This is a genomic window from Dulcicalothrix desertica PCC 7102, assembly GCF_003991905.1.
Classification (GTDB): Bacteria; Cyanobacteriota; Cyanobacteriia; order Cyanobacteriales; family Nostocaceae; genus Dulcicalothrix; species Dulcicalothrix desertica.
The window spans coordinates 230,686-273,982 of record NZ_RSCL01000016.1; the positions used below are offsets into that span (position 1 = coordinate 230,686).

General features: G+C 40.1%; 44 protein-coding genes, 1 tRNA gene and 1 pseudogene (1 of these 46 cut by a window edge). 21 read left to right on the plus strand and 25 right to left on the minus strand.

The genetic code is table 11. The features are described from left to right. Together aroA and DSM106972_RS30805 are read left to right on the plus strand one after the other, a co-directional pair. Positions 1 to 1,114 carry the 3' portion of a 3-phosphoshikimate 1-carboxyvinyltransferase gene (aroA, locus tag DSM106972_RS30800; RefSeq protein ID WP_127084258.1) on the plus strand. Its footprint begins 239 nt before the window's first position, so the window shows 1,114 of its 1,353 coding nt (coding positions 240-1,353); its start codon lies off the left edge, out of view; it ends in the stop codon at positions 1,112 to 1,114. Between the two features lie 240 nt (positions 1,115 to 1,354). After that, positions 1,355 to 2,974 (plus strand): DUF2079 domain-containing protein, encoded by a 1,620-nt coding sequence (locus DSM106972_RS30805; protein ID WP_127084259.1) that lies wholly within the window; start codon positions 1,355 to 1,357, stop codon positions 2,972 to 2,974. A gap of 92 nt (positions 2,975 to 3,066) precedes the next feature. Here DSM106972_RS30805 and DSM106972_RS30810 read toward each other — a convergent pair whose 3' ends face one another. The 6 genes from DSM106972_RS30810 to DSM106972_RS30835 all read right to left on the minus strand — a co-directional run bounded on the left by DSM106972_RS30810 (position 3,067) and on the right by DSM106972_RS30835 (position 8,555). Beyond that, a complete protein-coding gene (locus DSM106972_RS30810) occupies positions 3,067 to 3,672 on the minus strand; it encodes a GDYXXLXY domain-containing protein (RefSeq protein ID WP_127084260.1) in 606 nt (201 codons plus the stop codon). Between the two features lie 6 nt (positions 3,673 to 3,678). After that, complete coding sequence (locus DSM106972_RS30815; RefSeq protein WP_127084261.1) at positions 3,679 to 5,091, minus strand: DUF2157 domain-containing protein; 1,413 nt, start codon at positions 5,089 to 5,091, stop codon at positions 3,679 to 3,681. Positions 5,092 to 5,210: 119 nt separating this feature from the next. Then, positions 5,211 to 7,265, minus strand: coding sequence for a ribonuclease catalytic domain-containing protein (locus DSM106972_RS30820; RefSeq protein WP_127084262.1), 2,055 nt, complete (start codon positions 7,263 to 7,265; stop codon positions 5,211 to 5,213). Positions 7,266 to 7,519: 254 nt separating this feature from the next. Then, positions 7,520 to 7,735 carry a 30S ribosomal protein S18 gene (gene rpsR, locus DSM106972_RS30825; protein ID WP_019490626.1) on the minus strand — a complete coding sequence of 72 codons (216 nt, stop codon included), beginning with the start codon at positions 7,733 to 7,735 and terminating at the stop codon, positions 7,520 to 7,522. A gap of 16 nt (positions 7,736 to 7,751) precedes the next feature. After that, entirely contained in the window at positions 7,752 to 7,946 is a 195-nt protein-coding gene (gene rpmG / locus DSM106972_RS30830; RefSeq protein ID WP_083872152.1) for a 50S ribosomal protein L33, read from the minus strand. A 48-nt stretch (positions 7,947 to 7,994) separates the two neighbouring features. Continuing rightward, positions 7,995 to 8,555 carry an RDD family protein gene (locus DSM106972_RS30835; RefSeq protein WP_127084263.1) on the minus strand — a complete coding sequence of 187 codons (561 nt, stop codon included), beginning with the start codon at positions 8,553 to 8,555 and terminating at the stop codon, positions 7,995 to 7,997. A gap of 73 nt (positions 8,556 to 8,628) precedes the next feature. Here DSM106972_RS30835 and DSM106972_RS30840 point away from each other — a divergent pair, with 73 nt between their 5' ends. The 4 genes from DSM106972_RS30840 to DSM106972_RS30855 all read left to right on the plus strand — a co-directional run bounded on the left by DSM106972_RS30840 (position 8,629) and on the right by DSM106972_RS30855 (position 11,142). Next, positions 8,629 to 9,876 (plus strand): molybdopterin molybdotransferase MoeA, encoded by a 1,248-nt coding sequence (locus DSM106972_RS30840; protein WP_127084264.1) that lies wholly within the window; start codon positions 8,629 to 8,631, stop codon positions 9,874 to 9,876. Between the two features lie 149 nt (positions 9,877 to 10,025). Beyond that, complete coding sequence (locus DSM106972_RS53995) at positions 10,026 to 10,178, plus strand: hypothetical protein (protein ID WP_233787166.1); 153 nt, start codon at positions 10,026 to 10,028, stop codon at positions 10,176 to 10,178. A 197-nt stretch (positions 10,179 to 10,375) separates the two neighbouring features. Continuing rightward, positions 10,376 to 10,720, plus strand: a complete 345-nt coding sequence (locus DSM106972_RS30850; RefSeq protein ID WP_127084265.1) for a hypothetical protein — start codon at positions 10,376 to 10,378, stop codon at positions 10,718 to 10,720. Further along, positions 10,717 to 11,142 (plus strand): HNH endonuclease, encoded by a 426-nt coding sequence (locus tag DSM106972_RS30855; protein ID WP_127084266.1) that lies wholly within the window; start codon positions 10,717 to 10,719, stop codon positions 11,140 to 11,142. Before DSM106972_RS30850 ends, DSM106972_RS30855 begins: the two co-directional genes overlap by 4 nt. A 156-nt stretch (positions 11,143 to 11,298) precedes the next feature. Here the strand turns inward: DSM106972_RS30855 and DSM106972_RS30860 are convergent, their stop codons facing one another. Continuing rightward, positions 11,299 to 12,162, minus strand: coding sequence for a GNAT family N-acetyltransferase (locus DSM106972_RS30860; protein WP_127084267.1), 864 nt, complete (start codon positions 12,160 to 12,162; stop codon positions 11,299 to 11,301). Positions 12,163 to 12,298: 136 nt separating this feature from the next. Here DSM106972_RS30860 and DSM106972_RS30865 point away from each other — a divergent pair, with 136 nt between their 5' ends. The 4 genes from DSM106972_RS30865 to ureC all read left to right on the plus strand — a co-directional run bounded on the left by DSM106972_RS30865 (position 12,299) and on the right by ureC (position 15,767). Beyond that, positions 12,299 to 13,162, plus strand: a complete 864-nt coding sequence (locus DSM106972_RS30865; RefSeq protein ID WP_127084268.1) for an urease accessory protein UreD — start codon at positions 12,299 to 12,301, stop codon at positions 13,160 to 13,162. Between the two features lie 11 nt (positions 13,163 to 13,173). Further along, a complete protein-coding gene (ureA, locus tag DSM106972_RS30870; protein WP_096686489.1) occupies positions 13,174 to 13,476 on the plus strand; it encodes an urease subunit gamma in 303 nt (100 codons plus the stop codon). Between the two features lie 6 nt (positions 13,477 to 13,482). Beyond that, the gene (locus DSM106972_RS30875; RefSeq protein ID WP_186538435.1) at positions 13,483 to 13,788 is read left to right on the plus strand and encodes an urease subunit beta; all 306 of its coding nucleotides are present in this window, start codon (positions 13,483 to 13,485) and stop codon (positions 13,786 to 13,788) included. A 263-nt stretch (positions 13,789 to 14,051) separates the two neighbouring features. Beyond that, positions 14,052 to 15,767, plus strand: a complete 1,716-nt coding sequence (gene ureC / locus DSM106972_RS30880; protein WP_127084270.1) for an urease subunit alpha — start codon at positions 14,052 to 14,054, stop codon at positions 15,765 to 15,767. A gap of 136 nt (positions 15,768 to 15,903) precedes the next feature. On the opposite strand, the gene DSM106972_RS30885 is transcribed toward ureC, so the two are convergent. Next, positions 15,904 to 16,443 carry an AAA-like domain-containing protein gene (locus tag DSM106972_RS30885; RefSeq protein WP_233787165.1) on the minus strand — a complete coding sequence of 180 codons (540 nt, stop codon included), beginning with the start codon at positions 16,441 to 16,443 and terminating at the stop codon, positions 15,904 to 15,906. Between the two features lie 79 nt (positions 16,444 to 16,522). Beyond that, complete coding sequence (locus tag DSM106972_RS30890) at positions 16,523 to 16,906, minus strand: CU044_2847 family protein (protein WP_127084271.1); 384 nt, start codon at positions 16,904 to 16,906, stop codon at positions 16,523 to 16,525. 188 nt (positions 16,907 to 17,094) lie between these two features. On the opposite strand from DSM106972_RS30890, the gene DSM106972_RS30895 reads away from it, so the two are divergent. Both DSM106972_RS30895 and DSM106972_RS51625 read left to right on the plus strand, forming a co-directional pair. After that, complete coding sequence (locus tag DSM106972_RS30895; RefSeq protein ID WP_127084272.1) at positions 17,095 to 18,189, plus strand: hybrid sensor histidine kinase/response regulator; 1,095 nt, start codon at positions 17,095 to 17,097, stop codon at positions 18,187 to 18,189. A gap of 128 nt (positions 18,190 to 18,317) precedes the next feature. Further along, entirely contained in the window at positions 18,318 to 18,488 is a 171-nt protein-coding gene (locus DSM106972_RS51625) for a hypothetical protein (RefSeq protein WP_158632903.1), read from the plus strand. Positions 18,489 to 18,494: 6 nt separating this feature from the next. Here DSM106972_RS51625 and DSM106972_RS30900 read toward each other — a convergent pair whose 3' ends face one another. From DSM106972_RS30900 to DSM106972_RS30925, 6 genes and pseudogenes are all read right to left on the minus strand, one after another. Beyond that, on the minus strand, positions 18,495 to 18,683 hold the full coding sequence (locus DSM106972_RS30900) for an ATP-binding protein (RefSeq protein WP_233787164.1): 189 nt from the start codon (positions 18,681 to 18,683) through the stop codon (positions 18,495 to 18,497). Then, positions 18,680 to 18,874 (minus strand): hypothetical protein, encoded by a 195-nt coding sequence (locus tag DSM106972_RS30905; protein ID WP_127084274.1) that lies wholly within the window; start codon positions 18,872 to 18,874, stop codon positions 18,680 to 18,682. Before DSM106972_RS30905 ends, DSM106972_RS30900 begins: the two co-directional genes overlap by 4 nt. Before the next feature lie 47 nt (positions 18,875 to 18,921). Next, a pseudogene (locus DSM106972_RS30910) lies at positions 18,922 to 19,221 on the minus strand (hypothetical protein); the annotation flags it as partial. 315 nt (positions 19,222 to 19,536) lie between these two features. Continuing rightward, the gene (locus DSM106972_RS30915) at positions 19,537 to 20,127 is read right to left on the minus strand and encodes a sulfite oxidase-like oxidoreductase (RefSeq protein ID WP_127084276.1); all 591 of its coding nucleotides are present in this window, start codon (positions 20,125 to 20,127) and stop codon (positions 19,537 to 19,539) included. 114 nt (positions 20,128 to 20,241) lie between these two features. Then, positions 20,242 to 20,418 carry a 50S ribosomal protein L32 gene (gene rpmF, locus DSM106972_RS30920; RefSeq protein WP_019490652.1) on the minus strand — a complete coding sequence of 59 codons (177 nt, stop codon included), beginning with the start codon at positions 20,416 to 20,418 and terminating at the stop codon, positions 20,242 to 20,244. An 88-nt stretch (positions 20,419 to 20,506) separates the two neighbouring features. Then, the gene (locus tag DSM106972_RS30925; protein ID WP_233787162.1) at positions 20,507 to 21,052 is read right to left on the minus strand and encodes a hypothetical protein; all 546 of its coding nucleotides are present in this window, start codon (positions 21,050 to 21,052) and stop codon (positions 20,507 to 20,509) included. A gap of 179 nt (positions 21,053 to 21,231) precedes the next feature. Here DSM106972_RS30925 and DSM106972_RS30930 point away from each other — a divergent pair, with 179 nt between their 5' ends. Beyond that, complete coding sequence (locus DSM106972_RS30930) at positions 21,232 to 23,268, plus strand: caspase family protein (RefSeq protein WP_127084277.1); 2,037 nt, start codon at positions 21,232 to 21,234, stop codon at positions 23,266 to 23,268. Between the two features lie 48 nt (positions 23,269 to 23,316). Here the strand turns inward: DSM106972_RS30930 and DSM106972_RS30935 are convergent, their stop codons facing one another. After that, on the minus strand, positions 23,317 to 23,694 hold the full coding sequence (locus tag DSM106972_RS30935; protein WP_127084278.1) for a Mo-dependent nitrogenase C-terminal domain-containing protein: 378 nt from the start codon (positions 23,692 to 23,694) through the stop codon (positions 23,317 to 23,319). Between the two features lie 572 nt (positions 23,695 to 24,266). Between DSM106972_RS30935 and DSM106972_RS30940 the strand changes: the two genes are divergently transcribed. Further along, positions 24,267 to 25,463, plus strand: coding sequence for an anion transporter (locus DSM106972_RS30940; protein ID WP_233787161.1), 1,197 nt, complete (start codon positions 24,267 to 24,269; stop codon positions 25,461 to 25,463). A gap of 112 nt (positions 25,464 to 25,575) precedes the next feature. On the opposite strand, the gene DSM106972_RS30945 is transcribed toward DSM106972_RS30940, so the two are convergent. The 3 genes from DSM106972_RS30945 to DSM106972_RS30955 all read right to left on the minus strand — a co-directional run bounded on the left by DSM106972_RS30945 (position 25,576) and on the right by DSM106972_RS30955 (position 29,750). Further along, positions 25,576 to 27,393, minus strand: a complete 1,818-nt coding sequence (locus DSM106972_RS30945) for a ribonuclease J (RefSeq protein ID WP_127084279.1) — start codon at positions 27,391 to 27,393, stop codon at positions 25,576 to 25,578. A 307-nt stretch (positions 27,394 to 27,700) separates the two neighbouring features. Next, positions 27,701 to 28,585, minus strand: coding sequence for a 4-hydroxy-tetrahydrodipicolinate synthase (gene dapA, locus DSM106972_RS30950; RefSeq protein ID WP_127084280.1), 885 nt, complete (start codon positions 28,583 to 28,585; stop codon positions 27,701 to 27,703). A gap of 121 nt (positions 28,586 to 28,706) precedes the next feature. Then, on the minus strand, positions 28,707 to 29,750 hold the full coding sequence (locus DSM106972_RS30955; protein ID WP_127084281.1) for an aspartate-semialdehyde dehydrogenase: 1,044 nt from the start codon (positions 29,748 to 29,750) through the stop codon (positions 28,707 to 28,709). Positions 29,751 to 30,576: 826 nt separating this feature from the next. Between DSM106972_RS30955 and tig the strand changes: the two genes are divergently transcribed. From tig to DSM106972_RS30975, 4 genes are all read left to right on the plus strand, one after another. Next, entirely contained in the window at positions 30,577 to 32,016 is a 1,440-nt protein-coding gene (gene tig, locus DSM106972_RS30960) for a trigger factor (protein ID WP_127084282.1), read from the plus strand. Between the two features lie 328 nt (positions 32,017 to 32,344). Then, positions 32,345 to 33,022 carry an ATP-dependent Clp endopeptidase proteolytic subunit ClpP gene (clpP, locus tag DSM106972_RS30965; RefSeq protein WP_127084283.1) on the plus strand — a complete coding sequence of 226 codons (678 nt, stop codon included), beginning with the start codon at positions 32,345 to 32,347 and terminating at the stop codon, positions 33,020 to 33,022. A gap of 33 nt (positions 33,023 to 33,055) precedes the next feature. Further along, positions 33,056 to 34,399 carry an ATP-dependent protease ATP-binding subunit ClpX gene (gene clpX / locus DSM106972_RS30970; RefSeq protein WP_026092959.1) on the plus strand — a complete coding sequence of 448 codons (1,344 nt, stop codon included), beginning with the start codon at positions 33,056 to 33,058 and terminating at the stop codon, positions 34,397 to 34,399. A 114-nt stretch (positions 34,400 to 34,513) separates the two neighbouring features. Then, positions 34,514 to 35,404 carry an alpha/beta fold hydrolase gene (locus DSM106972_RS30975; protein ID WP_127084284.1) on the plus strand — a complete coding sequence of 297 codons (891 nt, stop codon included), beginning with the start codon at positions 34,514 to 34,516 and terminating at the stop codon, positions 35,402 to 35,404. Positions 35,405 to 35,479: 75 nt separating this feature from the next. On the opposite strand, the gene plmA is transcribed toward DSM106972_RS30975, so the two are convergent. Further along, positions 35,480 to 36,466 (minus strand): transcriptional regulator PlmA, encoded by a 987-nt coding sequence (plmA, locus tag DSM106972_RS30980; protein WP_127084285.1) that lies wholly within the window; start codon positions 36,464 to 36,466, stop codon positions 35,480 to 35,482. Between the two features lie 161 nt (positions 36,467 to 36,627). Between plmA and DSM106972_RS30985 the strand changes: the two genes are divergently transcribed. Then, the gene (locus tag DSM106972_RS30985; RefSeq protein WP_127084286.1) at positions 36,628 to 37,404 is read left to right on the plus strand and encodes a dienelactone hydrolase family protein; all 777 of its coding nucleotides are present in this window, start codon (positions 36,628 to 36,630) and stop codon (positions 37,402 to 37,404) included. Between the two features lie 48 nt (positions 37,405 to 37,452). After that, positions 37,453 to 38,352, plus strand: coding sequence for a S1 RNA-binding domain-containing protein (locus DSM106972_RS30990; protein WP_127084287.1), 900 nt, complete (start codon positions 37,453 to 37,455; stop codon positions 38,350 to 38,352). A 586-nt stretch (positions 38,353 to 38,938) separates the two neighbouring features. Here DSM106972_RS30990 and DSM106972_RS30995 read toward each other — a convergent pair. Further along, positions 38,939 to 39,023: transfer RNA gene (locus DSM106972_RS30995), tRNA-Ser, on the minus strand. Positions 39,024 to 39,096: 73 nt separating this feature from the next. Beyond that, positions 39,097 to 39,999: a TIGR04168 family protein gene (locus DSM106972_RS31000; RefSeq protein ID WP_127084288.1), complete on the minus strand. Its 903-nt coding sequence runs from the start codon at positions 39,997 to 39,999 to the stop codon at positions 39,097 to 39,099. Between the two features lie 247 nt (positions 40,000 to 40,246). Between DSM106972_RS31000 and nadA the strand changes: the two genes are divergently transcribed. Next, positions 40,247 to 41,221, plus strand: coding sequence for a quinolinate synthase NadA (gene nadA, locus DSM106972_RS31005; RefSeq protein ID WP_127084289.1), 975 nt, complete (start codon positions 40,247 to 40,249; stop codon positions 41,219 to 41,221). A 148-nt stretch (positions 41,222 to 41,369) separates the two neighbouring features. Here nadA and DSM106972_RS51630 read toward each other — a convergent pair whose 3' ends face one another. The 3 genes from DSM106972_RS51630 to DSM106972_RS54000 form a co-directional block, all read right to left on the minus strand. After that, complete coding sequence (locus DSM106972_RS51630; protein WP_158632904.1) at positions 41,370 to 41,546, minus strand: hypothetical protein; 177 nt, start codon at positions 41,544 to 41,546, stop codon at positions 41,370 to 41,372. 399 nt (positions 41,547 to 41,945) lie between these two features. Next, entirely contained in the window at positions 41,946 to 42,881 is a 936-nt protein-coding gene (locus DSM106972_RS31010) for a hypothetical protein (RefSeq protein ID WP_127084290.1), read from the minus strand. A gap of 229 nt (positions 42,882 to 43,110) precedes the next feature. Further along, positions 43,111 to 43,297 (minus strand): hypothetical protein (locus DSM106972_RS54000; protein WP_233787926.1); only part of this gene is annotated, 187 nt, incomplete at its 5' end.

A 43,297-nucleotide genomic window follows, 5' to 3' on the forward strand; every position in this document is an offset into this window, starting at 1 on the left:
AATTTCTCCGCTTAATAGTGAGATGGTAACAGTAACAGGTATTGGGCTTGGTAACTTGCTTGAACCCATTGATATTCTCAATGCTGGCAACTCAGGTACGACGTTACGATTGATGCTGGGCATTCTAGCTTCGCACCCAGCCCGATTTTTTACTGTTACTGGCGATAGCTCACTACGTGTACGTCCCATGTCGCGCGTTGTTAAACCTTTGCAACAAATGGAGGCGCAAATTTGGGGACGAAAAGATAATTCGCTTGCTCCCCTGGCTATACAAGGAAAGGTACTCAAACCAATTCACTATCATTCGCCAATTGCCAGTGCCCAAGTCAAATCCTGCATTTTATTAGCTGGATTAATGACAGATGGCAAAACAACCGTTACTGAACCCGCAATCTCGCGTGACCACAGCGAACGGATGTTACGTGCCTTCGGCGCCGACTTAGAAGTTGACCCTGATTCTAAAAGTGTAACTGTCACAGGCGGAAAATCGCTACATGGTCAAAACGTAATTGTACCAGGTGATATTAGTTCAGCGGCTTTTTGGCTCGTCGCTGGAGCCATTGTTCCTAATTCCGAATTGGTAATTGAAAACGTCGGTGTGAATCCAACTCGTACAGGAGTATTAGAAGCATTAGAAATGATGGGCGCCGACATTGAGTTACAAAACCAACGTGAAGTGGCAGGGGAACCAGTAGCCGATTTGCGCGTGCGTACTAGTAAATTAAAGAGTTGTACTATCTCAGGAGATATAATTCCTCGGTTGATTGACGAAATTCCAATTTTAGCAGTAGCAGCCGTATTTGCTGAAGGTACAACAATAATAAAAGACGCGGAAGAACTGCGAGTCAAAGAAAGCGACCGTATCGCTGTAATGGCACAGCAATTAACTAAAATGGGCGCCAAAGTTACAGAACTTCCCGACGGTATGGAAATAACTGGTGGAACACCATTAACAGGGTCAGATGTAGATAGTCATACAGACCACCGCATCGCCATGAGTTTAGCAATAGCTGCACTCAACGCCAAAGGAACTACAACAGTAAACCGTGCGGAAGCTGCAAGTATTTCGTACCCTGACTTTACGAATACCCTGCAAAAAATCATAGTCAGCTAACTGGCAACGGATTATGAACGGATGTAACGGATAATTAATGTAACGGATAATTAATGTAACGGATAATTCGTTTATTGTTACAACGTCTTTCATCATTTATACTCCAAAATTTATACTGCAAACGGGTAAAATATGGACTTATGTCATGCTGAGGAACGAAGCATCTAAAAAATCTTGACTTTGTTTAAAAGTAAAGTTCTAACCCGTTTTGAGTATAACGTCACAAATACAGTGATAAAAATGTTACCCAAATTGCATAATAATCCTGGTTTACGTTTAGCCAGTGGTGCAGCACTCACATTTTTCATAATTTGTTCAATATTAAACTTACACCGTTACTGGAGTTATTACGCTTCATTTGACCAAGGATTATTTAATCAATTATTTTGGAACAGCGTTCACGGGAATTTCTTTGAAAGTTCACTATCATCAACACTTTCAACCAACGTCGTTCATGCTCAAAAGGCGCCTGAAGTATTTTACAGTCATTTCGGACAACATTTTAATCCGATTTTTGTACTATGGATGCCAATTTATGCAGTATTTCCTTGCAATGAAACATTAATTATTTTACAAGTTTTATTTGTAACAATTGCGGGCTTAGTATTATACGCATTAGCGCGACACTATTTACAACCAATGCTCGCAGCAATGATAACGGTAAGCTTTTATTGTACAACCACTGTAAACGCTCCCATCTTAGCCAACTTTCATGATATCAGCGCGGCGCCGTTATTACTATTTGCTGTCTTATTGGCAATGGAAAAGCAGAAATGGCGGTTATTTTTTATATGTGCCATTTTACTACTCGCAGTTCGCCAAGATGTAGGGATATCCTTATTTAGTATTGGTTTTTATATGCTTGTGAGCAGACGCTTTCCCCGTATGGGTTTAGTAATATGTTTTCTTAGTATTGGTTATATACTGCTAGTCACCCAATATATCATGCCACAATTTTCTGCTGATGTTGCTCGAAGAATGACAATAGAAAGATTTGGGCAATTTACTACAAATGCAGAAGCATCTACAGTAGATATAATTTTGGCTATTTTAACTAACCCAATGCGATTATTAGGAGAACTATTTCGTGGTTTTCCAAGTAAATTGGGCTATATAGTTGTTCATAGTTTAGCTTTAGGCATAATACCAGCTTTATCAAGTGCTACTTGGGCAACCGCAGGTTTTCCTTTACTTTACTTATTTTTGCAGCGAGCGAGTAACGCTTTAAAAATTTCGATTCGCTACGCCATGCCTGTTGTACCAGGCATATTCTACGGAGCAATTATTTGGTGGTCAACAAGGCAAAATTTATATAAACAAGCCAAAATTCGGCGCTTGTGGAAAACTTGCATTATTTTATCATTAATAGTATCAATATTAGGAAATCAAAACAGCGTTTTTTATTTTCTAATCCCAGATTCAATTAGCCCATTAGTATACATATCAATTCCAGAACAATGGAATCACATCCATCAGTTCCAACCTTTGCTTAAGCAAATACCCGCAAACGCTAGTGTATCAGCTACTACTGAACTTATTCCCAAACTATCCAACCGTCGAGAAATCGTCCGTTTATCAGAATTACGATTAATCAACGACGCACGACAAACCATTACAGTAGAGTACATCATTGCTGACATTTGGAGGCGCCAAAAATATCAAATCGCAAAAAAACGCCCATTATTAGAAGATTTTTTCCAATTCATCGACGAGGTTACTAATAATCAACAATATGGAATAATTGGTTTTGCTTCGGGAGTGATTCTACTTAAAAAATCCACTATCTCCAATCCCCAAGCAACTAGCGCTTGGTTGAATTTTCGTAAGAAGTCAGAAGTGGTTAGTGGCAACGGATTATGAACGGATGTAACGGATAGTTAATTTCTTGTTACAAAATTTTTCATCTTTCAACGTGACGTGGCTTGATATCTCTGATGGAACTTTGCTCATAGTTAAAAGCGGTAATTACGATTTTTTACCCACAAGCTAAGTGGAATTGCGTTACCTTGGGTATCAACTTTTGCTTCTACTACAAAAGGTTGTGGTTGTCCTGGTTTTACTTGTTGCGCTTGAGTTATATCTTTGTTGATTTTGTCTCGTTGGTCTTCGGGTAGGTAGTAGGTTTCTAGGTTGTAATTGACTGAGTTGTATTGAGAAAAGCCTTTAATGGCTACTTGGTTCGGCGCCAATGATGTAGGTTTTTCTGTACTAATACGTATAGGTTTCCAGGGTGAAGGCGCCGCTTGTTGTGATAGTTTTTGCTCTTGCAATGTTAAGTAAATAGTTGTGTTTTGGGCAATTGGAGCATATTTTTTGTCTTGACCAGGTGCTTTTTTAACTACTTCATCCCAACCTGGAAGTTTCTTTAAATTGTCTTGACGGGAAATATCGTAACTAAGGGTTTGTGAATAACCACGTAGTAGGTCGTAGGGGTCTACTGGTAAGGTTTGTAATACTACCGTTTTACCTGTTATGTGAGTGTATACTGCTTGTGCTGGGATGGAGAGGATAAAGGCTGTTTGGATAAGAAGGGGTACTGCAAATCGCCAAATTTTCATAATGTGTTACGGATTGGGGTTTTGTGTAATATTGCTTGTGCGACGTTCAAACCAAATTCCGGCGCCAATTACTGCGACACCACATAAAATAAATACAAATGATTTAAATAGTAATTGAGTATCGTACTCTAACATGCGGCTAATAATTTGCAATGTTAGTAATATAATTCCACCCCAATAGGCGCCTCTTTTTCCTAATTCCAGTGCTTCCTTAATTAAACAACAAGCTAATACAGCTAAAAGCAGATTGAAAGTAAAAATAGAAATTGCAGGAGCTATAACGCGGAAGTGATGTAAAACAATAACTGTACTACTTAAAAGAATGAAGCAGCCAACAAAAATATTAGTAGCTTCAATTCGAGTATTTTGTCTAGGACGTAATAAGTTCCACCACTGGCATATTGCAATGAGCGTAAAAATAACTACATCGATTACAGGGAACCAAGCTTGTATAGAGTTAGAGGCATTAGCTTGATAATTGGACTCCCATTGCCAGCGGAAGGAGTAGATATAGAAATTGATAGCAAAAAATACAAAAGTTAACGTGCGTGCGGTTGGTTGAAATCGTGGTGAGTTTGAATTTAAGAAAGAAAATGGAGAGTCGCTGTAACTCCACAATAATGCAGGTGGTATGGCTAGTGCAGCTAATCCAGCCCAAAACGGTATATTTGAATAGATTAAGTCAAATGAACGTAGATTAAATTGTAAGTTTATAACTATCGCAATTACACTTAATCTAAAAATCCATCGTGAACGGCATAAATAAGCCAAAGGTACAAATACCATAGCTAAAATCAGGGGCATGTGTCGTATCATTACATGTCCCCAACTTTGATATTTTTCCCAATAGTAGACTTCGGAAAGTCCTGTCCAGTAACCAATTTGTAATAGTATTAGGGCAAGTACGGCAAGCGTTGTGATATGTAAGCTACACGCCATCAGTACAACGGCTAAACCCCAAGCTAAATAAAGCTGATATGGAGAACCACCAATGTGGAACATTTGCGCTAGTAGTCCCATATTGGCGCCTATTAGCAAGTTACCCAAAAGTATCAAACCTGTCCCGAATGTACGCTTGCGTCGTTGGGTTCTTCTTGCTGTAATAGAAGTGGGCAACGGTTGGCGCCACAAGTAGAAACCAGAAATATTGGTAGCTAAAAATAAAGTTAGTAATAATACTAATTTGATTTCGCGCGATAAAACTTGCCAATTAGCAGCTACAAAGGTAATTACACCCAAAGCAAGTAATACGGCGCCTAAACCAATTAGTATAAAAACGAAACTGTCGCGTCCCTCAGCTTCGAGATTATTAAATTCATACCTGGTAGCAAGTTGTTCGTGTAAATGCTCGTCAATCAACCCTTCATCACGCCAAAGCTGCGCTTCCGCACGCAACTTACGCTTAAAATTATCAATCATGCTAGCTTCACTCCAACGCTGTTGAAAAATTTAACAGCTTATATTTGACAGTATGAAGCCTGCTAGATTTTTAACCAAGCTGTAATGTGACAGTTTAAATTGTTAGTTGAATTTATAAATTAATTTGCTGCTGCTTCTTGATAGATAATTTCTTGGAATTGAATTACGTCTTTTTGTGGGTCAGATAAGCTAACCTTGACAAGTAACTCTTCTCCCAAAGTCACTGGACGCTTGAAGAACATTGGTAACTGTAGACCTAAATCTTCAATTAAAATCAGTGCTAAACCGCTATCTTCGCGTAACCACATTAATACAGTAACTTCCCAAATTTCATCTGGGTTACGGCGTAAATACTCAAGTGCCCAGTAGCGATTGGTTTGCCGCTCTACCATTGTGACTTCTTGAGTAATTGTAGTCACCATTATCATTACTTCTCTAAGCTGGTCTGCGGTGAAAGGCAATACTTCCCCGCGTAAATGCGCTTTTAATTGGAAGTGGGTAAGTAAATCACTATAACGGCGAATTGGAGAAGTTGCTTGTGTGTAAGTATCTAAACCTAGACCTGCGTGACGAACTGGGGTAATACTCATTTCACTTTTAGGCATACACCGACGCATTGCACAAGCGCGCACAAACCCCGCAGGCAATAATATTAATTCTTCTTCTGGTGGTAATTCTGGCTGAGGCTGACCACGGAAAGGTAAAGGTATATTATTTTCTTTTCCATATCGAGCGGCTACTTCCCCAGCAACAATCATCATTTCAGCAACAAGCCGACGCGAGGGAGAATCATCTAATAAATCGATGCTAACTTCATCTCCTTTCACTTTAATCATCGCTTCGGGCATATTAATACTTATTGCCCCTTGAGCATAACGCCATGCTTTGCGTTTCTCTGCTGCATCAGCTATGTCTTTAATTTCCGGTTCTGCTTGAACGCCTAATTGCAACATTTCGTCAACATCTTCGTAGGTAAGACGATATGTTGGCTTAATCAAGCTAGCGTGAATACAGTAATCTACAACGGCGCCTGCTTCATCCAAAATAATTCCAAAGCTCAAAGCGCAACATTCTCTACCTTGAACCAAACTCATTGGTCCAGTGGCTAATAATTCGGGGAACATTGGCACCATCCCCGTAGGTAAATATACGGTGCTGCCACGCCTGCGTGCTTCTAAATCTAACTCATCTTCTGGCATCAACCAGCGTGTTGGGTCAGCAATGTGAACCCAAACACGTTCACGTCCGTCTGGTAATCGTTCCCAACTCAAACCATCATCAATCTCGGTGGTACTCTCATCATCAATGGTGTACACCTTCAGATGCGTTAAATTCAGACGGTCGATATCTTTATCTGGTGGGATAAAATCCAAACGCTGCTGCGCCACTTCTATTACCTTTGTAGGGAACTGGATTGGAATTGACGAACGACGCAAAAATAGGTTCTCATGGGGACTCCATAAACCTAGGTCGATAAGAAGTTGAAAAGCTGCTTGGGGTGTAGCAGGGCGCCCCAATAAATTCATTGTTTCTAATACTGGCGCACTAGGAGGATAAGCGCGCGCAACAGTTTCATAAGTTACACCTGCTTTAGTAGTGTCAGCAAGTAGCGCTGCGTATTTTTCTAAAGCTTCAATACGATGACGGTCATGTCGCTGCCACTCAACAGGTTCTTTGTTAAGTGCTTTATCAACTCGGTCTAAAAATTCTTGCTGTCCTCTAACTTTGAGAGCTTCTACTTCCAATTGATGCTTACGCTCTGCTACCTGTGTAGTAGTTCGAGGTTCATAGGCATCTCCTTTCTGCTTAAAGTAAGTTTTGTCGTCCGACAATAACCAATAAGCAGCATAACATTGAGAAGGTAAAGATTCTGAAAACAGCAGTTCCGCCATTTGAAGAGGGGTAACAACTTCGCCATCTTCAACGAGTAGTTCCCAAGCGACCTCAAGACTTGATGGGTCTAAGTAACCATTAACTTCTTGTAAAAACTTTGGTATTTGTGACGGTTGAAAAGTTTCCCCAGTCACTGTATAAGTAATTTGCCGAGGGGCAAGGCTGTGGGGTTGACCTCGTTCGTCGATTACAAAAACACGGGTTTTACCATCTGGTCGGTCAACCACCCCCAGACGTCGTTCTGCTCCAACCCGAAATTCTACTAGCGTCCCCTTCTCCACAAGCCTTATAAATTTTAGATTTTAGATTTTAAGATTTTAGATTGGATTTTTGGATTATATAGCCTGTATGTAATTCAAAAATTCCATTCATATTTTTTCAGATTTTAACTTTTCAGGTATAAAATATGCCTGAATCTTGACGCTCGATTATAGATTTTGGAATTGTTTCAGATTTTTGGGTGTATTTAAAATCCATTCATTGTCGGAGACAAATTCATCCATTGTCGAAGACAAATCCAAAATCCAAAATCCATTTAGCCTTCTGCGTTAATGAACGGCAATAAAGCCATAATTCGCGCGCGTTTGATAGATAACGTCAAATCACGCTGCTGTTTTGCAGTCAGTCCAGTTATACGACGTGGAAGGATTTTGCCACGCTCGGTAACAAACTTACGTAGCAAATCAACATCTTTATAATCGATTGGTTCACCGGGTTTAATCGGTGACAGACGGCGACGATAGTAACTCATTCCTACAAAATGTCCTCTACTTAATCTCTTTGTGAGTCGTGTGCTTGTTACAGTGCGTACAGAACTTACTTAGTTCTAGACGGTTGGTTGTATTGCGACGATTTTTGGTCGTAGTATAACGCGATACACCAGGGGAACGTTTGTCAGAATTTGACCTACATTCAGTACATTCGAGTGTCACTACAATACGGACACCTTTGCTCTTAGCCATAATTGTTCATTCCCTAGGTAAAGCTTGAAGAGAATTTAACACAAACTCCTATAATCGCACATTGCGCCGCGTTTTTTCAACTAGTCGCTTTAATTTTAAGTCAAGCGAATAGCCGCGACGCGACGAGACAACCATAGTACTAGCATAGCGGTCATGCAGTGCTTGTTGCCATTGAGTATCCGAAAACGCCGTACAGCAATCAATAGCCAGAGGAATTACTAGCAGTATAGCAGTCGGATTCCGAATAATATTACCCAAAGCAATCGACACTAAAAGGGCGCCCAAGCCAATAATAGCTTCGCGTTTAAATAAAGATAGTAAATCAGGAATAATAGGTTTTCCCAATTCGAGTACCTTCAAGTCAAAAGCCCAGCGCCCTAAACTTTGACCTTTATTGTTGTAAACTACAACGACCCGTAAAATCAACCAAGCGAGAACAAAAACCAATATTTGAACAACTTGAACACCAACATCACCACTACCAAACACCGAACTAACCAGCCAAGCACCCAGAAAATCAACGCTTAAAGCCATTGCGCGTCTAGCATAACCAGCTTTAGGGAAATATGGCTCGTCGTCATTAGGCTTGGAATACTTTGTAATGGTCATAATAAAGGGAAAGGTAAAAATAGTGAAATAGTTATAGTTAGCTTGTTTATTTTATTTGATTGAATTAATCGCCATGCAGTCAGTCAACGAAGCCGAAGCAATTATATACAGCTTAGTGCAGCCTCTCGATAGTCAATTAGATACAGAAACTGTTGACTTACTTGGAGCAACTGGACGCATTCTAGCAAAACCCATTACCAGTCCGAACGACTTCCCCCATTGGGATAATTCGGCGATGGACGGTTACGCAGTACGCTACGAGGATGTTTCTGACTGTAATGCTCTTAACCCTGCTGTACTCTCCATTATCGAAGAAATACCTGCTGGCTATCAACCCAAATCAACATTACAACCAGGACAAGCCGCGCGTATTTTTACAGGCGCCGTCATTCCACCAGGCACCGATACAATAGTCATGCAGGAAGTTACACAGCGTGAAAACAACCAAGTTTTCATCTTTGCGGCGCCTAAACCTAAAGAATTCATTAGAAAAAAAGCATCATATTATCAAGCAGGGAATGAATTATTACCCGCAGGAATAGTACTCAATGCCCCAGAAATAGCTGTATTAGCTGCCGCGCAATGCAACCAGCTATGTGTTTACCGTAAAGTAAAAGTAGCGATATTATCAACTGGAGATGAATTAGTCACAGTAGATAAAACTTTACAACCAGGTCAAATAGTTGATTCCAACAACTACGCATTAATAGCTAACGTACAACAACTAGGCGCCGAAGCAATATCATATGGCATCGTGCCCGATGATGAAGAAATATTAAAAGCGACTATCGAAAAAGCCGTTAGTAAGAGTTCTGGTGGCGCCGATATTATCATCTCATCAGGTGGAGTATCAGTAGGCGAATACGACTATGTAGAAAAAATTTTAGAATTACTAGGTGGAAAACTTCACATTCGCAGCGTCGCAATGAAACCAGGTAAACCCCTAACAGTCGCAGCATTCCCTAACAATAAAATATACTTCGGCTTACCAGGAAACCCCGCATCAGCACTAGTAACATTTTGGCGATTTGTCCAACCAGTATTAAAAAAACTCTCTGGACTCTCAGAAAATTGGCAACCCGCAATTATAAAAGCAAAAGCATCAACCGAACTACGTTCCGACGGCAAACGCGAAACATATATTTGGGGAAAATTAAAACTTATAAATGGAGAATACGAATTTGAAATAGCAGGAGGCAACCAAGTCTCAGGAAACTTAATTAACCTAGCACAAACCAACGCTCTAGCAATTATACCAGAAGCAACAAAATCAATTTTGCCAGGACAACAAGTAAACGTATTAATCGTAGGAGCAAGTTAACCAATAACCATCAATAATTTATAACACAAACGATTAAAATCTGAACCTCTGTCATGCTGAGGTACGTTAACGAAGTTTTCCCGCAGGGTAGCATCTAAATACGTTCTGAAGTTTTTGAGCTTATAAAGCGCAATCCAAGTTTAATTGATTTGCGTGTAGAGCGTGTCAACCAACCGCCTACACCACTCCAGTTTCGACTGCTGTGTAATATAACAACCCAGTGTAAAGACGACTTTCGCCCCTTTTCTAGTCAAGAATATCAACCTCTTATTGAGTCCAGTGTTGCAACGGCGCCTCGTTAGAAGCGGTGCAGTAAGTGTGATAATTGGTTATAACAAGGGAGGTTTGGAGAGGTGCCTTTTGAGAGTAAGCCTTTTTAGTAGTTAATCGAGTTATAATCTAGACAGCAATGCCATCCAAAACCGAACTTTCAATTTCCATTTTGTGGCCAACATCTATATATATTATATTATTGTTAAGAATAACACACGCTTTCCTTATGTCTCAACAAGTGCAATACGTTACAAACCCAGCAGGAGAACGACTAGGTGTATTGTTAGATTTAGAAACCTATCAAAACCTAGTAAACTTAGTGCCAAATGATGAAGAAATTTTAACTGGCATGAGTGTTGAAGAGCTACAAGCATTAGCAGAAAGTGAGCTATCTATAAAAGCACAAAACAAATTAAATGATTTGCTCGTGCGGAACAAGGAAAACGAGCTATCTTTGGAAGAAACTACTAGTCTAGACAATTTACTTGTACAGATTGACCAACTTAATATTATCAAAACTAGAGCTAGGTATACTTTACATAAACTTCAAAATAAAATAAAAGCATCGTGAGCGCGTATATTGCAGTTGAGTTACAAAAAGAAGTTAGAGCCAAGTTCTGCGACTGTTGCGCTTATTGCCGAACTGCGGAATTCTTAATAGCTACAACATTTGAATTTGAGCATATCAGACCTCGTTCTGCTGGTGGGGAAACAAATTTTAATAATATTTGCTTGGCTTGCCCTTCTTGTAATCGTTATAAAGCTTCACGTCAAACAGGTCTTGATATAGAACAAGGGCAAGAAGCCGCTTTATTTCATCCGCAACAACAATTATGGGAGGAACATTTTGCTTGGAATGAAGATTGCACAGAAATTATAGGGATTACAGAGATTGGTCGAGCAACAATTTCCGTATTAAAAATGAACCGTCCACAATTGATACGTATACGTAAAATGTGGGTGGAAATGGGAGAACATCCTCCAAATATCTAAAGGTTAGTTATACCTTTGAATATCTGTTATATGCCCAATTATACCACGATTACGACCATCAACAAAATGTTGGGTGCCAATTTATATAAGAAAGCGTGTGACTGAATTTGCGACACTAAAGCATATTAATATATCTTTCCTAACAGCTTAATGGAATTACCAAAAAATCGAAGGGAGAAAGGCGCCTTTTGGTTCGTTATATAATCCAACAGTCATCAAATTCATTGGTTCTACCACTCGCAAACCTTTCTCTAGACACCAGCGAAATAGATCACTATTGCGTGTTGGTAAGATAAATCCTGGTCTAGCAAAACTTGTTGCAGCAGCTATAAGCGCTTTTAAATCTTCGTTACTTTTGCCAACAGCATATCCATAAAATCCTACCATGCTCGCATATCCCGTGATTTTACCGTCATGAACAACTACAGTTGCCGTGAGTCGTTGTACTGCTTCTATAAGTTCTTGTTGGCGGTCGCAACCGTGAACCTTAAAACAAAGCTGGTTACACGCATTGATATCATCTTGAGTGCAAGAGCGAACCTGATATCCTGAAATTTCTAAATTTAGAGCATTACCTTGTATAACTACAAGCGGTTCTTGTATATTAAATCCAAGCTTAATGTAGAGAGCCAAAGAGCGATTGTGATAACCTGCTTGCACGAGTCGAACACTTACAGAGCCTTTCTGTTTGGCATACTCTAATACATTTTCCATTAGTTGCCGACCAACCGAGTCATTCTGTACACTTGGAGCAACTGTAACAGGCCCAACACCCGCAATTTTCCCCCTTATCTTTAAAAAATTGCTCCCAACAATTTGTCCATCTATTTCCGCAATTACCGAATATATATTTTGATTTTTGAATATGCCTAAAAACCAATCTATAACCTCCTGTAGAGAAGTAAAATATCTTGGAAAGTTATGTTTGTCAGCGATATTATTAAAAGCCTCATAGCAAATTAAAGCACAGGGATGAGCGTCAAGAGGTCTACCTTGCCGTAATGTTATTTTACTTTCCATCTATACTCAATTTATCTTATAAATATAGTACCTCTAAGTAACACAATATATCTAAATAATCTCTTATTTCGCCCAATATATTAATTTTTACAACAAAAAGTTATTTCACTCTCTTAATCTTGATTAAGTATAAAAAATGGTTCAAAATATATCAGCAACACTTACATCAAATAGCTGGCATGGCAAACTAGACTTGTTATATGCAAATCGCCAAGGTACAACTCAATTAATTCAGGCTCATCATACTGCACCGTTAAAAGTGCAACGTCCGTTTTACCCAGAAGGAAAAGCCGTTTGCCACAGCGTGATTTTACATACTGCTGGAGGTGTTGTTGGTGGTGATAAATTATCTTGTAAGTTCCAACTTCACCCAGAATCGCAAGTATTAATTACAACAGCGGCAGCAGGTAAAATTTATCGTAGTAACGGGCGCCAAGCCACACAAAATATTGATATAGAAGTAAGTACAGGTGCCACATTAGAATGGCTACCACAAGAAACAATCATATTTGACGGCGCCATATACCGCCAAGACACACGTATAGATTTGGCAGAAAATGCTACATTGATAGGCTGGGAAATTACGAGATTTGGACGTAGCGCGCGCGGTGAGAAATTTTTACAGGGTAATTGGAAAAGTAACACAGAAGTTTGGCAGCAAGGTAAACCGTTATGGGTTGATAGGCAATGGTTGCCCGGTAGTGAAGAAGTATTTCATAGTCCCCATGCATTAAATGGACAACCCGTTGTAGGTACTTTAGTTTTTGTCGGTCAAGCAGTCCCACCAGAAATCATCGAAAAAGCTCGTTCCTATACTCAGCACTCAACACTCAGCACTCAGCACTCATTCGGGGTTACTCGGTTAGAACATGGATTTTTGTGTAGATATCGTGGTAGTTCTACCAGTGAGGTGAGAAACTGGTTTACGGCAGTGTGGCAGTTATTACGGCAATCATTATTGGGACGTTCCGACTGCATACCGCGTGTTTGGCAAATATAAAGGGGTAGTAAATGCAGCTAACGCCGCAGGAAAAAGATAAATTACTAATTTTTACTGCTGCTTTATTGGCAGAAAGACGTAAAGACCGAGGTTTAAAGTTAAATTACCCAGAAGCAGTTGCTTTTATTACTGCTGCAATATTAGAAGGCGCCAGAGATGGACGTACTGTAGCTGAGTTAATGAGTTATGGTACAACATTATTAAAACGTGACGACGTAATGGAAGGTGTACCAGAAATGGTACACGAAGTACAAGTAGAAGCAACATTTCCAGACGGTACTAAGCTTGTCACTGTACATAATCCAATTCAATAAATAATTATGATACCAGGGGAAATTATTACGCCAGACGGCGAAATTGAATTAAACGCAGGACGTGAAACAGTAAGACTACAAGTAGCGAACACAGGAGATAGACCAATTCAAGTAGGTTCACACTTTCATTTTTTTGAAGTCAACACAGCATTACACTTTAATAGAGAACAAGCGCGCGGGATGCGTCTAGATATCCCCGCAGGTACAGCAGTACGATTTGAACCTGGTGATGAGAAAGAGATTGTTTTAGTACCGTTAGTCGGAAGGCGCCAAGTATACGGATTCAACGGATTGATAAACGGAAACCTGTAGGGGCAGGTTAACCAACAATCCACACCAAAAACGAAAAATCCACTAAACCTGCCCCCCAACCATCCAAAAGGAACAGGCAAGGATGCCCGTTCCACAAGATGCAAGACTTTGATGATTTTTATACATGCAATAAAATTCTTTCAGCTTACTTTACTCAAATTACAGAATTCATAAATATTGAAAATTGTACAATTAACTGTTTAAGCCTCTCCCCGTCACGGGGAGAGGTTTGGAGAGGGGTTCCACATCCAGGGAGTGCAATAATGAGCTATCGAATGTCGCGCCGCGCGTATGCGGAAACTTTTGGCCCTACAGTTGGCGATAAAGTCCGTCTTGCTGACACAGAATTATTTATCGAAGTCGAACGTGACTTTACTATATATGGCGATGAAGTAAAGTTTGGCGGCGGTAAAGTTATTCGTGATGGCATGGGTCAGGCACCTATCTCAAACCAAGACGGCGCCGTTGATGTTGTAATTACCAATGCTTTAATTCTTGACTGGTGGGGTATTGTTAAAGCTGATATTGGGATTAAAGACGGGAAGATATACAAAATAGGTAAAGCTGGAAATCCTTATATTCAAGACAATGTAGATATAATTATTGGGCCGGGAACGGAAGCGATAGCAGGAGAAGGAATGATTCTCACTGCTGGTGGTATTGATACTCACATACATTTTATTTGCCCGCAGCAGATAGAAGTCGCCATAGCATCGGGTATTACAACAATGATAGGTGGTGGAACTGGGCCTGCTGCGGGTACAAATGCTACTACTTGTACGCCGGGGCCTTGGAATATTTACCGGATGCTACAAGCTGCTGATGCGTTTCCAATGAATTTAGGATTTATGGGGAAGGGCAATGCTAGTCAACCTCAAGGACTTGTTGAACAAATTGAAGCGGGTGCTATGGGGTTGAAGTTACACGAAGATTGGGGTACTACACCTGCTGCTATCGATACTTGTTTAAGCGTTGCGGATGATTATGATGTGCAGGTGGCAATACATACTGATACTCTCAACGAAGCTGGTTTTGTTGAAGATACTATTGCCGCTTTCAAGAACCGTGTTATCCATACTTACCATACCGAAGGCGCCGGAGGAGGACATGCACCCGACATTATTAAAGTATGTGGAGAAGCGAATGTTCTGCCATCTTCTACTAACCCAACTCGTCCTTATACTGTAAATACTCTTGATGAACACCTTGATATGTTAATGGTATGTCATCACCTTGATGCGGATATTCCCGAAGATGTGGCTTTTGCTGAGTCGCGTATTCGTCGCGAAACTATTGCCGCTGAAGATATTTTGCACGATTTAGGCGCCTTTAGTATGATTTCCTCTGACTCGCAGGCAATGGGACGAGTAGGTGAGGTGATTATTCGTACTTGGCAAACGGGACATAAAATGAAAGTGCAGCGTGGTGGCAACGGATTACCAACGGATGTAGCGGATAATGATAACTTTCGGGCGAAGCGGTATGTGGCGAAGTATACGATAAATCCGGCGATTACGCATGGGATAGCTCAGTATGTGGGTTCTGTGGAAGAAGGTAAAATTGCTGATTTGTGTTTGTGGCGCCCTGCTTTTTTTGGTGTGAAGCCAGAGATGGTTATTAAAGGGGGAATGATTGCTTGGGCGCAGATGGGTGATGCAAATGCTAGTATTCCTACACCTCAACCTGTGCATATGCGTCCAATGTTTGGCAGTTTTGGCGGCGCCGTAGGTGCGACTTCATTAACTTTTGTGTCTCAAGAAGCTTTAAAACGAGATATACCTAACCAGCTAAAATTAAAAAAACAAGTCGTTGCAGTTTCAGGTATTCGTAATTTAAGCAAGCGGGATATGAAATTAAACGATGCTATGCCACATATCGAAGTTGACCCAGAAACTTATGAAGTACGCGCGGATGGTGAGTTACTAACATGTGAACCCGCAACAATTTTACCTATGGCACAAAGATATTTCTTGTTTTAACCCCCCTAGAATCCCCCCTAGCCCCCCTTAATAAGGGGGGAATAAGAGGGTATTAAAGCCCCTTAATAAGGCGGAAAAAGAGTGGTTAAAGCCCCCCTTATCAAGGGGGGTTGGGGGGATCAATTCCCTTCAGCTTCTAAATACTCAAAGTTAGGATATTCAAAAATAGGACCATGAACTTCTTTAAAACTAAATCAACTTCATCCAAACCTAAAACGAGTGGTTGATTAATTTCTTTTAAAAGATACTCTTCAAAATAATCAGTGCAGTTATCTTTACTGCCAAAAATCTCGTCCCAGTAATCAACTAATTTGTTGGGTAGCTCAAGTTTTTTTGCCACTCTGAGACAAAACCAACGGAGAAACTTATCTAAATCAGTAAAAACCTTACCATCTGCAAGTTGAAAGCTTAAAGGTACAGTGAGACAACCATTCTGAGAAGCATGATGAAGAATCCGTGCCATAAGTGACGTTTTACCCATTTGTCGAGGCGCCTTAATACGTATTAATGAGCCTGGTTTCACTATTGCTTCGTAGCAACGTAGCTCAACTGGAGGACGTTCGATATAAAAAGCTGAAGCTAACTCTACTTGTCCTTCTGGTAATTCCGGCTCCGCAACGGGCAAAGGAGGACTATTTTGACCTTGGTAAAATTTAGATTTGTTGTTTTTGGTCAAGATGCTTCACGTAGTGAGGATGACACAAAATGAACTTTATAGAAATGTTGGGTTTCGCAAAGCCGTAACCCAACCTACGCTACTGTTGTTCTTCTGGTTGTGAGGGTTGTGGGGGTGGTAATTTGTTTACGTCTGGCGCCAAATTCCAGGTTATTTTTACTTTTAGTGATGCTTGTCCGGTAGATTCGACGACGTAGACGGAACCTTTAGCTGTAAAGTTTATACCAAACTCAGCTTCGGCAAATGCAGGTTGTGATTCTTTTTGTAAAGCTTTAAATGCCTGTGTAATGGGACGGCAACCACGTATAATCAAGTCTCGAACGGCATCAAAACTCCGGTCTACTTTTTCTATGGCTATATCACTTGGTGCAGCTACACGTCCTACTGACACTTCTGGTACTTCTACTGCTACTAGGATAGTTTCACCATTGCCTGTGTCGAGTTCGATGATTTTACGTGCCATGATTTTGTTGATAAGTAATTATGTTGAATAAACTAGGCGCCAAATAGTATATACAGTAACTTGATAATTGCTTTCTGACAAAGAATCATTCTTAGGCATGAGGCAAAATCCAAGAACTATACCAAAATAGGGATATAAATAAAACTTATTTCTATCTTTTGGTTGTTAACTTCATAATTCCTTAATATATGACTTATTCTGCTGCTCGGTCAGACAAAATCCTTATTGTTGATGATTCCCCTGATAATGTATTTCTGATTGGAACCATTTTAGAAGAAGACGGTTATATCGTTAGTACGGCTGAAAATGGTGCCACTGCGTTGGCAAAAATCGAGGAATCTAGTTTCGATTTGGTGTTGCTTGATTTAATGATGCCCGGTATGGATGGTTACGAGGTTACACGCCGTATCCGTGCAAATAAGGAACTGCGGTTTATGCCGATTCTCTTAATTACGGCACATGATTCTCCAAATGTAGCTCAGGGTTTAGATTTAGGCGCCGATGATTTTATTCGTAAGCCCGTGACTGTTGATGAACTTCTTGCGCGCGTGCGTTCTTTGTTACGTCTAAAACACAGTATTGATGAACGTGATGAAATCGCTCGGCAAAGAGAGGATTTTGTATCGCGTCTTACTCATGACTTACGCACACCGTTGGTTGCTGCTGAACGGATGCTCGAATTATTATTGCAGGGCGCCGTTGGTGAACTATCGCCACAAATGAACGAAATTATCACCATTATGGGACGCAGTAATACTAATTTACTGGAGATGGTGAATACTTTACTTGAAGTTTATCGGTTTGAAGCAGGACGTAAAGCGCTGGCTTTTTTTCCGGTAGATATAAATAAGTTGCTTCAAGAAATAGCCGGGGAGTTGGCGCCTATTGCACAACCTAAAGGACTAACAATAAATTTGGAAGCAAAATTAGACCAAGTTACCGTTATGGGTGACCGCTTGGAACTTCATCGACTGTTTACTAACTTAGTAGGTAATGCAATCAAGTTTACCGATAAAGGTGGAGTCACTATTCGTCTTACGAAAGCAAGTGATACAGATGAAAGCATTGTGGTGGAAGTAGTTGATACAGGGATGGGTATTCCACTAGAAGAACAAACAACTTTATTTGAAAGGTTTCGTCAAGGTAGTCACAAGCGTTCAGGTAGCGGTTTAGGCTTATATCTTTCGCGTCGTATTGTTGAAGCACATCAAGGAACTATTCATGTTAGTTCTCTTGTTGGGAAAGGAAGCATATTTACTGTTTGTTTGCCAATGAAACAGTAGAGACGTGATTAATCACGTCTCCACATCATGGTAAAGCAAGTTTTGACACTTTTTCACATTATAAAAGTGTGTTAAATAGACCTGTATTTTTTGATTTTAAGTTATTGTATGCTCCGGCGCGCTAATTTATGAATGATTATATTATGCAGGCGCCAACTTTATTGTTTCAAGATAAAGTCCGAGAGTTAGAAAATATATATATAGGAGAAATGAATGTTTCTGAAATTAACTTGGTGACATGTAACGCAGTTTGTCACCCTAAAAGTCGAAAAATTATTGGCGCCTACAAATTAGATTGAGAATACCTAACCTACGTGGGGAATCCGAATTACAAAAGTAGCATCATTCCCTGGTGAGGAAATGCACTCTAAACTACCACTATGTTTTTCAGTCACAATTTGATAGCTTATAGATAATCCCAAACCCGTACCTTTACCTTCTGGTTTAGTAGTAAAGAAAGCTTTAAATAATTTCTGTCTTACTTCCTCACTCATACCCATACCATTGTCACCGACTCAAATAAATAATTTAGAATCAGCTTGTGCAAATGCAACGCATAAAGTCCATACCCATCTTCGTATTTTTGGTAATTAGCAAGAGACTGTACCTCGTCATAAACATCACCCGTGAGTCGGCAAGGATAAATCGAATGTCCCATGAGGTTGAGAACGACTTGGTGTATCATCTCGGTATGGCTTAACTGAACTTCTTGCCGAGAGGAGCGAATTGTTTCTATATGGAATGCGATTTGAGATTCAAGAGAAGAAAGTGTTTGCCCAGTCCAATAAGAATAATTAATTCTAATTCTGGAATTGCATCAATAATGATTTGGGCATTGTTCCTCAAAGCATTTAAAAAAATCTTTTTCCAATATTGTAAACGTTCCTGACTTTCTGTTAGTAGCTGACTAATTAACCCGCGATAAGCTTGTAATGGCGCCGATAAAGGAATGTTACGTTTAAACTGGTCAAATTTACCAGAGGTCAAATAACCTTTTCGTCTGGTTAAATTTCTGATAATTTCATTAATTAATGCTGTTTTACCAAATAATGGTGTTTATGCCTTCATAAACTATCTCGGTAATCTCATAGCTTGTTATTATAAAATTTGACGGCATAATTTCACTTCTTGCCTATACAGTAAATCTATATTTAGATTTCCCGTATTTTTAGTGAAACTAAACTTACTATCTATTAAAAAAATTTATATTTAAACTCACAAAGTCAAGTTTTTGTAAATAAAGATGATTAGGTGTGACGGGCAAGGATGCCCGTTCCACAAGATAAGCTATCCACAAGATAAGCTATCCACAAGATAAGCTATCCACAAGATAAGCTATAAGTATATCTAATAACTGTAACGTTCTTCGGCAAAGGGTTCGCCACGTTGATGATAACCGTTACGTTCCCAAAAACCTAGGTCTTCTTTTTCGAGAAATTCTAAACCATTTATCCACTTAGCGCTTTTCCAAGCATAAAGGTGAGGTACAACTAACCGCATTGGACCACCATGCTCTGCTGGTAGTGGTTCACCAAATAATTTAAACGCGAAAAAGTTTTCTTCGCGCACAAAATCATCCATTGAAATGTTGGTTGTATAACCGCCATAACAATGCTCCATTATATGCTTGGCTCGTGGGTCTACTTCGATGACTTTCATAAAGTCTGTGACTTTAATACCAGTCCATTTCACATCTAGTTTCGACCAACGGGTGACACAATGAAAATCAGCAGTAAATTCACTTTGGGGTAACTGCATAAAGTTATCCCAAGTCAAAATTTTAGGCGCCGCAGTACCCGATATACGAAATTCCCATTCCTTCATATCGACTGGAGGAGTCGAGCCATAAGTTAATACGGGGAAACCGTTCGTTAAATATTGACCGGGAGGTACTCGGTCATTAGGTTCGGTTGGTTTTTGAAAAAATTTCCCTGGCATCGGCAAAAAGAGTTAGGAGTTAGGAGTTAGGAGTTAGGAGTTAAGAGTTACTCAGCACTCAGCACTCATCACTCATAACTCGTACAGACGTGATTAATCACGTCTCTACTATTATTACTCTTCGTCTTCGCTTTCTTCTTCATCTGTTGGATAGACGAAGGTTGAACGTCCACTCAATATTGATTTACCGAGGGAAATTGCTTTTTGTGCTTGGACTTCAGCTTTGCGTCTCCAAGTCGCACGTCGTGAGTCACGCTTAGATTTTGAGGTTTTCTTCTTTGGAACAGCCATGTTAGCGGATATCGCAATTTTTGACAACCTTTTTATTCTATGCCATTTACGATAATTGGGAATAAACCAATTCAGAAGAGTGCATTATTCACTGGTTCGGATTTCTTGGACTTGCTGGTGCTGGTGCTGGTTCTGGCTGAGGAACTGGTTGTTGAGTTAGTGAGGAGTCAAATTGTAATAAACTACGTGCAGTCTTAAAATACTTTGCCCAAACTTTGGGGTCAGGACGGTTACGCCATTGTTGACGACTAACTCGTAATTCTAGTATTGGTGCAATTGCGCCATAATTTTGCCCAGATACTATAACTGATACTTCTGTAATTAAAATATCTTGGTCGAAAGTCCGCTGTGCGGCCGCGCGTGCTGCAGCTTCTGCTCTAGTTAGCATGTTTTGGTAAGTTTCTTCAAACAAGCGGTCAATGACAATATCACCTGTTGCAGTATAAGCTCGCACTAATTGTGGTGCTATTCCTTCCGTAGCAACCCATACAGGTACGGCTATACCTAACATTAATATGGCTTTAACTATCCGGATTTTTGCTTCTAACCTAGGATCATAGAGATTAAATAACTTTAAAATATTCTCTACCTGTAGTGTATTTATGCTTAAAGATTTATGAATACTATTTTTCATATGTTTTTCGCTCCTGAGAAACTCCTAATTGAGATTGCATTAAAAAGCAAGTAATAAATTTAACCTTAAATCTTACTGGTCGAAATAATCACTTAGACTATTAGACATAGGTTAGCCTTGTTTTTTAGCAGAAGCAAACCGCAATTCTTCGATAATGTAAACCAAGTGCAATCACAGTGATGGCAAATAACTGGGCGATAGCCATCGGTATCAATCAATATCAGTTCCTTCAACCTCTAGCTTGCGCCGAAGCTGATGCTATGGCGCTCAGGGCTTTTTTGATTGAAGATGGCGCCTTCAAAGAGCAGCAATGCTTGTTGATGAGCGATACTTCGCCGCCAATTGGTGACCGACCGACTACTCCAACTAAGGAGAATATATTATTACTACTTGAGGATTTAGGCGCCGCTTGTTGGCACCCCCAAGACCGGGTGTGGTTTTTTTTCAGTGGATACGGAGTAAACCACAACGGTAGAGATTATTTAATGCCCGTTGATGGTACTCCTGAACGTATTGAAGAAACGGGCATTGAAGTTGCAGCCCTGATGCAAAGTCTACAGGTATCAGGCGTTAACTTACTAATGTTGCTTGATATTAACCGTGCGTTTGGAACATTGAACGAGATATACGTTGGGCAAGAAATCATTGACCTCGCGCAGGAGTTACAACTCCCCTTGATTTTGTCGTGCCAACCCGAACAATTTTCCTACGAAAGCAACGAACTCGGACACGGTTTCTTTACAGCAGCACTTTTAGAGGCTTTACGTTCAGGTAATGGCAACACATTAGGCGAATTAGAAGCCTATTTAAGCATTCGGACACCAGAACTCTGTCAGCATTTCTGGCGCCCGACACAAAACCCTGTCACAGTTATTACTTCAAGCAAGCAGGTTATTTTGGGAAACTTTGAATTAGAAAACGACGACGCACCAGCGATAGTAGTGTCTGAAGAAATCTTCGCTAACTCACTATCAGCTCCCCTATTAGAAAGCGCTACAAACAAAAACTCACATCCAGCACAGTCTCCACCAAATTACTATTCGCAGCTTCAAAATGCTCAAAATGCGACAAACATCAAAAATCAAGTTGCCACAACTAATTTTGGTGAATATGGGCAAGGATATACAAATTCTGGTGTACAGTCAGCAATTCCACAAGCTAGTCAACGAATCTTACCCCCTTCGCTTCCTCCAGCTAGACCTAGGGTTGAAACTCAACAACCAGTTAGCAGCATTCCATTACCAGAAGAACATCCAAACGAACATCAAGAACACGAAAATAGTGCAGGTGTTCCATTTTGGCTACAAGTATTATTGTGGGGTGGTAGCATGACGTTACTGCTAGGGATGATAGTACTTTTATTATTCCGCAATCAATCTGGAGTAGAGCAAAATAACTCAACATCATCTAATGTCACCCCAGATGAAACATCACTCGTTACAACTGCAAAAGAAAATTCAGTCGCTAGACCACCTAGTACATCTGAGCAAACGGCGCCTGTTACACAACTAACTACACAACCGACTACACGCCCAACTATACAACCAACCGCATCACCCACTGCAAGTGCAACACCTGAAACTACGCTAAAACCTCAACTAGCAGCACCAATAGTAATAAACCCACAAATTCGTAAACAAGCACTTGCCGAGTTAGATAGATTATCGCTTACCCCTACACAAGCAAATGATTTGAAGATAGCTATTGCTGCCGCACGTAAAATCAAACCAGACGACCAGCAATACTCTCAAGCGCAGGCTAATATTCAAGTTTGGAACAGTATGATATTTGATTTAGCACAGGAACGTGCTAAAAAACGCCAGTATTCATCGGCTGTTGCTGCTGCTCAACTAATTGGTGAAAATGAAGCGTTATACCCAAAAGCAGATTCAGCAGTTACACAATGGCGCCAACAGGCTAAACAATATGTAAGTAATAAGACAGTTGTTGAAGCAGCTACAGGTTTGGTTAAACCAGGACAAGCATCAAGCTATAACCGCGCGATAGAAGTTGCTAAAAAAGTACCGAAGGGTGAACCAGGTTTCGACGCAGCGCAAAAATCTATCGATAAATGGAGTAAGGAAATATTAAATCTAGCCAGAAAGCGCGCGGCAAAAGGTGACAGACAAGCGGCAGTTAGTACAGCCACTCTAGTTCCACAAGGAACACCCGCTTACAGCGCAGCACAAAGAGCCATTCAACAGTGGAAAAAATAACCATAAATGTAGAGACGTTACATGTAACGTCTCTACAAGGGTTGTGTATTAACAATATTGCGAAACGTCTTCGCCACATTTATCAGCAAGGTAACACAGTGCCCGAAAGCGTAAGCCAACAACCTCGTCATATAAAGGATTGAGCTTACACATTGGTGGAATGTGGAATAAGGTTTTGCCGAATAACTTTACATCGCGCTCAAACGGACATTGAGATGGAATAAATTTACAAAGACGATGCGCGATTTTGCTGTCGCTAACTTCAATGCTGTCTACCCAGTTCCGCAATAACTTCAAACAATCAAAACCTGGCTTTTTAGGAAGATGGTTTTGATGAATAATATTTTTGTCTTCAGTTTGCGTGTGGTTGAGAGATACCCAGCTTGCTAAAAAAATCTTTTGTGTGGTATTGCCAAATACCTTCATGGTTCGCTCCTCTGTGTATTTGAGGCTATTTAACTGTAAACGAACGTTTAATATCAAAAGCTAATTATCTCTCCCGGAAGAAATTGGCTTTACGCCTCGATGCAATCTGATGTACTGGTAACAACACAATTTCGGTTTTTTTGTTGTGCTGCACAGTCTAAGTGTTTTTTGCAATCGCGACTTAAATCAGAGTTCACTTATTATCTACGTCCAGTTAACAGCAAATTCCATATAATCGGTACTGCGATGCTACTATCTTGTTGATAACTTGACGTAATTAAAATTTTAATAAAGACATCTGCCTTTGGACAGATATAGACCTCACTTTATTCAATTTATTTATGACATATTATTGGTTTTATCATAGATAAAACTCTATATGTCGTATTCTGGCATGAGTGACTTATTTAAAAAACCACCCGTTAACACCAGAAGCTGGCTAGCATACATTAGTTCCCCAATATTTAAATTTAATTTACCTAGGTAAATTCTATAGGGGCTTTTAATTTGAGAAAGTTCGCTTGGATACTAGTTTCAGGGTTTCTGACGTAAAAAATATTACACACATTATTGTGAGTTTCTACCAAATTGTTGTTTATGGTGTATTGGGGCTAACTTATTTGGGTTTAGCGGTTGGATACGTACCTGGTTTACGGATGAACCGTCCCACGATAGCCTTCGTTGGTTCTAGTTTTCTCATTTCTCTCGGCGCCATCAACCTAGACGAAGCATGGCAAGCTATTGACGTTAAGACCATCATATTTCTGTTAAGCATGATGATGGTTAATGCCAATTTAACTTATGGGGGATTTTTTGCGCGCGCTTTATATTTGCTGCTGCGTCTGACGCGAAGTCCGTTGGGACTATTGATAGCTTTGACTGTGGGGACTGGTGTTCTCTCTGCCTTTTTTCTCAATGACACACTGGCTTTGATTTTTACCCCGTTTACTTTAAGTCTGACGACTGCTTTAAAGCTGAATCCCATACCCTATTTATTAGCTTTGGCAGCAGCGACAAATATTGGGTCTGTCGCGACTCTCAGCGGCAACCCCCAAAATATATTAATTGGTTCTTTTTCGGGTATCGCCTACCTTGATTTTCTCGCTAATGGACTACCAATTGCTGTAGCAGGCATGGCAATTCAAATTATTTTGTTGTACGTCTTCTATCCAGAAGTACGCTCAACTGTTCCTTGTGAGAATTTCTCTCTAGATAACCAACGTATATATAAACCTTTATTTAATAAAACCCTTTTTATTGTCGCAGGACTGTTAATTGGCTTCGCCATCGGTTTACCACTGGCACAAACAGCATTAATTGCCGCTAGCTTACTGCTAATAACACGGCGCCTCAAACCCGAACGCATTCTTACCAAGTTAGATTGGAACTTAATATTAATGTTTTCTGGATTATTTATTCTCAGTAAAGTTACACAAAAACTAAACCTAATTCAACCTTTTACAGGAATCATTAATACATCTATTGGTTTAATTAGCGTTACATCTGTTTTATCGAATTTGATATCAAATGTGCCTGCTGTCTTACTTTTGGAACCATTGATCCCCAAGGGTGATACTCAGTCGTGGTTATTACTTGCCTTCTCTTCGACTTTGGCAGGAAATTTAACATTATTTGGCGCCGTAGCTAACCTTATTACTGTCGAAGCTGCCGCAAGTTTAGGATATAAATTAACTTTTTGGGAACACTTGCGATTTGGGGCACCGCTAACAGTGTTAACCTTGGGGTTTGTTTATTGGTGGGTTAGGTAATCTTGGCAACGGATTATTAACGGATGTAACGCATGAGCTGTCCGTTACAAACACCATCTAGTTACTTGCAACAACCTATCCGTTACATCCGTTGTATCCGTTGCCAATTTTGTTACGAAGCAACTTGTGCAGCTGTTCTGGTGCGGCGCCTTCTACCATCAGTTGCAACAGTTGTTGCTGCTGTTGCTGTTGCTGTTGCGGTTGCCGCAGTAACATTGACAGTTGGTTCATCAGGAATTTGCATCAATAATGTCACGGTTGGTTGACAATGCAATTCTTTACGTAACGAACGTGCTAAATCACGTTCAATTAACCCTTGTAAACCACCCCAGTCTACATCGGTTTTACCTTCGTAAGTTTGAGCAAATTCGCCCCAACGTACACTGAGAATTTCTTCTATTCGCTGCTGTACCCAATTTAGTAACAAAGGTTTTTCAATACTTGTTACTACTCCACGCATATGAATTTCGGGTCTTGCTAGTAATTTACCGCTCCAATCTATTGCGGCAGCAATTGTTACTAAACCTTCTTCCGCCATTTTCTGACGTTCTTGCAAGACTCTGGCACTAACCATGCCTGAACCTGAAGTGTCAACCAACTCTAGACCCGCAGGCACTTTACCACCTACACGAATTGATTCTTGCGTCAGTTCGATAACATCTCCGTTATCAATAAGCACCATGTTCTCTTTTGGAACACCCATGCTTTGCGCTGTTTGCGAATGCTTTATTAACATCCGGTGTTCACCGTGTACTGGTACAAAGAACTTGGGTCGAGTTAGTGCCAGCATTAATTTTTGGTCTTCTTGACAACCGTGTCCAGATACGTGAATTCCTTTGTCACGTCCGTAAACTACGTTGGCGCCTTGCATCATCAATTTATCGATGGTATTTACTACAGCTATGGTGTTACCAGGAATTGGGTTGGCTGAGAATACTACCGTATCACCTTCACGAATCTTGATATGAGGGTGTTCTTTGTTCGCAATGCGCGTCATCGCTGACATTGGCTCACCCTGAGAGCCTGTTGTTAAAATTAATACTCTTTCGTCCGGTAAATTACGAATGGTATTCAGCGGTTGCAACAAATTATCTGGACACTTGATATAACCAAGGTTGCGCGCGTGAGCAATCAAGTTGAGCATCGAACGTCCAACAACGCTAACGACGCGACTGTGCTTCTGCGCTAATTCCAAAATCATGTTGATGCGGTGAACACTCGAAGCAAAAGTGGTTATAAACAACCTGCCTTCTGTTTGACTGAAAACCCGGTCGAGATTTGGATATACCGAACGTTCGGATGGCGTAAATCCTGGCACTTCTGAATTGGTAGAATCACTGAGAAGGCAAAGTACGCCTTTCTCCCCATGTTCAGCTAATCGCTGTATGTCAAAGCGCTCACCGTCAACGGGTGTATGGTCAAACTTAAAGTCACCTGTGTGGATAACTACACCAATTGGGGTATGAATGGCAACTGTAAAACTATCCGCAATGGAATGAGTGTTGCGAATATATTCCACTAAAAAGTTTTTACCAATTCGCACAACATCACGTGGCATAACTGAACGTAATTCAGTACGGTCACGTACTCCTGCTTCTTCTAATTTGCCTTCAAGCATTGCCAACGCGAGACGTGGCCCATACATAACAGGAATTTCAAACTGCTTGAGGTGGAATGCAATGCCACCAATATGGTCTTCATGTCCGTGTGTAACAATCATCCCCTTGATTTTATGGCGATTTTCACGGACGTAAGTCATGTCAGGAAGGACAATATTTACACCATGCATCCCATCAGTAGGAAAAGCCAAACCTGCATCGAGAAGAATTATTTCATCGTCGTACTCAAAAACACAGGTATTTTTACCAATTTCATGCAAACCGCCCAAAGGAATGATTTTGAGGGCGGCTGAATTTTCGTTTCTAGCCATTTTCTCCTTAGATTTTAACGAGTGTTAATTGTTAGTTTGTTAACTGCAAAATTTGATACACGTCCCAAAACTGTAACCAAATATTTATAAGTCAGGTCTGACAGAAGCTTTGCTTGATATATAGATGCTCGATTTGAGGTTAATCAATTGCTTAAATAAAATTTGTTTTTACTTCAATCAGTCATATTAACGAACTATATACATTCATTGGTAACACAACAATATCACTGTCACCTGGTGAGATTTACGCAATATATTTATATGTATCTTCTACTACTTTAACTCGGAACAGTAGAAAAGCCCCTGTTTAGATCAAATCTAGGTCTTGCAAAACAACCTTTAAGTGTTGGATTACTTCGGGTGAAGCATCTCCAATTGGTAGACGACATGAACCGACTGGATAGCCAGCTAGCCTGAGAGCAGCTTTTACGGGGATTGGATTGGTTGTAACAAATAATGCCTTAAATAAGGGAAAAAGCTTTAGGTGAATAGAGGTAGCTTGCTGTACTTGCCCCGAATCATAAGCTTGAATCATTTGTTGCAATTGTTTCCCAACTAAGTGCGAAGCTACGCTGACTACACCTTTAGCCCCAACAGATAATAAGGGTAAGGTTAAAGAGTCATCACCAGAGTATATTTCAAATTCAGGTGGTGTCAAACGACGTATTTCGCTGGCTTGGTCTAGATTCCCACTTGCTTCTTTTATACCAATTATATTATTTACTTCGGCTAGTCGAGCCACTGTCTCTGGTTGCAGGTTTTGACCCGTGCGACCTGGAACGTTATATAACAACACTGGTAAAGAAGGTTCAGCTTCAGCTATTGCGCGAAAGTGTTGATATAGTCCTGCTTGCGGCGGTTTATTGTAATAAGGAACTACTTGTAAACAACCGTGTACTCCTATTTTAGCGGCTTTTTGAGTTGCTGCGATAGCTTCTTCTGTAGAATTTGACCCACAACCTGCCATTACCTGGGCTTTACCTGCCACTGCTTCTAGGACTACGCTGAATAATTTATACTCTTCATCCCATGAAAGCGTTGGTGACTCACCTGTTGTACCGCAAACTACGAGTGTATCACTACCACTAGAAGCAAGGTGCGCTGCAACTGTGGCCGCCAAATCGTAATCTAAACTGCCGTCGTCTTTAAACGGCGTAATCATCGCGGTTAATACTCTGCCAAAATCTACCACCCTTTTTTACTCCTGAAAAATCTGCACGTCATTTGTCGAATATCTCGTATACATATAGATATTCATAGATATTCGACAAATGACAAGCTAAGCAACTACGAAAATTTATTAATTCCAAAATTTATGTTAATGCTACTGCTAGCTTTGGCTTAACTATATTTTTTTCCACCAGCAACTCGGCAATTTGAACAGCGTTCAATGCTGCACCCTTGCGAATTTGGTCTCCACACAACCATAATTCCAATCCACAGTTGTGCGAAATATCTTGGCGGATTCTACCTACTAATACTTCATCACGACCTGTTGCATCTATTGGCATTGGAAAATAATTACCTTGCCAGTCGTCTACCAATTTTACACCCGGCGCCGACGATAAAATTTTTCGCGCTTCATCTTTATCAAAAGGTTCATCAAACTCTAAGTTGATAGCTTCTGAGTGTGCGCGTAAAACAGGAACTCGAACGCAAGTTGCAGAAACTCGAATTTCTTGAGTACCAAAAATCTTCCGAGTTTCGTTAACCATCTTCATTTCCTCTTCGCAGTACCCCATCTCATTTAAAGGGGTATTGTGAGGAAATAAGTTGAACGCTAACGGATAAGGAAATATGGATGCTACTGGTTGCTGACCCGATAAAATTGCACTCGCTTGCGTTTGTACCTCTGCCATCGCTTTGGCGCCCGCACCACTAGCAGATTGATACGTCGCTGCAATAATTCTTCTTATTTTTTTTACCTTATGCAACGGATAAACCGCCACCGCCATTAAAATTGTCGTACAGTTGGGGTTCGCAATAATACCCTTATGTTCAGATGCTGCCTCTGGGTTGACTTCTGGCACTACCAAAGGTACTTCTGGGTTCATCCGAAAAGCACTGGAATTATCAATAACCACCGCACCTGCTTCTACTGCTTTTGGCGCCATTGCCTTAGATGTAGAACCACCTGCACTCGCTAAAACTATATCTATACCATCAAAAGATTTGTCATCAACAGCTTCAACTGCGAGACTTTCTCCTTTGAACGATATTTTTTGCCCTGCACTACGTGCTGACGCTAACAGTTTTAAATCAGCAAGCGGGAAATTACGGCTTTCTAGTAATTCCAACAGTTCCTGACCAACAGCTCCAGTTGCTCCCAAAATAGCTACACGATAGGGTCTAGACAAACTGGCTTCCTCCTTTTCAATAGTAATTATGCACGATTTTTAACCAAATATAAAAAGATTTAATTCATCAATATAACTTATGCCTAATAAAAATAAATAAAGTTAACCAGTAAAACCTAATGAAATAAATAATGTGTATTTCTATTAATCTTTCTTAAATTATCACTCTCACTTACTATATACTATCTACTTTTGATACTAAATATACCAGCATTTTTAATAATATTCTGATTTTACAACCCAAATGTACAACCAAAACAATAAACAACTGATATGTATCAGTATTTAAATTAGATATTATACAACATATTTATTTTTTCTGCGATAAAGAAAAAATAATCTTGTTATAATACCTAGCTGAGTCAGCAATGATAACATACGAAAAAGGAATTAAAATAATATTTTTGTATTTAAGTATGTTTATTTGTCTAAAATTATTCCTGCTTAGTGCATTAACTTACGGAATATACACTTACGGTTCTTGACTTTTAGGCTTAGTTATGTCTAATAGATGTACTAAGATTCAAGTGTATATGGGTCTTAGTTACTGTTATAAGCGTGGAAATGGGTAAAATGGTACGTTGTTGAAAACCAGAATATCATAACTGAGCGAGAACGTTCAGCACAGTAGCGCTTGATTATTCACATAAACTTATTTGTCTAAAAGTGCCAGAAAGCTTGACACTCGCTGTAAACTTAACTTTTGTCGCAGCATATCCATTCACAAGACGTTTGTGTTAAGAGTCATTAGTTACGCAATCACCTGCGCTCAAGACTATGGATACCGTTCGTTGGATACTAACACTTTTTAGAATCGAGAGAAAGCATGAAAGTTACCCAGGAGAAACTTCCTAAAAGCCAAATTGGACTGTCTATAGAAATCGCACCAGAAACCACTAAGCAGACCTACGAGCAAGTAGTCAATAACCTCTCTCGTACTGTTAACATTCCTGGGTTTCGTAAAGGCAAAGTACCCCGTTCAATTTTACTACAGCGCTTAGGCACAGCTCGTGTCAAAGCCGCTGCAGTAGAAGAACTTATCCAAGATGGAATTAAAAAAGCCCTAGACCAAGAAAAAATCCCAGCTATTGGTCAGCCAGAACTACGCTCAACGTTTGATGAATTAATTACCAGCTACGAACCTGGTAAGACTTTAACATTTTCGGCTGCTGTTGACGTTGAACCAGAAATCAAACTTGGCACCTACACAGGATTAGAAGTCAAAGCTGAAGAAGTAAAATACGATGCGACACGTGTCGATACTGTTATAGATGGTGAACGTCAACAAATGGGAACATTAATTCCTATAGAAGGGCGCCCAGCACAAATTGGAGATACAGCAGTTGTAGACTTTAAAGGAGTAGTGCCAGCTGAAGCGGGTTCGGATGGTGAAGACGAACCAATTCCTGGAGGAGAAGCAGAAGATTTTCAAGTCGAGTTACAAGAAGATCGCTTTATACCAGGATTTGTTACTGGCATTGTGGGGATGAACCCAGGTGAAACCAAAGAAATTTCAGCACAGTTCCCAGACCCTTATGCTTCTGAAGAGTTGGCAGGAAAACCTGCTCGCTTTACAGTAACGCTCAAGGAAATTAAAGAAAAAGAACTTCCTGAGTTAAACGATGACTTCGCCAAAGAAATTAGCGAATTTGAGACGCTGGCAGAACTACGTGCTTCGCTCGAAGAACGTTATCAAAAGGAAGCTAGCGATAAAACAAAATCGAATCAGCACGAAGCGTTACTTAAAGAATTAGTCAAGCACGTCGAAATAGACTTGCCTGAAACAATGATTCAGCAAGAAGTTGACGCAATGCTGACGCAAACAGCCATGCGTTTACAGCAACAGGGTATGGATGTTCGTAAGCTGTTTACGCCAGAAATCATGCCAAAATTGCGGGAAAACTCTCGTGGTGAGGCATCAGATAGAATTGTGCGTTCTTTGTCACTGCGTGAAATTGGCAATCGCGAATCGCTTAAAGTCACCGACGAAGAGGTAAACGCGCGTGTCAGCGAATTGATGAAGGAGTATAAAGACCAAGATATAGACGAGGATAAATTGCGTTCGTATATTGAGAACGAAATGCTAACCGAAAAAATTCTTGATTGGTTAGTTGAACACTCCACCGTCGAACTAGTACCCGAAGGGTCGCTAAAATCTGAAGAAAAAGAAGCATTAGAAGAAGTTTTAGAATCTTCACAATCTGAAGAACCCTCAGAAACAACTGTTGATGTTATTGATGTTCAGAGTGAAACCGTAGAAGAGTAATGAGTGTGGGAGCGTGAGAGTGTGAAATATAAAGTTAATTTTCGCTCCTCTCTTACCTCCCCCCTCCAAGGGGCGCCTCTCAAATCCAACCAATTCCTGAAAAACTCGAATAAAATCAGAGAATAGGAAAAATTAGGAACGGATATTACTACTTATAGTGATCAGTGTGTTAAGACGTTAGAAAATTAGATGAGGCATAATGGTAAACACACACCCACTAAAACTAATGAAAGTTTGCACCCGGCGCAAACCACCTGGTGACTAGCTAGCATTTGGGGTTTACATTCGTATAACTTATTCTTCCATTGGTTAAAGCCTCTATATCTTTATGTTTGTATCGCAATCAGGAAACGACCCTATTCATAGTTTGGGTCGATTATCTATAAATTCTTCGCTTGGTAGTCCTAGCAACATCGTCCCGATGGTGGTAGAACAGTCTGGAGTAGGAGAAAGAGCTTTCGATATATACTCACGTTTATTGCGTGAGCGTATTATATTTTTGGGAACGCCTGTAGATGATACAGTTGCTAACTCTATCATTGCTCAACTACTTTTCCTTGATGCTGAAGATTCAGAAAAAGATATTCAGCTTTATATAAACTCTCCGGGTGGTTCGGTGACAGCAGGAATGGCAATTTATGATACAATCCAGCAAATTCGCCCTGATGTTGTTACCATATGTTTTGGATTAGCCGCGAGTATGGGGGCATTTTTGTTAGCAGCAGGTGCCGCTGGCAAACGGATGTCTCTACCTGATTCTCGTATAATGATCCACCAACCTTTAGGTGGGGCACAGGGGCAAGCAGTTGATATTGAAATCCAAGCCAAAGAAATTCTTTATCATAAAGCTAAGTTGAATCAGTTGCTGGCACACCACACTAATCAACCGCTCGAAAGAATCGAAGCCGATACGGAACGTGACTTTTTCATGTCGGCTCTTGAGGCACAAAATTATGGGTTGATTGATCAGGTCATCTCAAGGCAAAATCTTCCTTCCAAGGCGTGAAAAAGTTACTGTTGTCTAAATAATGAGGCTGGTATGTCTAAGTACGACTCCCATTTAAAATGTTCGTTTTGTGGCAAGTCTCAGGAGCAGGTGCGTAAGCTAATCGCTGGACCGGGAGTCTACATCTGCGATGAGTGCGTAGACTTGTGCAATGAAATACTAGATGAGGAGTTGCTCGACACAAACGGTGCTGCGGCTTCCCAACCTGCACGTCCAGCAGAACAGCCACAAAAACGTCGCACCCGTTCCAGCAATCTCTCGTTTAATCAAATACCCAAACCACGAGAGATTAAGAAATATCTTGACGAGCATGTTATCGGTCAAGATGAAGCAAAAAAAGTACTCTCAGTCGCAGTTTACAACCACTATAAGCGTTTGTCGATTATCCAGGCCAAAGGAGCCGCTAAAGGTTCGACTGATGACGCGGTTGAACTGCAAAAATCTAATATTTTATTGATAGGCCCTACAGGCTGCGGTAAAACGCTTTTAGCTCAGACGCTTGCGAAAATTCTCGATGTTCCTTTCGCTGTAGCTGATGCCACCACGTTAACCGAAGCAGGTTATGTAGGTGAAGACGTAGAAAACATTTTGCTGCGACTTTTGCAGGTAGCAGACCTTGATGTCGAAGAAGCGCAGCGTGGTATTATTTACATTGATGAAATCGACAAAATCGCTCGTAAGAGTGAAAACCCATCGATTACCCGCGATGTATCTGGTGAGGGTGTACAGCAAGCGTTATTAAAAATGCTTGAAGGTACAGTTGCCAATGTACCTCCACAAGGTGGACGTAAACATCCTTATCAAGATTGTATCCAGATTGATACAAGTAATATTTTATTTGTTTGTGGCGGCGCCTTCGTTGGTCTAGAAAAAGTTGTAGAGCAGAGAATTGGTAAAAAATCAATAGGCTTTGTTCAACCAGGTGAAGGTCAATCGAAAGACAAGCGTATAGCCGACACACTGCACCATTTGGAACCAGATGATTTAGTAAAATTTGGGATGATACCTGAATTTATTGGACGGGTGCCAATGGTAGCAGTAGTAGACCCACTCGACGAAGAAACTTTGATGGCAATTTTGACACAGCCAAGAAGCGCATTAGTCAAGCAGTATCAGAAATTGCTCAAAATGGACAACGTTCAGCTTGAGTTTAAATCTGATGCATTACGAGCCATCGCGCAAGAAGCATATCGTCGCAAAACAGGTGCCCGTGCATTACGCGGTATTGTTGAAGAGTTAATGCTCGATGTAATGTACGAATTACCTTCACGTAAAGACGTAGGTCGTTGTACTGTTACAAAGGAAATGGTAGAAAAACGTTCTACCGCCGAACTAATAATACATCCATCTTCACTACCCAAACCCGAATCAGCATAAATAAAATATCTTTGTAGAGACGCGACGTGTCGCGTCTTAACATAATCTAGGAATAATAGTTAAAAAGACGTGACATGTCACGTCTCTACAATTTATTAAATCCTAGTTTTTATCATGTCCTACATTAATGTACGTGGTGTTGAACACTACTATGAATGGATAAAACAACCATCAGAGACACAAAAACCTGTGATGGTATTTATTCATGGTTGGGCAGGTTCAGCTCGTTATTGGCAAACTACTGCCCAAGCTTTGTCTCTTAATTTTGATTGCTTACTTTATGATATGCGTGGGTTTGGACGTTCCAAGGGTAAACCCACGACCATAGAAGCTAGTGAAGCTATAGAGTCCTCGCAATCGATACAAGAAGAAGCGAAAGCAATTCAAAAATTAAATTATGAACTTGAAGAATACGCTGAGGATTTTGCAGCATTATTAGATAAACTGCAACTCGCAAAAGTTTACATTAACGCTCACTCAATGGGCGCCTCAATAGCAACATTATTTCTCAACCGTTACCCGCAACGAGTAGAAAAAGCTATTTTGACATGTAGTGGTGTATTCGAGTACGACGAAAAAGCCTTTACAGCATTTCATAAATTTGGTGGCTACGTAGTCAAATTTAGACCTAAATGGTTGAGTAAAATACCATTTGTTGACCAAATTTTCATGGCACGCTTTTTACGTCGTCCAATTCCCGCATCTGAACGTCAAGCGTTTTTAGAAGATTTTTTAGTAGCAGATTACGAAGCAGCACTCGGAACAATATTTACTTCTGTAAGTAAATATCAAGCCGAAGTAATGCCAGGAGAATTTGAGAAACTAACTGTTTCAGCGTTACTTATTTCAGGAGAATATGACCAGATTATACCTGCTGATTTAGGACGCAAAGCAGCATCGTTCTCTAACCAAGTAAAGCTTGTAGTTATGAAAGACACAGCCCACTTTCCAATGTTAGAAGACGCAGAAACTTATTTGAAAGTAGTGCAAGAATTCTTAAATTAATTTCTTGTGGGATAGGCATCCTGCCTGTCCTAATTAATTTATTCTGCCTGTCCTAATTAATTTATTCTGCCTGTCCTAACCTAAACCTAGTTCTCGTCGCAGCAAGTTTATTGATTTTTCTCCTATGTAATTATCGCTACGAACAATTTTAGGCGGACGAATAATATCATCTACAACTACTTGTACAGAAGCTTGTACTGCTGTAGAACTTGCTTCGTCGCTACAGAAAATTAAATGCGCGCGCTTGACTATTGCATGTAGTTTATATGTATCTTTTGGCTGCGAGGTCATTACCAAAAGTTCATCACCTCGAATACCGTGAATAATTACTTCGGTAGCGCGTAAAATTCCCGAACTTACACTCACAATGCCAATACAGCTATCTGTAGGTAAACTTCTGACAATATTAAGTTCCTTAGCATAGTCATGAATATCAAGTGGAATAACACGTACAGATTTAGGAGCAGCTATAGATTCAACATCGGCAATAAAATAACGACTAGTGACGACTGTCGCACTCGAAGTTTGTTCAAGTACCGACGTTAATTCTTCGGTCGCTACTAGCTGTACAGGAATCTTTAACGCTTGTTCTAATTCTCCTGCCATTAATTCACCGGCGCCAATATCTTGCCTAGGTACTGCCACCAATACACGGGCACTACAGCGTAACCTCCAATCGATTTCAGCTAAAAATATCTCACGTGCTTGAGAAAGAGTACAACCTTGGGTAAGTAAATCATCGAGTGCTTGTTGAACAACTTTGTAAGCTTGGGGGTACTGCTCAAGAATTGGAGACCGTAGTCTGCTTCCTCCTTCGTGTCCTTGAGCGCGCACGTAAATTCCTGAACCAGCAAGACTCTCAACAAAACCGTCTTCTTCAAGCTGGCGGTATACTTTACTAATTGTATTGCGGTGCAAACCAGTTTGCATAGCAAGAGCGCGGGTGCTTGGCAACTTGTAACCAGGTGGATACTGTCGAGAGGCAATCGCAAATCGAATTTGATTAAACAGCTGGTTACTAGCAGGAATATCACTATCGGGTTGAATGCGGAATTGAATCATTACCATATGCTCCTGGGACTGGTAGCGCTATGCGACCAGATGCATGTACTACTTGTTAAATAATTGATTTATACATTGATTTATACATTAATTGGAGATAACCCCGGATTACTAGCATCACATATGCATGTAATAAGCACACGCTACTAGTAAAAACTATTATGACAGAGAGCGCAATCGATACCTTAAGCATTAAAGTTTCGCAAGGCAAACAAATCAATGGTATTACCTCAGACACAGAACTACCAATATCAGCCTACTTAGCATACCCAAGTAAACCAGGTATTTACCCAGGTATAGTAGTACTACAGGAAATCTTTGGTGTCAACGCGCACATCCGCTCTTGTACAGAAAGAATCGCACGCGAAGGTTATATTGCTATTGCACCCGCATTATTTGAACGTTTTGCACCCGGATATGAATCTGGCTACACAAGCGAAGATGTAGAAGTTGGTCGTCATTATGCTTGGGGACAAACTCATAAGAGCGAACTCTTGAGTGATATCCAAACGGCGATAAACTACCTAAAGACCCTACCCAATGTTAAAAAGGAAGGTTTCGGCTGTATCGGATTTTGCTTTGGTGGACATGTAGCATATTTGGCGGCAACACTACCAGATATTAAAGCTACTGCTTCATTTTACGGTGCAAGAATTGCTACCACCACACCCGGTGGGGGTGATACTACTCTCTCACGTACTAGTGAGATAAAAGGTACATTATATGCGTTTTTTGGCAACGAAGATGCGAGTATTCCATCTGACCAAGTTGATCTTATAGAGGCTTCGTTAGAAAAATATAGAATACCATCACGTGTCTTTCGCTACGATGGAGCTGACCACGGATTTTTTTGCGACCATCGCAAAAGCTATAATCCAGTAGCAGCAAACGATGCTTGGGAAAAAGTCAAACAATTGTTTGCACAACAACTTAGTTAATGGGTAACTTAACTCTCAATAACTAAATATTTATTTTTTGATAAAGTCATGAATTCTGAAACTAAATCTCAAAAAGCTGATTCGTCATTCACAATGGATGATTTTGCGAAGGCACTCGAAACCCACGACTACCAGTTTCAAAAAGGGCAACTGGTAAATGGTAAAGTTTTCCAAATCGACCATGATGGCGCCTATGTAGATATTGGTGGAAAAGCAAGTGCGTTTTTGCCTCGCGATGAAGCTTCTTTGAGAACTGTTACTAATTTGTCAGAGGTGTTACCACTAGATGAAAGATTAGACTTCATTATTATTCGCGAACAGGATGCAGAAGGACAAGTCACTCTTTCTCGGCGCCAGTTAGAAATTCGCCATATTTGGGAACGACTTGTGGTAATGAAAGAGAACAACCAAAGTGTAGAAGCGCGAGTTATTGGCATCAATAAAGGTGGTGTCAACATCGATGTGCTAGGTGTACGGGGATTTATACCACGTTCACACTTACTTGAACGCGATAATTTAGAGGCACTCAAAGGGCGAACTTTGACTGTAGGATTTTTAGAAGTAGAAGAAGCCAATAAACGCTTGATACTATCGCAACGCTTAGTAACTCGCTCTGCCAGCTTTAGCACACTCTCAATAGGTCAACTTGTTGAAGGAAAAATAACTGGTATAAAACCCTTTGGTGTATTTGTAGAGTTAGATGGAGTTGGCGCCTTACTTCACATCAAGCAAGTCACTCAAAAGTTTATCGATAACCTCGAAAAAGTCTTTCAAATTGGTCAGCACATTAAAGCTGTAATAATTGACATTGACGAACCGAAAGGTCGTATCGCACTTTCTACAAGAGTTTTAGAGAATTCACCAGGTGAAATTCTCGAAAACATGGAGGAAGTTATGGCTTCTGCTGAAGCGCGCGCACAAAAAGTGAAAAACAAAGGCATCGAATAAGCAACAAAGGATAGGCAAAAGCCTATCCCTCGTTATTTGCACGTATTACTTTGATGTATCGCTTTTACACTTTTTTGCGTTCCTCTGCGTTTCGAGGCTGTTAAAATCCGCCCCTTGCAGTTTTTCTTAGTATAACTCAGCATTTTTGAAATTGCTTATGGTTAGAGAAGATTTTACTAATGTATAATTTATACTTATTGATTATATAAAAATTATACAGAAACCGGGTTTTTACGCATTCATTGTCGCAGACAAATCATGATTTTTATTACAATATTTCAACAAGAAACCCGGTTTCTAGGATTTTAAAATAATTTCATATCTGGGCAAGATACTTCAGAAATTACGCGGAGGCATCCTCTGAAAGTATCATGCGTTCCCTACACTCAGCAGCGTTCCTTTGCTATCCAGGGCGGTTGCAGTCCGTCCTAAATTGAGATTTTTTCTAGCTTAACTTAGTTGCTTCCCAACTGTCGCTATTTTTTGTAGAAAATATTAATTTTGTTTTTTTAGATACAGATGCTATCAAGCATCATGTGTTATTAAAACACTTAATGTACATTCATTAATTTATACATTAAAAATACGGAGAGGGTGAGATTCGAACTCACGGATACTTTCGCATCACTCGATTTCAAGTCGAGCGCAATCGACCACTCTGCCACCTCTCCAATAAAGCTGTCAGCCTAAGCTGTCAGCCGCCAGCGATTAATTCACTGACCAAGAAAACAATATATCATAACTTTAAACAGTTTGCACTACTTGATTGGTTTGTTCATACAAAATTTCTTCTGAGGCAATGCTGAAGTCTTCTCCAACCCATACGGATGAGGTTTGAGTAACAACCCCATTGTCTATATGAACTATCGAGAAGTTACGCTGTATTCCTGTATTTGTGTTGATAACACGGGGAACAGCAGCCGCATTTAAATAAATTATCCCTTCTGGGCTTCTAAAAACACGCTTGCGAATTACTCTTTTGGTGTGTCGTAACGAGTGGTGCATGTGCCCAAAAGTAACTAGAGGTATTTTTTTACCTGCTGTAATTGCTTGGGATATGACTTCAGCAAAATCTGGGTCGCCAAAATCACCTCCAATTGGATGCCAATCTTTGCCACATGGGTCTTCTGCTCTATCTCCTAAGCCTGATGGTCCGTTATGTCCAAGAAAAAGAATTGTGTCATAAGCTGCGTTTTTCACAGACTCGAAAATTTGGGCTGCTGATTCTTCTAAAGTTGTAACGTTATAACGCTGCTTGCAGATATCAGCGAACTTCATATCAGGCCCACCCCAGCTAAACGGGCGCCCACCGACTACAGTAAAATTAAAATCATCAAAATCGAGTTTTCCGTAACCAACATGGGTGTCACCTAATAAATCGAGTTGTTCCTGCACCCAATCTTCTTGAGTACGGTCATAAGGGCACTTCTTGCGTCCCCATTCGGTAGCAGAATACCAGGCATCGTGGTTGCCCATTACTACAGCTTTGGGGATGTCAAGAGATGCAACCAAGCGGACTACATCCACAGATTCATTGCCAAAATCCCCAACAAACAGTACCAAATCCACTCCTAGCGTATGAAGCGCTATTTTATCTTCCTCTTCCCACTGGTCGTGGACATCTCCAACTACAGCAATTTTTATCATCTTTGAGTTTATGTCTTGCCTTATGTCTTTAGCATAGGCAACATAATTCTATTTTGACACAATCTTAAGGAAGGTGGATTACCCAATGTGTATTTTTGGTAAAAAGTACTATAATTAATTAAAGAACAAATACCTATCTTGCTACCGCTAATAAATCTTATAATTTCCTTGTTTAACAGAGGAAGGAGAGATTTTTTGTGTCAAAGCAAGAATTCAGACCAAAAGAAAAATTAGGTAACACCATACTGTGTTTACAACTGTACGAAGCGTATCTGAAAAGACCCAACCGGGTGCATTACCGTTAGATTTATTTGCGGCAATTGATAGCTTGAAGAAATCACTTAATGCTGTGGTTTTGGCGCATTATTATCAAGAGCCTGATATTCAGGATGTAGCTGATTATATTGGTGACTCACTGCAACTAGCTAGAGCAGCTGCACAAACAGATGCTTCAGTGATAGTGTTTGCTGGGGTTCATTTTATGGCGGAGACTGCAAAAATTCTGAATCCTGATAAATTAGTACTGTTGCCGGATTTAGATGCTGGGTGTTCGCTTGCTGATACATGTCCACCATCCGAGTTTGCCGCATTCAAGCGCGCGCATCCAGGACATTTAGTAATTTCCTATATAAACTGCTCTGCCGAAATTAAGGCAATGAGCGATATCATTTGTACTAGTTCTAATGCCGTCAAGATAGTTCAGCAAATACCGCAAGACCAGCCAATAATTTTTGCTCCTGACCGTAACTTAGGACGTTATGTAATGCAGCAAACAGGGCGTGATATGGTTTTATGGCAGGGAAGTTGTATTGTACACGAAACTTTCTCGGAGAAGAAAATAGTACAGTTAAAAATTACACATCCAGAAAGTGAGATAATAGCTCACCCCGAATGTGAGGAACCAGTATTACGTCACGCAAATTATATTGGTTCAACTGCGGCGTTACTTAAATATTGTCAAGAAAGTTCTTCACAAGAATTTATTGTTGCCACCGAGCCAGGAATTATTCACCAAATGCAAAAAGCGGCGCCACACAAAACATTCATTCCGGCGCCACCTGAGAATAATTGTAATTGCAACGAATGTCCGTTTATGCGGTTGAATACATTGGAAAAACTTTATTTGGCGATGAAGAACCAGGCGCCGGAGATTACTATGGACGAGGAGATACGGCTTTTAGCTTGGCGCCCTATTCAACGCATGTTAGAAATGAGCGTTTAGATAAGTTAGATTAGTCAAGTTTGTAGAGACGCGGCAAATAAAATCGCGTCTCCACAAAACAACTTTAAATCAAATTAGCTAGACAAGACATTAAACAATCTCTCGTCACGTAAACTACCTACTTCAAGCCTTTTGTTTTAGGTTAATATTAATAAATATCCATATTACCATTTGCCTGATTAACTTTAACAAAATGAGAAATTGCGTATTTAATACACTCTGATGATTCAGTTAAATCATTAATATAAATTATCATAAAGCCAAGCTTATTATTTTGATGATAAAACTTCATATTTAATTGCTCATGCCCACCTGAAAAAGCCATATAATTAATAGCTTTTATGTTCCGCCAACTTGCAAAAGTAATTCTGTTAGAGATTCCTTTATAAGTTAAAAGAATAGACCTATTTTATTTAATCAATAGTTTATATAATTTCCGTAAAACGTCAAGACGACCGAATATTAGTGTTGTAATATCTCGAAAATCTACATCCTCGCTGTCTAAAATATGGTCAATAATATCTAAGCAGTTAAAACCATGAGTAATTGCCTGTCTTTTATAAAATGCTTGGGCTTACTATAATTTTCTTACGGAAGACGTGGAAGAGCGATAATGTGTAACTCCACTTGTGACTGCCAAGTTAAATTCAATCATCCGAACTTGAGATTATAAGTTCACGGATGATAAAGCTGTATTTTTGAGTTTTTTGTATTTAGTTACTATTTACGAGTTATTCTTTTCTGCTTCCTTTTGTGCTGCCTCACTATATTGACGATATAATTTAGTACGGATTTGCGCTTCTTTATGACGACTATGGCTAGGCGCCACTTTAGCCATTAAATCTGACGCGCGTTGCCAACTAGCTGCTATTTCAAGCCATTGAGTTGAATTACGAGCTTTTTTACCGTTTATTGTTGTTTCATTTGCAATCCTAACGGCTGAAACAAAATAGTCTTCAGTTAATTTCGCGTTGCTTTCGTTAACAGCTTCTTGAGATTGTTGTTTCTTAGATTCGTTGATGATGGGAGATTCTACGGTCTTAGTTATTGGCAATACAGCTTTTGAATCGGATGCTAGCGTTGGTAATTTGACTTTATCACCTAGCAAACTAGAAAGAGCTAGACCAGCGATTCCAAACAGCGTACAGATACTGATGCCTAAGAAAAACCATCCCCATGCTGCATTTTTATGTTTAGTTTTTTTAACAATTACTATGGAACTTGATTGTGGAGTTTTAGGCAGGCTTATTTTTACTGGCTCTGGTTTTCGTTCTTGTAAGTCTTTAATAAACTGTTGAAAAGCATTAGGCTTTTCTAATGTGAATTCCTCTGACCATAGTAATTCATTGTCTCCTTCTTTGCGACTTACTTCTTCTAGCCAAAGTAATTGCTGCTCACGAACAATGCGAGTGTTAATGTTAATTCTATAGATGTTTCGTGGTGCAATCGATTCGAGTATTTGACGAATCGTACCAACCAACGTTGATTTTTCAAGTTTATCTTCGCTACGTGCTTCGCAAAGCAATTGTAGCACACCATCAGCAAACATTGCTCTAGTCCTGACGCCCGAAGAACTCAACTTCTGATTTAATAGTTGAATTATCGCAGCAACACTACCTTGCTGTGCTTGCCAGAAAATATCGTTAATCCTGTCTACCATCACCATCAGCGTTTACTTACAGCCCTTTAACCCTGGTTTGTTTACAAATCGACAATTATACCTAAGTTAGTGTTTTATGTGACATTAACTTATTCCTTGATTGTATGAGGAAAAACATTATGTTGCCAGATTTTACATAAATCATCTCTCTTTAGGACTAGTTCAGAGCTGTTATTAACCTAATATTTGCTATATGGCAACAGTATATTTTTTATTTGTCTCCAAATAATTAAGTATTGGGCGCCGAAGCTTTTAATGTGAAAATATTGAAGTTCCTACCCTGCACAGAAAAGCTTCGCTTTATGTTTTCCAATAACAAAAGCCTCCTCTTATATCCAAGAGAAGGCTTTTGTTTTGTAATATTGCCCTGGCACCGAGCAATTGTTGCAGGAGACAACTCTCCAACTATCGTAGCC

What these genes read in the sequence shown, in the direction of transcription:
- tig (WP_127084282.1), top strand. Translation starts at nt 30,577, where the DNA reads ATGAAAGTTACCCAGGAGAAACTTCCTAAAAGCCAAATTGGACTGTCT.
- DSM106972_RS30900 (WP_233787164.1), bottom strand. Translation starts at nt 18,683, where the DNA reads ATGAGTGAGGAAGTAAGACAGAAATTATTTAAAGCTTTCTTTACTACT.
- DSM106972_RS51625 (WP_158632903.1), top strand. Translation starts at nt 18,318, where the DNA reads ATGAATGATTATATTATGCAGGCGCCAACTTTATTGTTTCAAGATAAA.
- DSM106972_RS30990 (WP_127084287.1), top strand. Translation starts at nt 37,453, where the DNA reads ATGAATTCTGAAACTAAATCTCAAAAAGCTGATTCGTCATTCACAATG.
- DSM106972_RS30890 (WP_127084271.1), bottom strand. Translation starts at nt 16,906, where the DNA reads ATGGCACGTAAAATCATCGAACTCGACACAGGCAATGGTGAAACTATC.
- DSM106972_RS30810 (WP_127084260.1), bottom strand. Translation starts at nt 3,672, where the DNA reads ATGAAAATTTGGCGATTTGCAGTACCCCTTCTTATCCAAACAGCCTTT.
- DSM106972_RS30805 (WP_127084259.1), top strand. Translation starts at nt 1,355, where the DNA reads ATGTTACCCAAATTGCATAATAATCCTGGTTTACGTTTAGCCAGTGGT.
- clpP (WP_127084283.1), top strand. Translation starts at nt 32,345, where the DNA reads ATGTTTGTATCGCAATCAGGAAACGACCCTATTCATAGTTTGGGTCGA.
- DSM106972_RS30895 (WP_127084272.1), top strand. Translation starts at nt 17,095, where the DNA reads ATGACTTATTCTGCTGCTCGGTCAGACAAAATCCTTATTGTTGATGAT.
- DSM106972_RS31000 (WP_127084288.1), bottom strand. Translation starts at nt 39,999, where the DNA reads ATGATAAAAATTGCTGTAGTTGGAGATGTCCACGACCAGTGGGAAGAG.
- rpsR (WP_019490626.1), bottom strand. Translation starts at nt 7,735, where the DNA reads ATGAGTTACTATCGTCGCCGTCTGTCACCGATTAAACCCGGTGAACCA.
- DSM106972_RS30975 (WP_127084284.1), top strand. Translation starts at nt 34,514, where the DNA reads ATGTCCTACATTAATGTACGTGGTGTTGAACACTACTATGAATGGATA.
- DSM106972_RS30840 (WP_127084264.1), top strand. Translation starts at nt 8,629, where the DNA reads ATGCAGTCAGTCAACGAAGCCGAAGCAATTATATACAGCTTAGTGCAG.
- DSM106972_RS30815 (WP_127084261.1), bottom strand. Translation starts at nt 5,091, where the DNA reads ATGATTGATAATTTTAAGCGTAAGTTGCGTGCGGAAGCGCAGCTTTGG.
- DSM106972_RS30915 (WP_127084276.1), bottom strand. Translation starts at nt 20,127, where the DNA reads ATGCCAGGGAAATTTTTTCAAAAACCAACCGAACCTAATGACCGAGTA.
- DSM106972_RS30935 (WP_127084278.1), bottom strand. Translation starts at nt 23,694, where the DNA reads ATGAAGGTATTTGGCAATACCACACAAAAGATTTTTTTAGCAAGCTGG.
- rpmG (WP_083872152.1), bottom strand. Translation starts at nt 7,946, where the DNA reads ATGGCTAAGAGCAAAGGTGTCCGTATTGTAGTGACACTCGAATGTACT.
- DSM106972_RS30925 (WP_233787162.1), bottom strand. Translation starts at nt 21,052, where the DNA reads ATGAAAAATAGTATTCATAAATCTTTAAGCATAAATACACTACAGGTA.
- DSM106972_RS51630 (WP_158632904.1), bottom strand. Translation starts at nt 41,546, where the DNA reads ATGGCTTTTTCAGGTGGGCATGAGCAATTAAATATGAAGTTTTATCAT.
- ureA (WP_096686489.1), top strand. Translation starts at nt 13,174, where the DNA reads ATGCAGCTAACGCCGCAGGAAAAAGATAAATTACTAATTTTTACTGCT.
- DSM106972_RS30865 (WP_127084268.1), top strand. Translation starts at nt 12,299, where the DNA reads ATGGTTCAAAATATATCAGCAACACTTACATCAAATAGCTGGCATGGC.
- DSM106972_RS30905 (WP_127084274.1), bottom strand. Translation starts at nt 18,874, where the DNA reads ATGATACACCAAGTCGTTCTCAACCTCATGGGACATTCGATTTATCCT.
- DSM106972_RS30850 (WP_127084265.1), top strand. Translation starts at nt 10,376, where the DNA reads ATGTCTCAACAAGTGCAATACGTTACAAACCCAGCAGGAGAACGACTA.
- DSM106972_RS30930 (WP_127084277.1), top strand. Translation starts at nt 21,232, where the DNA reads ATGGCAAATAACTGGGCGATAGCCATCGGTATCAATCAATATCAGTTC.
- ureC (WP_127084270.1), top strand. Translation starts at nt 14,052, where the DNA reads ATGAGCTATCGAATGTCGCGCCGCGCGTATGCGGAAACTTTTGGCCCT.
- DSM106972_RS30945 (WP_127084279.1), bottom strand. Translation starts at nt 27,393, where the DNA reads ATGGCTAGAAACGAAAATTCAGCCGCCCTCAAAATCATTCCTTTGGGC.
- plmA (WP_127084285.1), bottom strand. Translation starts at nt 36,466, where the DNA reads ATGATTCAATTCCGCATTCAACCCGATAGTGATATTCCTGCTAGTAAC.
- clpX (WP_026092959.1), top strand. Translation starts at nt 33,056, where the DNA reads ATGTCTAAGTACGACTCCCATTTAAAATGTTCGTTTTGTGGCAAGTCT.
- rpmF (WP_019490652.1), bottom strand. Translation starts at nt 20,418, where the DNA reads ATGGCTGTTCCAAAGAAGAAAACCTCAAAATCTAAGCGTGACTCACGA.
- DSM106972_RS31010 (WP_127084290.1), bottom strand. Translation starts at nt 42,881, where the DNA reads ATGGTAGACAGGATTAACGATATTTTCTGGCAAGCACAGCAAGGTAGT.
- DSM106972_RS30985 (WP_127084286.1), top strand. Translation starts at nt 36,628, where the DNA reads ATGACAGAGAGCGCAATCGATACCTTAAGCATTAAAGTTTCGCAAGGC.
- DSM106972_RS30875 (WP_186538435.1), top strand. Translation starts at nt 13,483, where the DNA reads ATGATACCAGGGGAAATTATTACGCCAGACGGCGAAATTGAATTAAAC.
- DSM106972_RS30860 (WP_127084267.1), bottom strand. Translation starts at nt 12,162, where the DNA reads ATGGAAAGTAAAATAACATTACGGCAAGGTAGACCTCTTGACGCTCAT.
- DSM106972_RS30835 (WP_127084263.1), bottom strand. Translation starts at nt 8,555, where the DNA reads ATGACCATTACAAAGTATTCCAAGCCTAATGACGACGAGCCATATTTC.